35 protein-coding genes and 2 pseudogenes (1 of these 37 running past the window's edge) are annotated in these 57,671 nt (G+C 72.1%); 24 read left to right on the top strand and 13 right to left on the bottom strand.

What is annotated here, in order from left to right; all coding sequences use genetic code 11:
* From AB0P24_RS23910 to AB0P24_RS23885, 6 genes are all read left to right on the top strand, one after another.
* Nucleotides 1-142 carry the 3' portion of an acyl-CoA dehydrogenase family protein gene (locus AB0P24_RS23910; protein WP_365797172.1) on the top strand. Its footprint begins 1,157 nt before the window's first position, so 142 of the gene's 1,299 nt are visible here — the last part of the coding sequence; its start codon lies beyond the left edge, outside the window; the stop codon is at nt 140-142.
* Between the two features lie 36 nt (nt 143-178).
* Nucleotides 179-754: a flavin reductase family protein gene (locus tag AB0P24_RS23905; protein ID WP_365797170.1), complete on the top strand. Its 576-nt coding sequence runs from the start codon at nt 179-181 to the stop codon at nt 752-754.
* Between the two features lie 69 nt (nt 755-823).
* On the top strand, nt 824-2,122 hold the full coding sequence (locus AB0P24_RS23900) for an acyl-CoA dehydrogenase family protein (protein WP_365797168.1): 1,299 nt from the start codon (nt 824-826) through the stop codon (nt 2,120-2,122).
* Nucleotides 2,123-2,305: 183 nt separating this feature from the next.
* Complete coding sequence (locus tag AB0P24_RS23895; RefSeq protein ID WP_365797166.1) at nt 2,306-3,589, top strand: acyl-CoA dehydrogenase family protein; 1,284 nt, start codon at nt 2,306-2,308, stop codon at nt 3,587-3,589.
* Nucleotides 3,586-4,107 (top strand): nuclear transport factor 2 family protein, encoded by a 522-nt coding sequence (locus AB0P24_RS23890; protein WP_365797164.1) that lies wholly within the window; start codon nt 3,586-3,588, stop codon nt 4,105-4,107. Before AB0P24_RS23895 ends, AB0P24_RS23890 begins: the two co-directional genes overlap by 4 nt.
* A gap of 254 nt (nt 4,108-4,361) precedes the next feature.
* The gene (locus AB0P24_RS23885) at nt 4,362-5,693 is read left to right on the top strand and encodes an acyl-CoA dehydrogenase family protein (protein ID WP_365797162.1); all 1,332 of its coding nucleotides are present in this window, start codon (nt 4,362-4,364) and stop codon (nt 5,691-5,693) included.
* A gap of 357 nt (nt 5,694-6,050) precedes the next feature.
* Here the strand turns inward: AB0P24_RS23885 and AB0P24_RS23880 are convergent.
* A pseudogene (locus tag AB0P24_RS23880) lies at nt 6,051-6,155 on the bottom strand (IS5/IS1182 family transposase); the annotation flags it as partial.
* A 118-nt stretch (nt 6,156-6,273) separates the two neighbouring features.
* Between AB0P24_RS23880 and AB0P24_RS23875 the strand changes: the two are divergent.
* Nucleotides 6,274-7,686: an MFS transporter gene (locus tag AB0P24_RS23875; RefSeq protein WP_365797160.1), complete on the top strand. Its 1,413-nt coding sequence runs from the start codon at nt 6,274-6,276 to the stop codon at nt 7,684-7,686.
* A gap of 295 nt (nt 7,687-7,981) precedes the next feature.
* Nucleotides 7,982-9,538, top strand: a complete 1,557-nt coding sequence (locus AB0P24_RS23870) for an MDR family MFS transporter (RefSeq protein ID WP_365797158.1) — start codon at nt 7,982-7,984, stop codon at nt 9,536-9,538.
* Nucleotides 9,539-10,123: 585 nt separating this feature from the next.
* On the opposite strand, the gene AB0P24_RS23865 is transcribed toward AB0P24_RS23870, so the two are convergent.
* Nucleotides 10,124-11,023, bottom strand: coding sequence for an alpha/beta hydrolase (locus AB0P24_RS23865; RefSeq protein WP_365797157.1), 900 nt, complete (start codon nt 11,021-11,023; stop codon nt 10,124-10,126).
* A gap of 57 nt (nt 11,024-11,080) precedes the next feature.
* Between AB0P24_RS23865 and AB0P24_RS23860 the strand changes: the two genes are divergently transcribed.
* The gene (locus tag AB0P24_RS23860) at nt 11,081-11,689 is read left to right on the top strand and encodes a TetR/AcrR family transcriptional regulator (protein WP_365797156.1); all 609 of its coding nucleotides are present in this window, start codon (nt 11,081-11,083) and stop codon (nt 11,687-11,689) included.
* Between the two features lie 280 nt (nt 11,690-11,969).
* Here AB0P24_RS23860 and AB0P24_RS23855 read toward each other — a convergent pair.
* The 3 genes and pseudogenes from AB0P24_RS23855 to AB0P24_RS23845 all read right to left on the bottom strand — a co-directional run.
* Nucleotides 11,970-12,197: pseudogene (locus tag AB0P24_RS23855) on the bottom strand (hypothetical protein); the annotation flags it as partial.
* 333 nt (nt 12,198-12,530) lie between these two features.
* A complete protein-coding gene (locus AB0P24_RS23850) occupies nt 12,531-13,706 on the bottom strand; it encodes a hydroxymethylglutaryl-CoA synthase (RefSeq protein WP_365797155.1) in 1,176 nt (391 codons plus the stop codon).
* Nucleotides 13,707-14,046: 340 nt separating this feature from the next.
* Nucleotides 14,047-14,820: an alpha/beta fold hydrolase gene (locus tag AB0P24_RS23845; RefSeq protein WP_365797154.1), complete on the bottom strand. Its 774-nt coding sequence runs from the start codon at nt 14,818-14,820 to the stop codon at nt 14,047-14,049.
* A 268-nt stretch (nt 14,821-15,088) separates the two neighbouring features.
* On the opposite strand from AB0P24_RS23845, the gene AB0P24_RS23840 reads away from it, so the two are divergent.
* Together AB0P24_RS23840 and AB0P24_RS23835 are read left to right on the top strand one after the other, a co-directional pair.
* A complete protein-coding gene (locus AB0P24_RS23840; RefSeq protein ID WP_365797152.1) occupies nt 15,089-31,150 on the top strand; it encodes a type I polyketide synthase in 16,062 nt (5,353 codons plus the stop codon).
* Nucleotides 31,151-31,203: 53 nt separating this feature from the next.
* Nucleotides 31,204-32,253, top strand: coding sequence for a 3-dehydroquinate synthase family protein (locus tag AB0P24_RS23835; RefSeq protein WP_365797150.1), 1,050 nt, complete (start codon nt 31,204-31,206; stop codon nt 32,251-32,253).
* A gap of 83 nt (nt 32,254-32,336) precedes the next feature.
* Here the strand turns inward: AB0P24_RS23835 and AB0P24_RS23830 are convergent, their stop codons facing one another.
* Complete coding sequence (locus AB0P24_RS23830) at nt 32,337-32,957, bottom strand: NADPH-dependent FMN reductase (RefSeq protein WP_365797148.1); 621 nt, start codon at nt 32,955-32,957, stop codon at nt 32,337-32,339.
* A gap of 357 nt (nt 32,958-33,314) precedes the next feature.
* On the opposite strand from AB0P24_RS23830, the gene AB0P24_RS23825 reads away from it, so the two are divergent.
* Nucleotides 33,315-34,166: an acetamidase/formamidase family protein gene (locus tag AB0P24_RS23825; RefSeq protein WP_365797146.1), complete on the top strand. Its 852-nt coding sequence runs from the start codon at nt 33,315-33,317 to the stop codon at nt 34,164-34,166.
* Nucleotides 34,167-34,238: 72 nt separating this feature from the next.
* Here AB0P24_RS23825 and AB0P24_RS23820 read toward each other — a convergent pair whose 3' ends face one another.
* Nucleotides 34,239-35,261 (bottom strand): NADPH:quinone reductase, encoded by a 1,023-nt coding sequence (locus AB0P24_RS23820; protein WP_365797144.1) that lies wholly within the window; start codon nt 35,259-35,261, stop codon nt 34,239-34,241.
* A 187-nt stretch (nt 35,262-35,448) separates the two neighbouring features.
* On the opposite strand from AB0P24_RS23820, the gene AB0P24_RS23815 reads away from it, so the two are divergent.
* A complete protein-coding gene (locus AB0P24_RS23815) occupies nt 35,449-36,645 on the top strand; it encodes a cytochrome P450 (protein ID WP_365797142.1) in 1,197 nt (398 codons plus the stop codon).
* A gap of 178 nt (nt 36,646-36,823) precedes the next feature.
* Here the strand turns inward: AB0P24_RS23815 and AB0P24_RS23810 are convergent, their stop codons facing one another.
* On the bottom strand, nt 36,824-38,431 hold the full coding sequence (locus tag AB0P24_RS23810; RefSeq protein ID WP_365797140.1) for a bifunctional 3-(3-hydroxy-phenyl)propionate/3-hydroxycinnamic acid hydroxylase: 1,608 nt from the start codon (nt 38,429-38,431) through the stop codon (nt 36,824-36,826).
* A 552-nt stretch (nt 38,432-38,983) separates the two neighbouring features.
* On the opposite strand from AB0P24_RS23810, the gene AB0P24_RS23805 reads away from it, so the two are divergent.
* Nucleotides 38,984-40,309: a helix-turn-helix transcriptional regulator gene (locus AB0P24_RS23805; RefSeq protein WP_365797138.1), complete on the top strand. Its 1,326-nt coding sequence runs from the start codon at nt 38,984-38,986 to the stop codon at nt 40,307-40,309.
* 30 nt (nt 40,310-40,339) lie between these two features.
* On the opposite strand, the gene AB0P24_RS23800 is transcribed toward AB0P24_RS23805, so the two are convergent.
* The 4 genes from AB0P24_RS23800 to AB0P24_RS23785 are packed head-to-tail and all read right to left on the bottom strand — an operon-like array spanning nt 40,340 to nt 44,224.
* The gene (locus AB0P24_RS23800; protein ID WP_365797136.1) at nt 40,340-41,311 is read right to left on the bottom strand and encodes an ROK family protein; all 972 of its coding nucleotides are present in this window, start codon (nt 41,309-41,311) and stop codon (nt 40,340-40,342) included.
* A complete protein-coding gene (locus AB0P24_RS23795; RefSeq protein WP_365797134.1) occupies nt 41,308-41,973 on the bottom strand; it encodes an HAD-IA family hydrolase in 666 nt (221 codons plus the stop codon). Before AB0P24_RS23795 ends, AB0P24_RS23800 begins: the two co-directional genes overlap by 4 nt.
* On the bottom strand, nt 41,970-43,067 hold the full coding sequence (locus tag AB0P24_RS23790) for a Gfo/Idh/MocA family oxidoreductase (RefSeq protein WP_365797132.1): 1,098 nt from the start codon (nt 43,065-43,067) through the stop codon (nt 41,970-41,972). Before AB0P24_RS23790 ends, AB0P24_RS23795 begins: the two co-directional genes overlap by 4 nt.
* Nucleotides 43,064-44,224 carry a DegT/DnrJ/EryC1/StrS family aminotransferase gene (locus AB0P24_RS23785; RefSeq protein WP_365797130.1) on the bottom strand — a complete coding sequence of 387 codons (1,161 nt, stop codon included), beginning with the start codon at nt 44,222-44,224 and terminating at the stop codon, nt 43,064-43,066. The genes AB0P24_RS23790 and AB0P24_RS23785 overlap by 4 nt, the downstream gene beginning before the upstream one ends.
* Before the next feature lie 423 nt (nt 44,225-44,647).
* Between AB0P24_RS23785 and AB0P24_RS23780 the strand changes: the two genes are divergently transcribed.
* Together AB0P24_RS23780 and AB0P24_RS23775 are read left to right on the top strand one after the other, a co-directional pair.
* Nucleotides 44,648-45,058: a hypothetical protein gene (locus tag AB0P24_RS23780; protein WP_365797128.1), complete on the top strand. Its 411-nt coding sequence runs from the start codon at nt 44,648-44,650 to the stop codon at nt 45,056-45,058.
* Between the two features lie 6 nt (nt 45,059-45,064).
* Nucleotides 45,065-46,300, top strand: a complete 1,236-nt coding sequence (locus tag AB0P24_RS23775; RefSeq protein WP_365797126.1) for a CaiB/BaiF CoA-transferase family protein — start codon at nt 45,065-45,067, stop codon at nt 46,298-46,300.
* Between the two features lie 350 nt (nt 46,301-46,650).
* Here AB0P24_RS23775 and AB0P24_RS23770 read toward each other — a convergent pair whose 3' ends face one another.
* The gene (locus AB0P24_RS23770) at nt 46,651-48,000 is read right to left on the bottom strand and encodes a helix-turn-helix transcriptional regulator (protein ID WP_365797124.1); all 1,350 of its coding nucleotides are present in this window, start codon (nt 47,998-48,000) and stop codon (nt 46,651-46,653) included.
* Between the two features lie 386 nt (nt 48,001-48,386).
* Here AB0P24_RS23770 and AB0P24_RS23765 point away from each other — a divergent pair, with 386 nt between their 5' ends.
* From AB0P24_RS23765 to AB0P24_RS23730, 8 genes are all read left to right on the top strand, one after another.
* A complete protein-coding gene (locus AB0P24_RS23765; protein WP_365797122.1) occupies nt 48,387-48,839 on the top strand; it encodes a type II 3-dehydroquinate dehydratase in 453 nt (150 codons plus the stop codon).
* 171 nt (nt 48,840-49,010) lie between these two features.
* Complete coding sequence (locus AB0P24_RS23760; protein WP_365797120.1) at nt 49,011-50,276, top strand: 3-deoxy-7-phosphoheptulonate synthase class II; 1,266 nt, start codon at nt 49,011-49,013, stop codon at nt 50,274-50,276.
* Nucleotides 50,261-51,283, top strand: a complete 1,023-nt coding sequence (locus tag AB0P24_RS23755) for an LLM class flavin-dependent oxidoreductase (RefSeq protein WP_365797118.1) — start codon at nt 50,261-50,263, stop codon at nt 51,281-51,283. Before AB0P24_RS23760 ends, AB0P24_RS23755 begins: the two co-directional genes overlap by 16 nt.
* 1,044 nt (nt 51,284-52,327) lie before the next feature.
* Nucleotides 52,328-53,869, top strand: a complete 1,542-nt coding sequence (locus AB0P24_RS23750; RefSeq protein ID WP_365797116.1) for an AMP-binding protein — start codon at nt 52,328-52,330, stop codon at nt 53,867-53,869.
* Nucleotide 53,870: 1 nt separating this feature from the next.
* Nucleotides 53,871-54,203 (top strand): hypothetical protein, encoded by a 333-nt coding sequence (locus AB0P24_RS23745; RefSeq protein ID WP_365797114.1) that lies wholly within the window; start codon nt 53,871-53,873, stop codon nt 54,201-54,203.
* Nucleotides 54,200-55,441, top strand: coding sequence for a cytochrome P450 (locus tag AB0P24_RS23740; protein WP_365797112.1), 1,242 nt, complete (start codon nt 54,200-54,202; stop codon nt 55,439-55,441). Before AB0P24_RS23745 ends, AB0P24_RS23740 begins: the two co-directional genes overlap by 4 nt.
* Nucleotides 55,442-55,622: 181 nt before the next feature.
* Entirely contained in the window at nt 55,623-56,333 is a 711-nt protein-coding gene (locus tag AB0P24_RS23735; RefSeq protein ID WP_365797110.1) for an O-methyltransferase, read from the top strand.
* 41 nt (nt 56,334-56,374) lie between these two features.
* Nucleotides 56,375-57,643 (top strand): cytochrome P450, encoded by a 1,269-nt coding sequence (locus AB0P24_RS23730; protein WP_365797108.1) that lies wholly within the window; start codon nt 56,375-56,377, stop codon nt 57,641-57,643.
* Nucleotides 57,644-57,671 lie beyond the last annotated feature (28 nt).

The following is a 57,671-nucleotide window of genomic DNA, read 5'->3' as shown; positions in this document are numbered from 1 at the left end:
CCAGCGCTTCGCGCGGGACGTACGCGTGCTGGCCACCCACGGCGCGATCCGCTTCGACCCGCTGGCCGAACTCAGCGGCCGCCAGCTCCTCGGGTTCGAGCCGTTTCCCATGTTCGCCGGCGGCGTGCCCCAGGTGGGCTGAGCCGGCCGCCACGCAGCAAGAAAGAAGGTGAGGACCATGTCGATCGACGATCACGGGCCCCAGGGGCTCATGAATCCCGGCTCCGGCCTCGTGCCGCAGCCCACACCGGTGGCACCGATGGACGCGCAGGCTCTGCGGGAAGCGTTCGGCCGTTTCCCGAGCGGAGTGATCGCGGTGTGCGGAATGGTGGACGACCGCCCCGTCGGAATGGCGGTGAGTTCCTTCACCTCCGTATCGCTGGCTCCGCCCCTCGTCTCGGTGTGCATGCAGACCTCGTCCCGCACCTGGCCGAAGCTCAAACAGCTGCCACGGCTGGGCCTGAGTGTCCTGGGCGAGCAGCAGGGAGAGGCGTGCCGCGCGCTCGCGGGCGCGGAGGAGAACCGGTTCGCGGATGTGCACTGGGAGACGACCGGAGAAGGAGCGGTGGTCCTTCCCGGCGCGGTCACCTGGTACACCTGCATGCTCCGCGCCGAACTCCCGGCGGGCGACCACATCATCGCCCTGCTGGAGATAGACCGCCTGTGGACGCTGCCGTCGGCCGAGCCGCTGGTCTTCCACGGAAGCCGCTTCCGGCGACTCGACGACGGCGACAGGTCGCCCGTCCCCGCCTGAGCGGGGCTGTCACCAGCTCGTCCCCATACAGATCAGTTTGTTGTTGCTCAACCTCAGTGAGGAGGGCCGATGTTCAAGCACATCGCCCCGGAGTTCGGGGCCGTGGAATCCCCTTGGCTGACGGATGCCGGACGTGAGCTGCGCGATCGAATCCGCGAGCTCAGGCCGCTGATCCGGGAGCAGGCGCGCGAAGGGGAGCGGATCGGGGCGTTGACTCCCGACGTGCTCAAGGCGCTCGACGGAGCCGGCGTCTACCGGATGACGATGCCGGTCGAGTGGGGCGGCACCGCTCTGGGCGCGCGGGACCTGGTCGAGGTGGTCGCAGCCCTGGGGGAGGGTGACGGCTCGGCGGCCTGGAGCGCCTTCGTCGGTGTCGGGCTGCGCAACTTCCTCGGGCTCCAGCCGGAGCTGATCGAGGAGATCCGCAAGGACGTCGAGGGCTGGGTGGGCCCGGCTCTCGTGGGCGCCTCCGTGTTCGCGACCACGGTCGGGGACGCCCGCAAGGTCGACGGCGGCTGGATGGTCAGCGGCCGGTGGGCGTTCGGCAGCGGCTGCAAGCACGCCCGCTGGGCGATGGTCGGGGTCGCCTTCGACCCGGCGGAGGCCGGCGGCACCGGACGCGGCGTGGTGGTGCTGGAGCGCGAGCAGTTCGAGATCCTCGACGACTGGCACGTGATGGGCCTCTCCGGAACATCCAGCAACAGCCTGCGGGTCACCGAGGAGATCTTCGTGCCCGACTACCGCTTCCTCGACCTCGCCGAGTTCCCGCCGCGGCTCGACCAGATCCGGCACCACTACACCGGCGCCGCCTTCAAGCAGAGCGGCCGGGCGCTGTTGATGACCGTGGCGCTCAGCAGCACCGCGATCACGCTGGGCATGGCCCGCGGTGCGCTGTCGTGCTTCGCCGAGCAGGCGATCAAGCGTAAGCCGTTCACCCTGCCCTACCCGAGCGTCGCCGACATGGCCTCGGCCCAGGTGGCCGCCGGGCGTGCGCAGGCGATGACCGTTCTCGCCGGGTCGACGATCGAACGCTTCGCGGACCAGGTGGACGCGCGTACCGAGGCCGGTCTCGAGTTCACCGACGACGAGGAGTCGGAGATCAGCCTCGCGCTCGCGTACGCGGCGAACCTGTGCGAGGACGCCGTCAACCTGCTCCAGAAGACGCTCGGTTCCTCGACCATCTCGCTGTCCAACCCGATCCAGCGCTTCGTCCGCGACGCACGCGTGGTCACCTCGCACGGCGCGATCCGCGTCGACCCGCTCGCCGAGCAGAACGGCCGACGCCTCCTCGGGCTCAAGCCCTTCCCCATGGTCGGCGCCGCAGTGCCCCAGCGTGGCGTCAATGCCCCTCAGCCTCCGGTGAGTTGAGACTGCCGCCGGTGGGCGACCTTGCGCTTCACCTTCCCGACCCGTTCATCTTCATGTCCACAATCTGCACTGAACTGTGCAGTACGTATTGATGGAAATCCTGGTGCCTCGATGACTTCAACACCCCCGCCGCTGTCACACGACTCCTCACTGCCACCGGTGCCACCGGTACCCGCCTCACCCGTGGCCTCCCCGTGGATCACCGACGAGGGCCGCCGGATCCGTGACCGGGTGCGCGAGCTGATCCCGCTGATCCGCTCCCAGGCCCAGGAGGGAGAGAAGATCGCCGCGCTCACCCCCGAGGTGCTCGAAGCGATCAACGACGCCGGTGTCTTTCGCATGTCCATGCCCGTCGAATGGGGCGGGTACGGGCTCGGCGCACGGGACCTGGTCGAGGTGATCAGCGCGCTCAGCGAGGGCGACGGCTCCGCCGGATGGGCCGGGTTCGTGGGCGTGGGTCTGAAGAACCTGCTCGCGATGGACGCACAGGTGGTCGACGAGGTGCGCGCCGAGACCGGGAACTGGGTCGGGCCGGCCATCGTGGGCGCCTCCGTGTTCGCGACCAAGGTCGGCACGGCCCGCCCCGTCGACGGCGGCTGGATGGTCCACGGCAAGTGGGCGTTCGGCAGCTGCTGCAAACACGCGAGCTGGGCGCTGGTCGGTATCGAGTACGACCCTGCCGAAGCCGGCGGGGGCGGCGGACGCGGCATGGTCGCGCTCCGCCTGGAGCAGTACGAGATCCTCGACGACTGGAACGTCATGGGCCTGTCGGGATCGGCCAGCAACAGCCTTCGCGTGCCGGACGAGGTGTTCGTCCCGGCTCACCGCTTCATCGACCTCGCCGACTTCCCGCTACGGTTGCAGCAGGTGCGCGACCGCTACACGGGCGCCGGCTTCGCACAGCGCGGTATGGCGCTGCTGCTCTGCGCGTCACTCGCGAACATCGCGATCGCCCTGGGGATGGCGCGGGGAGCGCTCGACTGCTTCACCGAACAGGCGGCCAGGCGCAAGCCCTTCACCCTTCCCTATCCCACGATCGGCGACATGGCCTCGGCGCAGGTCGCGGCGGGCAAGGCGCTCGCGATGATCAACCTCGCCGCCGCGACCATCGAAGGCACGGCCGACCAGATCGACGCACGCACGGCGCAGGGACTCGACTTCACCCCGCCGGAGGAGTCCGAGATCAGCCTCTCCATCGCGTACGCGGCGAACGTGTGCGAGGACGCGATCAACCTGCTGCAGAAGACGATCGGCTCGTCCACGGTGAGCCTCTCGAACCCGATCCAGCGGTTCGTCCGAGACGTCCGCGTACTCACCTCGCACGGCGCGATCCGCGTCGACCCGCTGGCGGAGCAGAACGGGCGGCGGCTCCTGGGCCTGCCCCCCTTCGCCATGATCGGCGGCGCCGTCCCCGAGCGCCGTGCCTCCACAGATCCCTCCCGAGACAAGGAGCCCATCCGCGCATGAACGACTTCAGCATCATCGACGGCATCGCGCACATCAACGATCCCGCGCTGTACCAGACCTGGCTCGACCGCGAGGACTACAAGGCCGCCGTCGCCCAGGCCGACACACCCGAGCGGACCGCCGTCAAGCGTCTGCTGGTCGACTTCGAGGCGGACCTCGCACGCATCGTGCGCGACGACACGGTGCAGGAGAACGTCGTCGACGTGATGAACCGTTACATCGTCAAGGACTACGTCCAGCACGACCCGAACGCGCCCGGCAACGGCCGGGACAACATCATCGAGCACTTCCGCAACGTTCCGACCGGTCCCGGCACTCCCACTCCGCCGCCGGTGGTGAGCGTGGTCCTGGACGGCGATCTGGCGACCGTCATGATGAAGCAGCCGACGCCGGACCCGGAGAACCCCGGCAAGACCTACGACTGGTACATCGTGACGGTGTTCCGCGTGCGCGACGGCAAGCTCGCCGAGCACTGGAGCGCCTTCCGCAAGATGGCCGCGCCCATGCCGGGGAACTGAGCAGCGAGCCCGGCCCGGTCACAGACCGTCGCCGCAGCACCCGCGCCGTCCACTTCCCCGTCGCGCAGCGGACGTACACCCGCCCGGTGACGCACGGCGGGTCCGAGGCCGACCTGGTCGTTCTCGGTCCCGCCCGGCACCCGCGGCCGACGCCGCAGAACCGAGGCGCTCCCCACCCCGCATCGCAGTCCGCCGCCGCCCGCGCCCGGTGACGAACGCGTCGGCGATGCCCAAGGACGAGAAAAGAGCACGAGATGACCATGACGTTGCCCAAAGTGAGCAGGTTCCCCGAGTCGCCCTATCTCAGCGAGGAGGGACGGCGCATGCGCGACGCGGTGCGCGCGGCGGCGCCCGGCCTTGCCGAACGTGCCCGCGAGGGGGAGTTGCGGGGCGCCCTCGCACCCGAGACGGTCTCGGTACTGCACGAGGTCGGGGTGTTCCGCATCACCGTCCCGGTGGAGCTGGGCGGGTTCGCATCCGGCGCACGCGACACCGCGGAGGTCGTGCGTGAGCTCGGACGCGTCGACGCGTCGGCCGGCTGGACGGTGATCGTCTCCAGCGCCGCCCGGGGCGCGCTCGCACTGAACGACCGCGTGAAGGAGGAGGTTTTCGCTGACATCGAGACCTGGCAGGGGCCGCTGCTGTTCGGTGCCACCGTCTTCGCGCCGAAGGTCGGCGACGGCCGCAAGGTCGAAGGCGGCTGGATGGTGAAGGGCCGCTGGGCGTTCGGCAGCGGCTGCAAGATCGCGAAGTGGGCCTCGGTAGGGTTCGAGTACGACGATCCCGACACCGGGGAACGGCGTCGTGCGATGGGGCTTCTCACCCAGGACCAGTACACGATCGTCGACGACTGGCACGTCATGGGCTTGAGCGCCACGTCGAGCAACAGCGTGCGGGCCGACGAGGAGGTGTTCGTCCCCGAGTACCGGGTCATCCACACCATGGACATGCCCGCGCGCATGGACGCCCTGCGTGGCAAGTACCAGGGACTCGGATTCATGCACTCCGCGACCGGAACCATGGTCGCCACGACGACGGCGTTCGCGGCGCTCGCCCTGGGCATGGCCGAGGGCGCTCTCAAGGCCTTCGTCGAGCAGGCCGCCAAGCGGCCGCCGTTCAACCTGCCGTATCCGACCATGGCCGACATGGCCTCGACGCAGGTCGTGGCAGGCAAGGCGAGGGCCGTCATCAACACGGCCGCAGCGGTCGTCGAGCGACAGGCCGACGAGATCGACCGGCGCGCGCTTGCGGGCGAGGACTTCCACCCGTCGGAGGAACCGGAGATCACGATGGACCTGGTCCATCAGATCCACGCGTGCCTCCAGGTGATCGACGGGCTTCAGCTGGCACTGGGTTCCTCGACCGTCGGCCTGTCCAACCCGATTCAGCGGTTCGTGCGGGACGTGCATGTGCTGGCGACCCACGGCGCGTTCCGGATCGATCCGATGGCCGAGATCAACGGTCGGGACATCTTCGGACTGGAGCCGCTCCCGGTGATAGCCGCCCTCGGTTCGCCCCCTCCCGGGAAGATGCCCCCGCAGGCGGCCAACGGCAAGTTCCCGGGCCCGGTGCCGCGCCCCGCGTGAACCGATTCCACCGGTGAGCCCGAGCAGCCGTGCTCCCAAAGGTCCGGCAGCAGCGCTCCGGGCGCTCGGAGAACTCGACGCATCTACGGGCGGATGCGCGCGGTGATACCGAGAACCCGCGGCGCAGGGGCGAGGCCGCAGCCCCTGTCGGCAGGCAGCCCCCACCACTGGGCGAGCAAGCCGGTTCTGCTCCTGGTCTGTCAGGCCCTGGCTCCAGAGCCCTCACGTTGTCGGAGCCGGTCGTGCGTCGGCACGGGCCCGGGCACGGCGCCACCCGGTTCGCTGCCCGCGCGCGGTCGAGCAACGGGCCGTCGCAAAGCAGCCGTTGCCACCGGCTGCTCCCCGAAAGACGACGCAGAACATGGTCGATGTCGGCACCTCCCGGACGGCGTGCCGACGTCGACCGCCGCCCTGCGGCCGTTTCGGCGCCGCGGGCACCACTCGCCGGAACAACTCCCACAGCGGTCACAACCGAAGCGTTTCACAGCGTCACAACCCCAGCCCATGACCGATCGAGCCGCCCTCTGAATAGCTCGCCGCGCCGATGGGGCCGCGGTGCATCCGTAACGGAGGCTTTCCCATGACCACTTCCGTGCCGAGGGGCGACACCGCCCCGCCTTCGTCCGAAGCAGGCTGGAAGTCCTACCTCGCCGATCTCTGGAAGGCACCAGCGAGCGCCAAGGCCGCGCTGGCAGGCTGTCTCCTCCTCATGCTGGTCAGTCCCTCCGGCCTGTCTGCCATGACGACGTTCATCGTGCCGGCGTTCGCCAAGGACACGGGCGCCGCCAAATCCGCCGGCATTCTCGTGTTCGTCTCCATCCCGCTGCTGATCGGGCCGATCGTCCTGCCCTTCGCGGGCCGTTGGGTGGATCGACTGGGCGCACGCAAGGTCGCGATCCCCTCCGCTGTCCTCTACGCGGCGCTGACGGCCCTCGTCCCGCTGTGCGGGTCCAGCGTGCCGACGCTGGCGGTCGTGCTCATCCTGGCGTCCGTGTTCGGCTTCATGTCAGGTCTGGCTGTCGTCTTCAAGGTTGTCTCGACCTGGCTGCCGCAGCACAGGGGCATCGGATTCGCCCTCATAGGCGTCGCCTCCAGTGTGGCCGCCGCCGTGTTCTCACCCGTCTTCCAGTGGCTGATCAGCGGCAGCGCCGACCTCGGGTGGAAGGGAACCTACGTACTCGTGGCTGCGGCGATCGCACTCGTGGCGATCCCGACCACCGTGTTTCTCATCTCGGAGCCGACGGAGCCGACGGAGCCGGTGGAGCAGACGAGGCGGATGGAGCCGACGGGGCGGATGGAGCTGACAGAGGCGATGGAGCCGACGAAGCGGCATATGACGGGGCCCGAAGCAGAGCTGCCGCGGCTTCCGGGCATCCCGCTGGGCAGGGCGGTCCGGACGCGCGTCTGGATCTCCATCACGGTCTCGCTCGCCTTCGCCGCGGCCGGCCCGATGACCGTGCGGCAGAACGCGGTCGACTTCTTCGGCGAGCGCGGATTCGACGAGGCGACGGTCTCGCTGTCCTTGTCCGCGCTGTTCGCCGCGTCCGTCGTCGGACTTGTCGTCGGTGGGATGATCCTGGACAGGACCGACCGGCCCCGGGTGGTGGTCCCGATGCTCGCGGCGGTGCCGGTGGGGCTTCTGACCGCCTTCCTGAATCACGGCTCGGCGCCGCTGCTGTTCTTCGCGATGATCCTCCTCGGCTTCGCCACCGGCGCCGAGTCGTCGCTGGGACCCTTCCTCGTCGCGCGGTACTTCGGCCTCGCCTCGTTCGCGCAGTTGCAGGGATTGACGCTGGCCATCTCCACCCTGTCGCTCGGTATGTCGCCGTTCCTGGTCAGCGCGGCGCAGACCGCGACCGGAAGCTACACGGTGCCGGTACTCGCGCTCACCGCGCTGACGGTGGTCGCCGTCGTCCTGGCGGCGGTACTGCCGAAGTTCCCCCCGCCGTGGAAGGCCGAAAACGCTCCCGATCAGACCACCGAGCCGGCGTGACGGCGTAATGGCATCTCGGCGTATCGGCACGATGCCGGGACGATCCCGTCATCGCCGTACGTCCGGACCAGAGCGTCCACAACGAGCGTCCTGCCTGGTCGGAGCGTTCGAGCCGGCCACAGTGCGGGTGGGGCTGGAGCGCTGGACGAGCGACGCATCCCCGGACGGCGACGACTCGGCCGTGCCGTGTGTCGAGCGCTCCGCCGATCTTCCGCAGACCCTTCTCGCGACCTGATGCGCCGTCGGCCACGAGGCCGCCCGGCCCCGCCTCGCCCTCCCCCCATGCGGAGAACCGATGAGTGACTCCCTTTCTGTGGCGCGCTCGCCGGAGGAAAAGCGGCACTCCTCCGACGGGCAGAGCCGGTTCGGACTCATATACGCCGGCCTGATGGCCGTGATGCTGCTCGCCTCGCTCGACCAGACCATCGTCAGCACCGCACTGCCCACCGTCGTCGGTGAACTGCACGGTGTGACACACATGGCGTGGGTGACCACGGCCTACATTCTGGCCGCCACCGTGGTGATGCCCGTGTACGGCCGCCTCGGTGATCTGCTCGGCCGCAAGAGGCTCTACATCGGTGGCATCGTCATCTTCCTCGCAGGTTCGACGCTCGCCGGATCCGCGCAGGACATGGCGATGCTGATCACCGGCCGGGCCGTCCAGGGGCTGGGCGGCGGCGGGCTGATGATCACCTCGCAGGCGATCGTCGCCGATTTGGTACCGCCCCGGCAGCGCGCGAAGTACATGGCTCCGGTCGGTGTCATCTTCGGACTGTCATCCGTCGTAGGCCCGCTGCTCGGCGGTTGGTTCACCGACAGCGCCGGCTGGCGCTGGTGCTTCTGGATCAACCTGCCGGTCGGCCTGCTCGCACTTGCCGTGTGTGCCGTGGCGCTGCAACTGCCGCGCAAGGCACGCAAGGCCACGATCGACTACATCGGCATCACACTCATGACCGCGGCCGTCGCCTGCACCGTCCTGGTCGCGGACTGGGGCGGCACCGAACATTCCTGGAGCGACCCGCTCATCCTCGGCCTTGCAGGTGCGGGCGTCGGTTCCTGGATCCTGTTCTTCTACTCGCAGAGCCGCGTGGCCGAACCGGTCATCCCGTTGCGCCTGTTCCGCAGCCCCATCTTCGACATCGCGACCCTCATCGGCATGATCGTGATCGGGATCGGGATGTTCGCGGTCGTCAGCTACCTGCCGACGTATCTCCAGATGGTCTACGGCGTGACCGCCGCGCAGTCCGGCTGGTTGCTGCTGCCGATGGTGGTCGGCCTGATGGGTGCGAGTCTGCCGGTCGGCCGACAGATGAGCCGGACCGGCCGCTACAGGATCTATCCGATCGCCGGTTCGCTCGTCATCGCCGTCACGGCTCTGATGCTCTCCACCCTCGAGGTGGACACTCCCCTCACTCTGCTCTGCGGGTACCTCTTCCTCATGGGCGTGGGCATCGGCCTCATGTCCCAGACTCTCGTCCTGGCCGTGCAGAACGCCTTCCCAGCCGCCGACGTGGGGACCGCGACCTCCGCCAACAACTTCTTCCGCGAGATCGGTGCGACGGTCGGGACCGCCGCGGTCGGCGCGGTCTTCACCAGCCGACTGTCCGGCCAACTCGGCACCCGGCTGTCCTCGAGTGGCCTCAAGGCAGTCGGCGACACGGACTCCCTGACCCCCGCTCTGGTCCATGCCCTGCCGGCCCGTGTGCAGGACGCCGTGGTCGCGGCCTACCAGCACGCCCTGACCCCGGTGTTCGCCTACCTGGTCCCGTTGTTCCTCGTCGGTGCTGTGCTGGCCGTCGTGCTTCCCGAAAAACGGCTCGCCGGCGATGTCGGCGGACCAGAGAAGAAATGAGCGCGCGCCCGACGGATTGGAGACGAAGGCTCTGTGAGGGGACGGACCACACGACTTGGAAGCGCCGGAAGCCGTTGCGCCGAAAGCCACTGAGGCGCACGGTGGCAGCACTTCAACGCGACAGCGTTGCCCGGGCCCGGGCTGCCCGTTCCGACCGCGGGGTCCGCGGCGGCCGGCGGGCGGGCCGTTCACATGCCGGAGCACCAGGGCCACCAGCTGATCAACACGGTTCTGGGGGCCTGGGGACCCTGGGTACTACACCACCAAGTCGACTGCGATCACGGATGTTTCGGCGCTGCGGATTCTGGTGGTCATCGTCGTCGTTCTCGATGTGAGGCGTAGGGGTGGAGGCGACGCCGGTACGAGGGCTTCTTCAGGGGCCACTACGAGCTCGTAACAGGATCACGGGTGGGCCTTCTTGAGGCGTCGCCGGCAGATGAGGCTGCATGCCAGGGAGACGAAGGTGTCGTGGGGTTCGAGGCGTCGTTCCCGTCGGATGGCGAGGCGTTTGAACTGGTGGAGGAGGGCGAAGGCCTGCTCGACGACGTAGCGGAGTTCGTGAAGTTCAGCCGTGTGGCGTGCCTGCTACCGGTTGGCCGCGAGGAAGTCCTCCAGGATCTCGACAAACCGTGCCGGCTGCTCCTCGGCCGGGTAATGGCCGCAGTCGTCGAGGACGACCTCCGTGACGTCGTCGGCCGCCAGCCGCATCGTCTGGGCGGCGTTCGCGCCGCTCCACAGCGCGCCGCCGACGGCGAGCACCGGCAGCGTCAGCCGGGTCCTGCTGCGCTGCTCGTTCTGCGCGATCGTCTCGTCCAGCGCCCGGTAGTACGCGAAGCTCGCCCGCAGCGCGCGAGGATCCGCGGCGATCGCGTCGACGTAGACGTCGACGGCGTACGCGGGGATCGCGGTCCGCGTGGCGGCCTTGGTGGCGAACTGCCAGCCGAAGAAGAGCCGCTCCCGTCCCCGGACCAGTTCCTCGTTGAGGTCGGTGAGCCGGTTGAAGCCGAACTGCCAGAGCTTCAGGTTGACCTCGGCCGGGCCGAAGAACGGCGGGGACGGCGTGAGACCGGGGATCACTGCTTCGAGGATGGCGAGCCGGCCCACCCGCTCGGGGTGATCGGCGGCGAGGGCGTATCCGGTCCACGTACCGATGTCGTGGCCGACCACGTCGAACCGGTCGTGCCCGAGCGCGGCCATCAGCGCGACCAGATCGGCGGCGAGCGTGCCGGCGTCGTACCCGTCGTCGGGCTTGTCGGAGAGCCCGGCCCCGCGCGAGTCGACGGCCACGACGGTGTGCCGGCGGGCGAGCGCGGGCATCACTTCCCGCCAGGCGTACCAGGTCTGGGGCCACCCGCCGACCAGCAGCAGTGCCGGGCCGTCCCCACCGGTGACCGCGTGCAGCCGCAGTCCGTTCACCTCCACGAGCCGGCTGGTGAAGACGTCGAGGAATCCGTCAGGCAGCCGCAGCGAACTCAAGCTTGTCATGCCGGTGACCATACCCATCCTTGAACGATCGGTACAAGATGCGTAGGCTGACGGACCATGGCAGGCCGCAAGCAATTCGACGTGGACGAGGCGCTACGACGTGCGATGCACGTCTTCTGGCGCTGGGGTTATTCGGAGGCCTCGATCGACCGCCTGACCGAAGGCACGGGCCTGGGCCGGGGCTCGCTCTACGGCACCTTCGGCGACAAGAGCGCCCTCTTCCGCAAGAGCCTCCAACGGTACGCGCAGACCTACCACCCGCTGTACGGGCAGGCGCTGTCCGGCCCCCACCCGAGCCCGAGCGCCGTTGTGGCCGCCTTCCTGCAGGTCGCCCTGAACCGTATCGCCGACCCGACGGTCCCGGACGGCTGCCTGCTCACGGTGTCGGCAACGCAGTTCCCGGCGCTTGACGCGGAGGGCCGGGCGATGGCCCGCGCCATGATCGACGGTTTGCGGGCGAGGCTGGAGCAGGCATTGCTGGCGGCGGGGGCCGGTGAGCAGGAGGCAGCAGAGCTGGCGTTGTGCACGCTGGCGACGAACAAATCTCTGGCGGTGCTGAGCCGCGCCGGCTTCTCGGGCGAAGACCTGGCAACCGTCGCGGCAGCCGCCGCCAAGAATGCCAAGGCTCTGCCGAATCGACCGGCCGAACCGTCGGGGCCGCGATAGACGAGAACGACTCCGTCGCCCATGGATCCGCAGAGACCTTGGGGCAGCCGACGGCTCGGCAGGAAGCGACTCGGCCCAGCCCTCAGGGGGCTGAGTCGACCCCGGCGACGAAATCGTCCCACCGGGGGAAGAAGCTCACCTGAGCCGCCTCGGGCTTCGGGTTCCTGGAGCTCGTATCAGGATCATGGGTGGGCCTTCTTGAGGCGTCGCCGGCAGATGAGGCTGCATGCCAGGGAGACGAAGGCGCCGTGGAGTTCGAGGCGTCGTGACCTGGTGCCGGTTACCCGTCCTGCCCGGAAGCAGGCCCTGGCCGATCTGCTGTCACGGCTGGAGTGGGCTGCGGGCGCCGATGTGACCGGGGCAACCGCCAAGGACATCGCGGCGGTTCAGAGCGACGTCGCCCGGGACATGGGCTGGTGGTTCCGCCGTGGTCTCCGGTTAGGGTGAGAACCTCGGCATGGTGGAGCAGGCGGTCGATCATCGCGGCGGCGACAACGTCGTCGGAGAAGGTCTCTCCCCGGCGCGAAGGGCAGGTTCGCGGCGTCCTGGTCGTACGGGAGGTAGCCCACCTCGTCGATGATGATCAACTTGTGGCGGCGGATCTTCTTCAGCTCCGCTTCGAGCGGGCCGGCCTGGGGGCCGCGGCAAGGCGTGCGATCCAGTTGCCTGCGGTGTCGAACAGGGCCGAGTAGCCGGAGTGAGCGGCAGCCGGGAGGGAAGCCGTCGCGCGTCTGGGAGCCCAGCCGAGAGCACGGCTTCCACATCGTGCGTCACACGTACGCCTCGGTGATGCTCGAAGCCGGTGAGCCGATCGTCTCACCGCCTACCGTGCACGAGGTCGTCAGCGCCTCTCGTAGATGCGTTTGTGGCCGCGCAGCGATGCCAGTCGGAAGGGCCCGGTGGTCTGCGGCGGAGTGGGGTGGTCGCCGCCGTCGGTCGGGAAGGACCGCTCGTGCAGCTCGCGGTAGGCGGCGTAGTCGAGTGTCCTGCGCCGGCCGATTGCCTCGTGGTGCGCTGCGGTCCGCAGGTGCTCCCGGTAGCCGGGAACGGCGGTCCCGGCGAAGAACTCGGCGACGCTGCCGGAGCCGTAGCTGAGGAAGCCGATGGGCCGGTCGGTCAGGTCGTCCGCCTGGTCGAGCAGCGCGGCGAGGCCAAGGTACGCCGACGCTGTGTAGCTGTTGCCGACGACCCTGTTGTAGGCCGTGGTTCGCCCGACGGCTTGCTTGAGCCGGGCCTCGTCGGTGTCGTACCCGCAGGTGTTCAGCAGGTGGCGGTGCGCCTTGTAGGCCATCTTCGTGAACGGCTGGTGATAGCAGAACGCGGTGAACTCGTCGAGCGAACGGCCGCCCTGCTCCGCGTAGTCCTTCCAGGTGCTTTCCACCGCTTGCAGATATGCGGTGATGGACTCCTCCCCGTCGACCAGCGCGGCGTCACGGTAGTTCGGCCGCCAGAAGTCCATGACATCGGCGGTGAACAGGCCCGACGGTTCCTCGATGCGGACCAGCGCGGGATCCGAGGCGACCAGCATGGCCACCGCCGCCGCGCCCTGGGTCGACTCACCCGGGCTGTCCAGGTCGTACTTGGAGATGTCGCTCGCGACCACGAGGATCTGCTGGAGGGGGTCACGCAGCACGAGGCCGATGGCGAACTGCAGGGCCGCCGTGCCCCCGTAGCAGGCCTGCTTCAGCTCGACGACCCTGGTGGCCGATGGCAATCCGAGCAGCGAATGGACATACACGCCGGCCGACTTGGCCTGGTCGATCGACGACTCTGTCGCGAACACGACCGTCCGGATCCGTTCGGTGCCGTGCTGGGCGATGATCGGCGCGGCGGCGGCCGCGCCCATGGTCACGATGTCCTCGTCGGCGGCGGGTACGCTCATCGACTGCTGGCCTATACCCACATGATATTTGCCGATCTCGGTGCCGTTGTGACCGGCGAGTGCCGTGTGCGGCAGGACGAACTCGGTTGTCGCGAGTGACAGATCGTGAATTCCTATGGCGCAATCGATGGGCATGCTCTGGTACCGACCTTTGCTGTCTTGTTGTCGTGTTCCTGCTGGAAGTGAGCCGCATACGGCTGTCGACGCGGCGACTTCGTTCCACCGGCCTTGCCAGGCGGCGGCCTGGTGCCGACGGCCGCGTCGCGAGGAGGGCCGCCGCAGGACCGGTACGGGCAGCGGTGCCGCATGGTTGCGGGTGGTGGTGTCGGCCGGGAAGACGGCGGAGCGGGTACAAGCGCCCGACCTCGCGGGTGGACGGGGCCTTGCCCGGAACGATCTCGAGTCCGACGGACCGACCGCATTCAAATGGACGGTGCCGCTGTGATTGCAGGAGAAGGCACCGGCTTGCGCCGTGTCAGGGCCTCGGCGACCCGGTGATCCGGGACAGACGGTCGGTGAGCGCGGCCGTCACCTCTTTGCTCCGGTCCACCAGATAGAAGTGGCCGCCCGGAAAGACGAGCGAGTCGAACGAGGCGGTGGTGTGGTCGCGCCAGGCATCGACGTCCGCGGACGAGACCTTGGGGTCGGTCCGGCCGTTGAGCGCGGTCACGGGGCACGTCAGGGGCGGGCTGGGCACGTAGCGATAGTCCTCCACCATGTGGTAGTCCGCCCGTATGACCGGCAGGGCGAGCCGCATGAGGTCCTCGTCGGCGAAGATACGCGGGTCCGTGCCACCCAGCCTGCGCATCTGCTGGAGCAGGGTGGCATCGTCCAGCTGTGGGCCGAACTCCCGCCTGTGCCGGGACGGCGCACCGCGTCCGGACACGAACAGGGCGACCGGGGGACGGCCCATGGCTTCCAGCCGTCGGGCCGTCTCGAAGGCCACCATCGCGCCCAGGCTGTGCCCGAAGAGGGCGAACGTGCGGTCGGTCCAGGGCGTCAGCTCGGTGACGAGCGCTTCGGCGAGTGCGGCCAGGTCCTTCATCGGGGGTTCAGCCCGGCGCTCCAGGCGTCCGGGGTACTGCACTGCGAGGACCTCGGTGTCCGGTGCCAGCCGCCGGGCCAGGCCGCTGTAGAAGGTCGCCGAGCCGCCCGCGTGCGGCAGGCACACCAGCCGGGCCGGCGCCTCCGGAGCGGGCGCGTACCGCCGTATCCACGATGAGGCCAGGGGGGATTCGCGCGGGGACATGCCCCTCCTTGGGTTGGTCGTCGCCGCTCACTGTAGGGACGGCCGGATCCGGCGCGCATCCCTCGCCCTGGTAGCGGGAGGTTCGGGCCCGGCGATCTCCTACCAGGCTGAGGGATGTTCGGGGGCGGGGGCCGTCCTAGCCTCCAGGAGGACCGAGCCGAAGAACCGCGCCTGCGCACCTCCTTCGTGCGCCGCGACAACTCGTGAAGGCCGACGGCACCGCAGTGTCGCCGGCGGACGAGCCGCTCCGTGAAAGGACGTGCGACACGTGCGTGCTGACCTGATCGAAGTCCTGCCCGACATCCTCAGGAGGAACGCGGCCCGCTTCGCCGGCAAGGTCGCCTTCTCGGACAGCCGACGGGCGGTCACCTACGATCAGTTGGAGGAGCGGACGCGTCGGCTGGCCGGGCATCTGACCGGACTCGGCGTGCGGCGCGGCGATCGGGTGGCGATCTGCCTGCGCAACTGCGTCTCCATGGTCGAGAGTTACCTCGCGATCGTCCGAGCCGGCGGCGTGGGCGTTCCGCTCAACCCGGCATCCACCGCAACCGAGTTGGACTGGCTGCTGGCGGACAGCGGCGCCGCCGTGGTCGTCACCGACGCCGTGCACGCGCCGGAGTTCCTGCGGCTGTCCCCGTCGGCATCCGGCGTCTCGGTGCTGGTGACGGGCGCGAACCCGGCGCCGGAGGGCACCCGTTCGTTCGACGAGCTGGCGGGCACCGAGCCCGCCACGCCCGCGCCGGACGATCTCGACCTGGACGACCCGGCGTGGATGTTCTACACATCGGGAACGACCGGAAAGCCGAAGGGGGTGCTGTCCACCCAGCGCAACTGCCTCTGGTCCGTCGCCTCTTCCTACGTCCCGATACCGGGACTCTCGCCGCAGGACCGGGTGCTGTGGCCGCTGCCGTTGTTCCACAGCCTCTCCCACATCGCGTGCGTGCTGTCGGTGACCGTGGTCGGGGCGAGCGCCCACCTCATGGACGGCGCGTCCGCGGAGGACGTCCTGGCTGCACTGCGCGCCCACCGGTCGACCTTCCTGGCCGGCGTTCCCACCACCTACCACTACCTGGTCGAGACGATCCGCCGGCAGCCGTTCTCGCTGCCCGACCTGCGGATCGGCCTGGTCGGCGGCGCGGTCGCCGACTCCGAGCTGTGCCGCGCGTTCCGCGAGAGCTTCGGCACCCCCCTGGTGGACGCCTACGGGAGCACGGAGACGTGCGGGGCGATCACCATGAACCCGCCTGACGGCGTGCGAGTCGACGGCTCCTGCGGGCTGCCGGTGCCCGGAGTCGAGGTCCGCCTCGTCGATCCCGACACCGGCACGGACGTCCCCACCGGGCGTGAGGGCGAGGTCTGGGTCAGCGGCCCGAACGTCATGCTCGGCTACCACGATCGGCCCGAGGAGACGGCCGCGGCGACGAGGGACGGCTGGTACCGCACCGGCGACCTGGCCCGGCGCGACGAGCACGGCTACTTCACCGTCTGCGGCCGCATATCGGACCTTGTGATCAGAGGCGGCGAGAACCTCCACCCGGAGGAGGTCGAGACGGTACTGCGCGCGGCGCCGGGTGTGGCCGACGCCGGTGTGACCGGAAGGCCGCACGACACCCTCGGAGAAGTACCGGTCGCCTACGTCGTCCCGACCTCCGACGAGCTGGACGTCTCGGCGCTGGTCGAGCTGTGCCGTGCGCGGCTGGCGGCCTTCAAGGTGCCCGAGGAGATCTACGAGGTCGCCGCGATCCCGCGTACCGCCTCGGGCAAGATCACGCGGCGCAGGCTCGCCGAGCTGCCCGCCGTGCTGAGGTACGCCGCGAGCGGTCACCACGACGACCTGTTCGAGGTCGACTGGGTGCGGACTTCCGCCCCGGCGTCCGGCGCCGGCCCCGCGTCCTGGGCGATCGTGGGCCCCGGGGCCGCCGCACTGGCCGCCGCTTGGCCGGGCGGCGCCGCCCACCACACCGATCTGGCCGGCGCCGACGGCACCGCGGAGGTGACCGTGGTCCTGCCGGCCGACGGCACCGGGCGGGATCCCGTGGCGGCGGCCCGCACCGGCGCCCGGCAACTCGCCGACTGGCTCGCCCGGCCGGAACACGGCCGGGGTCGCCTGCTCGTCCTCACGCGCGGCGCCGTGCCGGCGCGCCCCGAGGACGGTGCGCCGGATCCGGCCCAGGCCGCACTCCGCGCCGCCGTGCGCGCCGTGCAGACGCGGTACCCGGACCGGCTGGTCCTCGCCGATCTGGACGGTGCCGACGGCGGGCCGGTGCCGGCCGAGCTGGCGACGGGGCTCGGGGCGGACGAGCCGTGGCTGGTGCTGCGGTCCGGTGTGCCGTACGTGCCGAGGCTGGTGCGGGTACCGGTGGCCGATCGACCTAGGCGGCCCTGGCCCGGCGCGAAGGGCACCGTCGTGGTGACCGGCGCCGCCACGGTGCGCGGGGCGGCGGTCGTCCGCCACCTGGCCTCGGTCCACCAGGTCCAGCACCTGCTGCTGGTGGGCGAGGAGGGCTCCCTCGATCTGGACGTCGCCGGGGCGGACGTACGCTGGTCGTCCGGCGATGAGCGGTCCCTGCGGACCGCGATCGCCGGAGTGGCCGCTCCGGTGACCGCTGTCATCCACACGGGCGGCGACTTGGCTCCGGCAGCCTTCCTGGCCGCCGCCACGGCCGGGCAGCCCCACGAGCGGACGTTCCTGGTGATCGCCGATCCGGCCGAGCCGGTGGTCGCGCCCGGCGGCACCGATGAGACGGAGGATCCGGACGCGCTCGTCTCCGCCGTCCTCGCCGAAGCCGTGGCCCGCCGCCACGGCGGGTCCCTTCTCGCCTGGCCGCAGGGCGAGGCCGCCGATCCGCACAGGGCTCGCGGCGGGCTGTCCGCCCTGGACACCCTGCTCGCCGGGGACCGTTCGTCCCTGCTCTGCCTCCACGTGCGCCGACCGGCCGCCGACGCCGCCGTTCCGCCACTGCTGCGAGCGTTGTTCCCGGAGGGCTCCGCGCAGAGCCGTCCCGACGACGCCGTCACGGCCACCCTCCACGACGAGCTGACCCGTCTCGACGAGCGGGCCCGGCGCGTCCGGTTGGAAGACCTGGTCATGGAGCTGACCGCGAGCGTGCTGCCCTGGTCCGCTCCGCAGGCCCCCACGGCCGACCGTGCCTTCCGCGACCTCGGCCTCACCTCCGTCGCCGTGGTGGAACTGCGCAACCGGCTCATCGAGCGCACCGGACTGCGGCTGCCCACCACCGTCACCTTCGACCACCCCACCCCACGTGCCTTGGCCGAGCACCTGCTCGCCGAGGTGTTCGGGGGCCCCCGGCCGGTCCCGGAGGCCGTCCCGGCCGCCGAGGCGGACGACCCGGTGGTGATCATCGGCATGGCCTGCCGCCTGCCCGGAGGCGTCAGCAGCCCCGAGGAGCTGTGGCGTCTGGTCTGCGAGGGGCACGACGCGCTGTCGCCGTTCCCGACCGACCGCGGCTGGAACATCGAGGACCTGTTCGATGCGGACCCCGCCCGCTTCGGCACCTCGTACGTCGACCGGGGCGGATTCCTGCCCGACGCCGGGGAGTTCGACGCCGGCTTCTTCGGGATCTCGCCACGGGAGGCACTGGCCATGGACCCCCAGCAGCGACTGCTGCTGGAGACCTCGTGGGAAGCCCTGGAGCACGCCGGCATCGACGCGTCGACCCTGAAGGGTGCCGACGTGGGCGTCTTCTCCGGGGTGATGGAGCAGGAGTACGCCGCTTCCGGTGCCGTACCGGAGGCGAGCGAGGCGTTCGCCACCGCGGGCCGCGCGGCCAGCGTGGCGTCCGGGCGCGTCAGTTACGTGTTCGGGTTCGCCGGGCCCGCGGTCACGGTGGACACGGCGTGCTCCTCCTCCCTGGTCGCCCTCCATCTGGCAGCCCAGGCCCTGCGTTCGGGGGAGTGCTCCATGGCGCTGGCCGGCGGCGCCACAGTGATGGCCACCCCCCGGACCTTCGTCGAGTTCTCCCGGCAGCGGGCGCTGGCGAGCGACGGCCGCTGCAAGTCGTTCGCCTCGGCCGCGGACGGCACCGGATGGGCCGAGGGCGCCGGCGTGCTGGTGCTGGAACGCCTCTCCGACGCTCGGCGCCACGGACACCGCGTGCTCGCGGTGATGCGCGGTTCCGCGGTGAACCAGGACGGCGCGTCCAACGGCCTGACCGCGCCGAGCGGCCTCGCCCAGCAGCGGGTCATCAACCGGGCCCTGGCCGCGGCCGGCTTGTCCGCGGCCGACGTCGACGCCGTCGAGGGCCATGGCACGGGAACGGTGCTGGGGGACCCCATCGAAGCCGGGGCGCTGCTCGCCACCTACGGGCAGGGGCGCGACCCCGGACTTCCGCTGTGGCTCGCGTCGTTGAAGTCGAACATCGGCCACACCCAGGCCGCGGCCGGGGTGGCCGGTGTGATCAAGACGGTGCAGGCGCTGCGGCATGCGGTGCTGCCGGCCACCCGCCATGTCGACGAGCCGACGACGAAGGTCGACTGGTCGGCGGGCGCGGTGTCCCTGCTGACGGAGAACCGGCCCTGGCCGGACACCGGGCGCCCGCGCCGTGCCGGAGTCTCCGGCTTCGGGCTCAGCGGCACCAATGCCCACGTCATCCTGGAGGAAGCACCAGCAGCCCGTGAGGAGCCTTCGGCAGCCCGTGAGGAGCCTCCGGCAGCCCGTGAGGAGGCGCCGACGGCAAGGGAGAAGACGCCGACGGCGCCCGCGGTGATACCGCTGGTGCTGTCCGCCCGCAGCGAGGGCGCGCTGCGCGGCCAGGCCCGGCGGCTGGCGGCCCTCCTCGAAGACTCCGGCGACTCCTGGGCGGACGCGGCCTCGGCGCTCGTGTCCCGCAGGGCCGTCCTGGAGGAGCGCGCCGTCGTCCTGGCCGGCAGCCGGGCGGAGGCCTTGGCCGCGCTGGCGGCACTGGCCGCGGGGGAGAGCAGCCCCTCCGTGGTGCGCGGGACCGCCGCCGCGCCCGACAGGCATCGCCAGGTCGTCATGGTGTTTCCGGGCCAGGGCTCCCAGTGGACTGGCATGGGGCGGGAACTGCTCGCTCACTCGCCGGTGTTCGCCGAGCGGGTCGGCGAGTGCGCGCGCCTGCTCGCACGGTGGGCCGACTGGTCGCTGCTCGACGTCCTGCGCGGCGACGCCGATCCGGAACTGCTGCACCGGGTGGACGTTGTACAGCCCGCCAGTTTCGCCGTCATGGTCGGGCTGGCGGCGGTGTGGGAGTCGGTGGGCGTGCGCCCGGACGTGGTCGTCGGGCACTCGCAGGGCGAGATGGCCGCGGCCTGCGTGGCAGGCGCCCTGTCGCTGGAGGACGCGCTGCGGGTGGTCGCGCTGCGCAGCCAGGCCATCGCCGCACGCCTGTCCGGCCGTGGCGGGATGGCCTGGGTCGCGCTGGGTGCCGACGCCGCGGCGGAACGCATCCGGCCCTGGGGCGGCCGGCTGGCGGTCGCGGCGGTGAACGGTACCGCCTCGGTCGTCGTGTCCGGTGCGGCCGACGCGCTGGACGAGGTACTGGCGGAGCTGGCCGCCGAGGGGGTCCGGGTGCGCCGGGTCGCGGTGGACTACGCCTCGCACAGCGAGCAGGTGGAGGACATCCGCGGTGCGCTGGAGGAGGCGCTGGGCGGGCTCGACGCCAAGGCTCCGGTGGTGTCCTTCCACTCAACCGTCACCGGTGAGCCGGTCGTCGACGCGGGCGTTCTCGACGGCGAGTACTGGTGGCGGAACCTGCGCCGGCAGGTCCGGTTCGGGCCGGTTGTCGGTCAGTTGCTGGACCAGGGCCACGATGTCTTCCTGGAGGTCAGCGCCCATCCGGTGCTGGTGCAGGCGGTCACCGAGATCCTGGACGAGGCCGCCGTGCCCGCGGTGGTCACCGGGTCGCTCCGCCGGGACGACGGCGGTCCGCTCAGGCTGGCGGCCTCGATGGCCGAACTGTTCGTGCGCGGGGTGGCGGTGGACTGGACCGGCCTGCTGCCGGCCCCGGGCGCGGACTGGGTGGAGTTGCCGACGTACGCCTTCGACCGGCGGCACTACTGGCTTCGGCCGTCACCCGCAGCCGACCCGGCGTCGTTGGGGCTCGCCGACGCCGGGCACCCGCTGCTGGGCGCACTGGTCCGGATGCCCCACCCGGGCGGCGTGGTCGCCACCGCCCGGTGGTCGGTCGCGACGCACCCCTGGCCGGCCGCGGCCGACGACCCGGTCGTCGTACCCGAGGCCGCCCTCGTGGAACTGGCCGTACGCCTCGGTGACGAGACCGGCACACCCGTCGTCGACGAGCTGACCGTCGACCGTTCGGTGATCCTGCCGCGCCACGGCAGCCGCGTCGTCCAGGCCGTCGTCGGCGAGGCAGGTCCGGACGGGCGCAGGCCTGTCGAGGTGCGCTCGCGTGCCGAGGGGGCCGCGCCGGACGGGCCGTGGACAGGGCACGCACACGGCGTCCTGGCCTCCGCCTCCGCCTCCGCCTCCGCCTCCGCCTCCGAGGCCGCGGCCCTGCCCGGCCTCGGCGCCCCCGCCGAGGTCGCGCTGCCCGAATCCGCGCTGGGCGATGCGCCCCGCTACGGCATCCACCCCGTGCTGCTGGACGCCGCCGTCCGCACCGCCCTGCCCGAGGACACCCGGGCCACGCGGTGGACCGGGGTGCGGCTGCTGACCTCCGGCGCGTCCGCGCTGCGCGTGCGATCGGGCGTCACGACGCCGGCCGGTGACGGACACCGGGTGGGGGGCCTGGAACTCGTCACCGCAGCAGGCCAGCCGGTCATGACCATCGACAGCCTTCAAGCGGAACCGGTCACCGAGGACCACGGCGGACCGGCGGACCATCTTTTCTCCGTCGAGTGGGGAGAATGGAGCCCCGGGGAGCGGGCCGCCGTCGACGTCCGGCACGTCGCCACGCCCGCCGATCTCACCGCGGCGACCGGCGCGGATCTGCTGGTGTACGAGGCGGACCCCGGGGAGCCGCGGGCGGCGGTTGCCTCGGCGCTGGCCGTGCTCCAGGCGTTCGTCGCGGCTCCGGGCGCCGGTACGGCCCGGTTGGCCGTCGTGATCCCCGACGGTACCGATCTCGGCGCGGCCGCCGTCGGCGGCCTGGTGCGCTCGGCTCAGTCGGAACACCCGGGCCGGATCGTGCTGGTCGAGGCCGACGAGGCGGGCCGGGCACAGGTGTCCGCCGTCGCGACGGGCGGCGAACCGTGGCTGCGGATCAAGGGCGGGCGCACCGAGGTGCCCCGCTTGGCCAGGCGGGCCCCCACGGGTGCCGCGCGCCCGCTGGATCCGGCGGGCACGGTGCTGATCACCGGAGGCACCGGCACGCTCGGCGCCCTGACCGCGCGGCACCTGGTCACCCGGCACGGTGTACGGCACCTCGTACTCGCCGGGCGGCGGGGTCCCGCGGCGGAGGGCGCCGGCGAACTGGCGGCCGAACTGACCGCGCTCGGCGCGAACGTCACGGTCGCCGCCGTCGACGTGGCCGACCGCACCCAACTGGCCGCACTCATCGACGCGGTCCCGGCGGAGCACCCGCTCACGGCCGTCGTGCACAGCGCCGGCGCCCTCGACGACGGCGTGCTCACCGCGCTGACCCCGAGCCGCCTCGACACGGTGTTCCGTCCCAAACTGGACGCGGCGCTGCACCTCGACGAACTGACCCGGGACCTGGACCTCGCCGCCTTCGTGCTCTTCTCGTCGGCCGCCGGGGTGCTCGGCAACCCCGGGCAGGGCAACTACGCCGCAGCCAACGCCGCGCTGGACGCGCTGGCCGCGCGGCGGCACGAACTCGGGCTGCCCGCGGTGTCCGTCGACTGGGGCTACTGGAGCCGGTCCAGCGGACTGACCCAGCACCTGGGCCGCGCCGACCTGCGGCGCAACGAGTCCATCGGCATGGCCGGGCTTTCCGACGCCGAGGGCATGGCCCAGTTCGATGCCGCGCTGCGGGCCGGCCCGCAGTCCGTCGCGGCGAAGTTCGACCCGGCCGCCCTCGCGGCCGCCGACGCCCCGGTACCCGCCCTGCTGCGCGGCCTGGTCCCGCGGCGCCGCCCGGTCGCCCGCGCCGCGGTCACGGACGGACGGCCGACCACGGCCGAGCGACTCACCGGGCTGCCGCCCGCCGAGCAGACCGCCGCACTGCTTGAATCGGTACGCCGGCACGCCGCGGCGGTCCTCGGCCACGCCGGGCCCGAATCCGTGGGCCCCGACCGGACGTTCAAGGACGCCGGGTTCGACTCGCTGACCGCGCTGGAACTGCGCAACCGGCTGGCCGCGGAGACCGGCCTGACCCTGTCACCGGCGATGATCTTCGATTACCCGAGGCCCGCCGCGCTCGCCGGGCACCTGCGGGCCAAGCTCCTGGGCGAGCCGACAAGCTCTCCGGCCTCGGTACGACCGGCGGCGCCGCCCGCGGAGGAACCGATCGCCGTCGTGTCGATGGCGTGCCGCTTTCCGGCCGGGGTGCGGAGCCCGGAGGACCTGTGGCGGGTGGTGTCCGAGGGAATCGACGCGGTCGGCGCCTTCCCCGAGGACCGCGGCTGGGACACCGACGGACTCTTCCACCCCGACCCCGACCACCCCGGCACCACCTACGTCCGCCACGGCGCCTTCCTCGACGACGCCGCCGGGTTCGACGCGGCCTTCTTCGGTATCTCGCCGAACGAGGCGCTGGCGATGGATCCGCAGCAGCGGCTGCTCCTGGAAACGGCCTGGGAGACGTTGGAGCGGGCCGGCATCGACCCCACCGAACTGGCCGGCCAGGACGTCGGGGTGTTCGCCGGCATCAACAGCCACGACTGGTCGGTACGGCTGCACCAGGCCGCCGAGGTCGAGGGGTTCCGCCTGACCGGCAGTTCCGGCGGTGTCCTCTCCGGCCGGATCGCCTACCACCTCGGCCTCGCCGGCCCCGCCCTCACCGTGGACACCGCGTGTTCCTCCTCGCTGGTGGCGCTGCACCTGGCGACGCAGGCGATGCGGCTCGGCGAGTGCTCCATGGCACTCGTCGGCGGTGTGATGGTGATGGGCAGCGTCGAGACCTTCGTGGAGTTCTCCCGGCAGCGCGGCCTCGCACCCGACGGGCGATGCAAGGCCTTCGCCGACGCCGCCGACGGCACCGGCTGGTCCGAGGGCGCCGGGCTGCTGCTCCTCGAACCCCTCTCCCAGGCCCGGCGACGCGGGCATCCGGTGCTCGCCGTCATCCGTGGCAGCGCGGTGAACTCCGACGGTGCCTCGAACGGGCTGACGGCGCCGAACGGCCCCTCGCAGCAGCGCGTCATCCGGCAGGCGCTGGCGGCCGCCGGTCTGCGGCCCTTCGAGGTGGACGCCGTGGAGGCGCATGGGACGGGCACCACTCTGGGGGACCCCATCGAGGCTCAGGCGCTGCTGGCGACGTACGGACAGGAACGTGAACGCCCGCTGTGGCTGGGCTCGTTGAAGTCGAACATCGGGCACACCCAGGCCGCGGCCGGCGTCGCCGGTGTGATCAAGACGGTGATGGCCCTGCGCCACGGCGTACTGCCGCCCACGCTGCACGTCGACCGTCCCTCGACCCACGTCGACTGGACGGCGGGCAACGTCCGGCTCCTGACGGAGGCCCGTGACTGGCCGGAGACCGGACGCCCGCGCCGGGCTGGTGTGTCGTCCTTCGGTATCGGCGGCACCAACGCCCACGTCATCCTCGAACAGGCCCCCGAGCGGGACGCGCCCGATCCGGAATCCGTGTCCGCAGAGTCCGGCGCCGAGCCGGGCCGCGCGTCCAGCCGGTCCGCCCTCGTACCGGCGCAGCGACCAGCCGAGTCCGCCGCCGAAGCGCCGGCTCCCGCCTGGGTGCCCGTGCCGGTGTCGGCGCGTACCCCTGCCGCGCTGCGCGGCCAGGCGGCCCGGCTCGCCGACTTCCTGGCCGGCCGCCCGGACGTGTCCGCCACGGACGCCGCCCTGGCCCTCGCCACCGGCCGTGCCCAACTCGACCGCCGGGCGGTGGTGCTGGCCCGCGACCGGGACCAGCTCCTTTCCGGCCTGCGCGCGCTGGCGGACGGCTCGGCCGCCGATGCCATGGGCAGCCCGGCCGACGGCAAGCTGGCCTTCCTCTTCACCGGCCAGGGCAGCCAATGGGCCGGCATGGGCCGGGCCCTGGCCGAGACGTTCCCGGTGTTCGCCGAGGCGTTCGCCGATGCCTGCGCGGCCGTGGAACGCCATCTGGGCGATCACGGCGCGCGTCCGCTCGCCGAAGTGGCGTTCGGCGAGCCCGGCTCCCCCGAGAGCGAACTGCTCGACCAGACCATGTACACCCAGGCGTGCGTGTTCGCGCTGGAGACCGCGCTGTTCCGTCTGTTCGCCTCCTGGGGCGTGCGCCCCGACCTCGTCGCCGGCCACTCCATCGGAGAGATCACCGCGGCCCACGTGAGCGGCGTGCTCGGCCTGGCCGAGGCCGGTGAGCTGGTGGCCGCACGCGGCCGGCTCATGCAGGGGCTGCCCGAGGGGGGCGCCATGGCCGCCGTCCAGGCCACCGAGGCCGAGACGGCCCCGCTGCTCGCGCGCGCGCCGGGCATGGTGGCCGTCGCGGCCGTCAACAGTTCCGGCTCGCTGGTGCTGTCCGGCGAGGAGGACGCCGTGCTCGCCGTCGCCCGCGAACTGGCCGCACGCGGGCGCAAGACCCGTCGGCTCCCGGTCAGCCACGCCTTCCACTCGCCGCTGATGGGGCCGATACGCGAGGAGTTCCGTGCCGTCGTCGAGCGGCTGACGTACCGGCCGGGCGAGCTGCCGGTCGTGTCCACCGTGACCGGCACCCTGGTCACGGACGGTCGGCTGGCCACCCCGGACCACTGGGTCGAACAGGTCGAGGCCCCGGTGCGGTTCGGTGATGCCGTCACCGCTCTGTGCGCGCAGGGCGCGGTCACCTTCGCCGAGATCGGCCCGGGCGGCGCCCTGGTCGCCATGGCTCTGGAATCGCCCGACGTACCGGCCGAGGGCTGCTTCCCGACGCTGCGCGAGAACGGCGCGACGGCGGACGTACTGACTGCGCTGGCCGGGCTGCACACGCGGGGCGTACCCGTCGACTGGCCGGCGGTCCTCGGCCGCCCGGCCACCGGCACGCTCGCCGCCCAGCTGCCCACCTACGCCTTCCAGCACCAGCGCTACTGGCTCGACGAGCCCGTGCCGGGCGAGAGCGGAGCGGTACGGGCCGTTCCGGAAGCCGAGCCCGCCGGTGAGGCGGTGACCGCCGTCGGCCGTTCCGACGCGGACCGGCGCCGGATGTTCCTGGAGCTGATCCGGGAGAGCACCACCGTCGTCCTCGGGTACCGCGGCGACGAGGCGTTCGACGAGGACCAGCCGTTCAAGAGCCTCGGCTTCGACTCCCTCACCGGAGTCCGGCTCAGCCGCCGGCTCCACGACCTCACCGGCGTGCCGGTCCCCGTGACCGCGGTGTTCGACCACCCGACCCCGGCGGCGCTCGCCGCGTATCTGCTGGGCGAACAGCCCTCGTCCGCCGTCGCCGTACCGTCGTACGCGAACGAGCCGATCGCGATCGTCGGAATGAGCACGCGGCTGCCCGGCGACGTGAACAGCCCCGAGGAGCTGTGGCGGCTGGTCGCCGACGGACGCGATGCCGTCTCCGGGTTCCCGATCGACCGCGGCTGGGATCTCGAAGGGCTCTACCACCCGGACCCGGCCCACCCCGGGACCAGCTACACGCGCGCGGGTGGATTCCTGCACGACGCCGCGCAGTTCGACGCCGGGCTGTTCGGGATCTCCCCGCGCGAGGCCCTAGCCATGGACCCGCAGCAGCGGCTGCTGCTGGAGACCTCCTGGGAGGCGCTGGAACACGCGGGCATCGACCCGCTCTCGGCCCGTGGCCGGGACGTCGGTGTCTTCACCGGGATCGTCCACCACGACTACGTCACCCGCCTGCACAGCGTGCCCGAAGAAGCCCAGGGCTACGTGATGACCGGCACCTCCTCCAGCGTGGCCTCGGGCAGGGTCTCCTACGTGTTCGGCTTCGAGGGCCCGGCCGTCACCGTCGACACCGCCTGCTCCTCGTCGCTCGTGGCGATCCATCTGGCAGCCCAGGCCCTGCGGCAGGGCGAATGCTCCCTGGCGCTCGCCGGCGGTGCGACCGTGATGGCGAGCCCGGACGCCTTCCTGGAGTTCTCCCGGCAGCGCGGGCTGTCCGCGGACGGCAGGTGCAAGGCATTCTCGGCCACGGCCGACGGCACCGGCTGGTCCGAGGGCGTGGGCGTGGTGGTCCTGGAACGGCTGTCGGTCGCCCGGGAGCAGGGCCACCGTGTGCTCGCCGTCATCCGTGGCAGCGCGGTGAACTCCGACGGTGCCTCGAACGGGCTGACGGCGCCGAACGGCCCCTCGCAGCAGCGCGTCATCCGGCAGGCGCTGGCGGCCGCCGGTCTGCGGCCCTTCGAGGTGGACGCCGTGGAGGCGCATGGGACGGGCACCACTCTGGGGGACCCCATCGAGGCTCAGGCGCTGCTGGCGACGTACGGACAGGAGCGTGAACGGCCGCTGTGGCTGGGCTCGTTGAAGTCGAACATCGGGCACACCCAGGCCGCGGCCGGCGTCGCCGGTGTGATCAAGACGGTGATGGCCCTGCGCCACGGCGTACTGCCGCCCACGCTGCACGTCGAAGAGCCCACCCGGCAGGTGGACTGGTCCTCCGGTGCGGTGCGGCTCCTCACCGAGGCGCAGGAGTGGCCGCGTGGCGACCGGCCGCGCCGCGCCGCCGTCTCCGCCTTCGGCGCGAGCGGCACGAACGCGCACGTGATCCTTGAAGAGGCCGACCCGGTCCCCGAGGAGGCCCGGCCCGCCGCATCCGTGCCCCCGGCCGGCACGGACACCCCGTCCCCTGTGCTGCCGCTGGTGCTGTCGGCCAGGACGGCCGGTTCGCTGGCCGCGCAGGCCGGCCGGCTGGCCGCGTTCCTGGAGGACCCGGCCGGTCCGTCGCTCCCGGCGGTCGCCTCGACGCTGGTGTCCGCGCGGGCGACGCTCGCCGAGCGGGCCGTGGTCGTGGCCGCCACGCGCACGCAGGCCCTGGCCGGTCTGGGGGCCCTGGCCCGGAGGGAGAGCGCGTCCCACGTGGTCAGCGGCAGTCCCGCGGCCGCACCGGGAAAGGTCGTCCTGGTCTTCCCGGGGCAGGGGGCGCAGTGGGCCGGTATGGGCCGGGACCTGCTGGACGCTTCCCCGGTGTTCGCGCAGCGGATCGCCGAGTGCGCCCGCGCCCTCGAACCCTGGATCGACTGGTCCCTGATCGACGTGCTGCGCGGCGACGCCGACGCCGAGACGCTGGAGCGCGTCGACGTCGTCCAGCCGGCGAGCTTCGCGATGATGGTCGGCCTGGCAGCGGTGTGGGCCGCGGCCGGCGTGCTGCCCGACGCCGTCGTGGGACATTCGCAGGGTGAGATCGCCGCGGCCTGCGTGGCCGGGGCGCTGTCGCTGGAGACCGCCGCCCGGATCGTCGCGGTCCGCAGCCAGGCCATCGCGGCCACCCTGGCCGGGCGCGGCGGGATGGCCTCGGTGGCCCTGGACGCGGACGAGGTGCGCCGCCGGCTTCTGCCCTGGGACGGCCGCGTGGAGGTCGCCGCCGTGAACGGGCCCGCGTCGGCGGTGATCGCGGGGGATACGGAAGCGCTCGGCGAGACCCTCGACGCGCTGGCCGCGCAGGGTGTCCGGGTCCGGCGGGTGCCGGTGGACTACGCCTCGCACACCCGGCACGTCGAAGCCCTGGAGGAGGTGCTGGCGCAAGCGCTCGCGGGCATCGAGGCACGCGCACCGCAGGTGCCCTTCTATTCCACGGTGACCGGCGACTGGGTCACCGACGACCTGGTCCTGGACGGCGCGTACTGGTACCGCAACCTGCGCCGGCCGGTCGGGTTCGGGCCGGCCGTCGCGGAGCTGCTGCGGCTGCGGCACGGCGTCTTCGTCGAGGTCAGCGCCCACCCGGTGCTGGTGCAGCCGATCACCGACCTGGCGGACGACGGCGCGGACGCGCCGTCCCGTCCGGTCGTCTGCGGCACCCTCAAGCGCGACGACGGCGGCCTCGGCCGCCTGCTCGCCTCGGCCGCCCAGCTCTTCACCGGCGGTGTGGCCGTCGACTGGACCGCGGTCCTGCCGGCCGGAGTCACCCCCGCCCCCGACCTGCCGACGTACGCCTTCGAGCGCCGGCACTACTGGCTGGGCGAAGGCACGGCACCCGACCACGACGCCGAGGCGGCCGGGGGCGAGGACGGCGACTTCTGGACGGCGGTCGAACACACGGACATCGGCTCGCTCGGCGAGCTGCTGGCCCTCACCGCCGGCCAGCGCGAGGCGCTGAGCGCGCTCGTGCCCGTCCTCGCCGACTGGCGCAAGGGCAGGCGTGAGCGCTCGACCGCGGAGAAGCTGCGCCACACCGTCACCTGGAAGCCGCAGCCGCGGGAGTCCGTGGGCGTGCCCAGTGGCCGGTGGCTCGTCGTCGTACCGGACGACGCGCGGCCGGACGAGCTGCTGACGGCGCTGACCGGGGCCGGGTTCGACCATCTGCTGCTGGTGGCCGGGGAGACGGACAGGTCCGCGCTCGCCGAACGGCTCACCGGCCTCCTCGCCGGGTGCGAGATCTCCGGTGTGCTGTCTCTGCTCGCCCTCGGCCGATGCCCGGGCACGGGCCCGCAGGACCCGACCGCGCTCACGGCGTCGACCCTCGCGCTGGTCCAGGCACTTGGTGACGCGGGCGTCACCGCGCCTCTGTGGTGTGCGACCCGGGGCGCGGTGAACATCGGTATCCGCGACACCGTCGACGCGCCCGCCCAGGCGGCGTTGTGGGGGCTCGGCCGGGTCGTCGCACTGGAACGCCCCGACCGGTGGGGCGGTCTGATCGACCTGCCGGCGAGCACGGGGCCGCGGACGGCGCAACACCTGCTGGGCGTGCTCAGCGGAACCTCGGGCGAGGACCAGCTGGCGATCCGGCGATCCGGCGTCTACGTCCGCCGGTTCGTCCCCAAGCCCGTCCCGAGGGCCGCCGGCGCCGGCTGGCGGCCGCGCGGCACGGTCCTGGTCACCGGCGGCGCTGAAGGGCTCGGCCGGCACGCCTCGCTGTGGCTGGCACGGGCCGGGGCCGCCAGGCTGGTCGTCACCACGACCGCCGGTGCCCCCGAGGACTTCGCGGACCGTCTGCGCGCCGACCTCGGCACGCTGGACACGCGGCTGGAGTTCTGCGCCCAGCAGGACACGGAGAGGCTCGCCGAGCTGCTGTCCGCCGATCCGCAGCGGCCGTTCACCGCTGTGGTGCACGCCGCCGACATCACCCGGACCAGTCTTCTCGACGACACCGGCCCGGCCGACCTCGCGGCGGTCTTCGGGACCAAGGTGGAACCGGCGGTGTGGCTGGCCGAGCGGTTCGCCGGCACACCGCTCGACGCGTTCGTGGTGTTCTCCTCGATCGCCGGTGTCTGGGGCGGCGGCGGCCAGGGCGCGTCCGGCGCGGCCAATGCCGTTCTCGACGCCCTCGTCGAGTGGCGCCAGGGACAGGGCCTCGCCGCGACCTCCATCGCCTGGGGTGCGCTGGACGAGATCGGGGTGGGCATGGACGAGGCGGCCCTGGCGCAGTTGCGGCGCCGCGGCGTCCTGCCGATCGCCCCGGAGCTGGCCATCACCGCACTGGCGCAGGCGGTGGAGGCGGGTGAGAAGGCCGTCACCGTCGCCGACATGGACTGGGCCGCCTTCATTCCGGCGTTCACCTCGGTACGGCCCAGCCCGCTGTTCGCGGATCTGCCGGAAGCGGCGGACGTGCTGCGGGCGGCGGACGACGACGGCGGCGAGACCTCCTCCTCCCTGGCGGACTCCTTGCGGGCGGTCACGGAGGCCGAACAGGACCGAATCCTGCTGCGGCTCGTGCGCGGCCAGGCAGCGGCGGTCCTCGGGCACAGCGGCGCCGACGCCATCGGCCCCGCCCAGGCCTTCCAGGAGGTCGGCTTCGACTCGTTGGCCGCGGTCAACTTCCGCAACGGCCTGCACACCGCGACCGGGCTCAAGCTGCCGTCCACGCTGGTCTTCGACTATCCGACCCCGGAGGCGCTCGTCGGCTACCTGCGCGCGGAACTGCTGCGTGACCCCGGGGACGACCTCGGCGTCCGGGACGCGGACCTCAGGCGCGTGCTGGCCGCCGTTCCGCTGGAGCGGTTCCAGAAGGCCGGGGTGCTGGAGACGCTGCTCGCCCTCGCCGACGACGGCGGGGCGGCCGGCGAGGAGGCCGGGGCGGTCGCGGCGGCCGTGGACGACGAGGACGACGAGGACGAGGTGGACAGCATCGACGCGATGGACGTCAGCAGGCTGGTGCAGCGGGTCCTGGGCACCTCGGGCTGAGACGGCGTCGGTTTCGCCGTGGACGAGTTGCGACGAGTCGGAGGAGGAACGGAATGGTTCGACGAGTTCCGGTGCGCTTCGGCGCCCGCTCGTACGACGTGGTCATCGGCCCCGGCGTGCGGACCGAGCTGGCGACTGTGCTGCGCGGGCTGGGCGTGGCCCGGACCGTCGTGGTCTCGGCCCGGCCGCGCGAGTGGGTGCCCGAGACAGGGGTCGAGACGCTGGTGCTCGCGGCCCGGGACGGGGAGGCGAACAAGAACCTGGCCACCGTGGAGACGCTGTGCCGGGAGTTCACCGCGTTCGGGCTGACCCGGCACGACGCGGTCGTCTCCTGCGGCGGGGGCACCACCACGGACGTGGTGGGGCTGGCCGCGGCGCTCTACCACCGGGGTGTACCTGTGGTGCACCTGCCGACTTCCCTGCTCGCCCAGGTCGATGCGAGCGTGGGCGGGAAGACCGCGGTGAACCTGCCCGAGGGCAAGAACCTCGTGGGCGCCTACTGGCAGCCCAGCGCCGTGCTGTGCGACACCGACTACCTCACCACGCTGCCCCGGCGGGACCTGCGCAACGGGCTCGGTGAGATCGCCCGGTGCCATTTCATCGGCGCCGGTGACCTGCGCGGCCTGCCGCTCGCCGAGCAGATCGCCGCGAGCGTGATCCTGAAGGCGAGGATCGTCGAGCAGGACGAGCGCGACACTGGCCTCCGGCACATCCTCAACTACGGCCACACTCTCGGGCACGCGCTGGAAGTGACCACCGGTTTCGCCCTGCGGCACGGTGAGGCCGTGGCCGTCGGCACGGTGTTCGCGGGTCTGCTCGCCGGCGAACTGGGCCGGATCGGCCCGGAACGGGTGTCCGAGCACCAGGCCGTGGTGGAGCACTACGGCCTGCCCACGGCCCTGCCGGCCGGGCCCAGCACCGAGGAACTGATCCGGGTGATGCGCCGGGACAAGAAGGCGGTGCACGGGCTGGCCTTCGTCCTGGACGGCCCGGGGGGAGCGGAGCGGGTGGCCGATGTCGCCGAGGACGTCGTGGCGCGGGTCCTGGAACGGATGCCGCGTCGGCCGTCCTCGGAGCTGCTGCGCGAGACCATCCGGGCCTGACACGGCCTGACACGGTGAAGGGGGCTCTCGGCGCACCGAGAGCCCCCTTCGGAGCGGATACGGCGGTCAGCCGTGCCGGCCGCTCACTTCCGGGGCTGGATGAACGGCAGGAGCGGGACCACCGCGTGCCGTCCGGCCTCGTCCTTGACGGCCTGCTGGAGGGAGGTGAGCTGGATGTCCACGAGGCGGCGGGTCATCGGATCGGTGAGGACGGTCGTGGTCCCACCGTCCTCGGCCTCGGTGTCCTCCATCTTCGCCGGGGCCTCGCTGAGGTGCACCCACGGCCCGCTGATCACGAACGCGTGGCAGTCGTGCAGCACACGGCCCAGATCGCTGAGGGCGTTGCGGCCGAGGGCGCGGCCGGGCGTGGCCACCATGGTGACGACGCATTTGGCCAGCAGCGCGGACTTGGCCATCGGACGGGAGGCCCAGTCGATGGCGTTCTTGAGCACTCCCGGAATGGAGCCGTTGTACTCCGGACTCGCGATGATCAGGCCGTCCGCCTCGGAGATCGCCGTGCGGAGCCGGCGTACCGGCTCCGGAGGGTCCTCCACGTCGAGGTCCTGGTTGTAGAGCGGCACTTCGCCCAGGCCGTCGAAGAGCTCGATTTCCATTCCCTCGGGTGCCAGCGGGGGCAGTGCACGCAGGAGGCGCGTGTTGAACGAGTCCTGACGCAGCGACCCGGAAATGGCAAGAATGCGCAACGAAGAAGCTCCCTGTCGGGTTTGTGGAATCGACTCACCGTAACAGCCCGCTTGCCCGGTCACGGCTCATTTTTGGCCTCATCGGTGAGCTGTTCTCAGCTTCCGTCCGGTGCCCCTGCCGGGACCATCCGTCAGGTTGGTAGTTCTCGGCGCCATAATCCACGAGGCCTTGCTGTAGCGAAAGTTGGCCGCCTACCTTCAGTCGGCATGACGACGTATACGGTGGATTCCACGCACAAAACGGTGCGTTCCGGAATCCTTGACCCGAAGGCGCCGCCCGCCGCCACGATCGAATCCGGCGACGCGGTCGAGTACCCGAGTACTTGGACGAATTGGCAGAACGAGATGAAATTCGGCATGTCGTTCGCCGAGCGCACACGCCTGCGTGCGCAGTATCCGGGCTGCCCCTTGCAGTTGATCGGGCCGGTGGAAATGGCCGGTTCTCAGCCCGGAGACGTGATCGAATGCCGGCTTGAGCGGCTACGGCTCGCGGACTGGGGGTGCAACGTCTTCCCGACCGGTGCGGGGGCGCTCCCGCACGATTTCGACGAGCCGTACACGCACTACTTCCGCTTCGACGAGACCCGGACCCGCGCCGACTACGTGCACGGGATCTCCTTCACCCTGGAACCGTTCCTCGGCATCGTCGCGGTCGAGCCGGCCGGTGACGACCCGGTCGGCGCACTTCCGGCCGGCGCCCACGGCGGCAACCTGTCGCTGCGCGAACTCACCGTCGGCTCGTCGCTGTTCCTGCCGGTGGCCAAGCCGGGCGGCCGGATCTGGGTGGGCGACGTGCACGCCTTGCAGGGCGACGGTCTCGTCGACCAGACGGCGATCAAGTCCACCGCGGAGGAGTTGCGGATGCGCTACGACCTGCACCGGGGCGTCGGGCTCACCCGGCCGCTGGCCGAGACCGACACCCACTGGATCGGCCTCGGCTTCGCCGACAACCTCGACGACGCCCTGATCGACTGCGTCCGCGGCATGATCGGCTGGTTCAGTGCCGCGGCCGGCGTCGGCGCCGCCGAGGCGTACGCGCTGTGCAGCATCTCGGCGAGCTTCCGCGTCACCCAGTACGCCGACCAGCGCGGCGCCCCGCACGTCGGCCTCGACGGACCGCCGAAGGGCGTGCACGGCCTGCTGCCGAAGGACGTCTTCCCGGCGGAGCTGCGGGAACGCGTCGGCCGGTGGCTGCGCCCGAGCGACTGACGGGCCGAGCGACTGGGCTGACGGGCCGAGGGGCTGCCGGCCGACTGCCGGCCGGGCGATGAGGGGCACCGCTCAGCCGAGGTCGATCAGGACCTTGCCGGTCACCCCGCCCTCCACCGCGTCGTGGGCGTCGCCGGTGCGGTCGAGCGGGTAGCGGTGGAGCGGCAGCCCCGCCTCCTCGCCCACACCCAGGGCGCCGTCCGCGACCGCCGCGGCGACGTCCGCCACCGCGGCGTCCTTCTCCTCTGGCGGCAGGGTCAGCGCCAGCACGAACTGGTAGCGCAGGTTCCGGCCCATCATCAGCCGGGTGGGCAGCAGGACTTCGCCGTCGCCCTCCGTCCCGTAGACGGCGACCGTGCCGCCCGGGGCGAGCACCTCCAGATCGAGACCGAGATTTGCGGACGGCGCGACCTCGGTGATCAGGTCCACCCCCGCGGGCGCGATCGCGCGAATGTCCGTGGCGGCGCTGTCCGACCGGTGGTTCACCACATGCCCGGCGCCCGCGGCCCGCGCCAGTTTCTCCTTCTCCGGGGTGCCGACCGTCGCGATCACCGTCGCGCCGCTCCACGCCGCGAGCTGGACCGCCGCGTGGCCGACGACTCCGGCACCGCCCGCCACCAGCACGGTGCGCCCGGCCAGTGTGCCAGGCCCGAGCCGGGCCGGTGCCTGCTGTGCCGAGGTCAGACAACGGTGTGCCGCCAGCGCGGGCAGTCCGATGCTCGCGCCCAGTTCCAGCGAGGCACCCGGCGGCAGTTCCACCGCCTGACGGGACGGCAGCACCACGAACTCGGCGGCGGTTCCGTGCGGACGCCGCCATGCCGACTCCCACGTCCACACCCGCTGCCCCACGCGCTCCGCCGCGACGCCGCTGCCGACGGCGTCGATCACACCGCTGCCGTCGTGATGGGGGATCACCTCGGGGTACATCAGGCGCCCGCCGGCATGACCGAACCGCCGGCACTTCCAGTCGGTGGCGTTCACCCCGGAGACCGCCACCCGGACCCGGACCTCACCCGGGCCCGGCTCCGGTACCGGCCGGTCGACCAGTGCGAGGACATCCCGGTTTCCCACCGACGCATACACGATCGCCTTCACTGGCACTCCTCTGACAGGGAGCCGTTGTGGAACCGGAAGCCGTCCCACGGCCGCGAGGCTAACCGTCGTCTCCGGGGCGGCACAGCGCTTCCCGCGATGCCTGTCAAGGTGAGGGATGGCGGGACGCCCGGGGATCACTAACGTCGCTTCAGCCCGCCGGTCGCGCCCGGCCTGAGGAGGATGTCGTATGGCAGCGCCCATCACCTACCAGCAACTCGTGGACCGGACCGACCACTTCGCCCCGCCGACGGTGCTGACCGCGGCGGCGCCGTTGTCCCGCATGTGCTACCCGGACGGGCACGTCGGGTGGCTGGCCACCGGGCTGGAGGTGGCCAAGGAGGTGCTGAGCAGCCCCGCGTTCAGCCACAACTTCCACTCGGCGCACTTCCCGATGCTCAAGAAGGGGGAGCCGTTCCCCTCCATGCCGATCATCCCGGGCATGTTCATCCACATGGACCCGCCCGAGCACACACGCTACCGAGGCATGCTCACCGCCGAGTTCGGCACCGGCCGCATGGCCGAACTCGCCCCGCGCATCAAGGAGATCGCGGCCGGGCAACTGGACGTCCTGCGCACCCAGGGCTCGCCGGCCGACCTGCTGCCGGCCTACATCCGGCCGCTGGTGCTGCGGGTGCTGTCCGAGGTCGTCGGTGTCCCCTACGAGGACACCCCCGTCCTGGCCGCGCTGGCAGACACCGCCAATGACGACGACGTCCCGCTGGAGGACGAGTTCGCCGCCGAGAAGAGGGCGTTCTTCCTCACCCGCGACCTGGTCGAGCGGGCCCGGACCTCGCCGGGGGACGACATCCTGGGACGGCTGACGGCGGTCGAGGGACTCTCCGACCGCGAGATCACCAACATGCTGCTGGTGGTGTTCGTCGCCGGTTTCGCCACCTGTGAGGGAGCCGTGGCGGCCGCGGCACTTGCCCTGCTGCACCACGGCGACCAGCTTGCGGCCTTCCGCGCCGCGGCCGCGTCGGGCCAGGGCACCGAGTCGGCGGTCGAAGAACTGCTGCGCTACACCACCGTGAACCAGTACCAGATCTTCCGCACGGCGCTGGAAGACGTGCGCCTGCACGGTGAGCTGGTGCGCAAGGGCGACACCGTGACTGTCTCGCTGCCGGCTGCGAACCGCGATCCGGCCCGGTTCGGCTGCCCCGCGCACCTGGACCTCGCCCGGGAAGACGCGACCGGCCACATCGCGTTCGGCTACGGCACCCACGCGTGCGTCGGTCAGCGCCTCGGGCGCGCCGTGCTGGGCATCGCGCTGGAGACGCTCGTCCTGGGGCTGCCGGAGCCGGCGCTGGACGAGCCACTGGAGAACATCCCGCTGCGGGCTCGTACGCCCGTGCTGAGCGTGCAGCGGCTGCCCGTTCGCTGGTAGCCCGGTGCACGCCCTGTCCGACGCCTGATCCGCACAACGCCCGGCCGGTGGACCCGAGCCGGGTGTTCGGCGTGCCCGCGGCACGGGTCTGTGCGGTCACCGAGTCGTGAACTGCGCTGTCACGGTCCTGGGGGAGGGCCCTTGTCCGTTCTCTTCCGGTGGCGGCGGCCCGGTCCGGTCAGCGGGCCCCCGCCAGCGGGGCGCCCTGGAGCTGGGCGCGCAGCTCGTCCATGAGAGCCGCGGTGCCGCCCGGTTCGGCGGTGCCGAACACGTGGTGGTCGGGGCGGACCAGGACGCTCGACGCGCCGAGCCGGCCGAGATAGGCGTGGTAGACGCCGTCGACGTCCCGCACCCGGCCCGGCCCGGCCGGCGAGCCGGGCGGCGAGAGCCGGACCACGCGGGTCCCGAGACCGGCCAGGAACGCCCTGTGGGCGTCGCTCAGTTCGGCCGGGTCCTCGGTGGTGATCAGGACGAAGCCGGCGCCGACGAGCTGGTCGAGACGGCCACGCACGCCGTCGGCCTCCACCGTGCCGGCGATCATGACCTCGCCCGCGCCTCCGCACCCGTCCCGGGCCGACCGCAGCAGCCCCTTCGTCAGCGGCTCGGCGGGGGGAGGCCCTTGCGGTGCGCGGCCGCCGCCGTTGGCCAGAATCGCCGCGTCGCGGTCGGCCGCGGCGGCCGGGTCGGTCACACAGATCACCCGGCCCAGCTTGACCGAGGCGGTGATCGACGCCTTGGCCTGCAACCGGCGTTCGAGCGTGTAGGTGTCGAGCAGCCGGTCCGGCGCCCGGTCCGACAGCACCAGGTCGAGCTTCCAGGCGAGGTTGACGACGTCACGGATGCCGGCGCACATGCCCTGCCCGGCGAACGGCGGCATCAGATGCGCGGCGTCCCCGGCGAGGAAGACCCGGCCCGAGCGCCACTGCTCGGCCCACATGGCGCGGAACCGGTACGTGGTACTGCGCAGCAGCGTGGCCGTCTCAGGGGTGACCCCGTGCGGGGCGAGTAGCCGCCAGGCGGCTTCGGCGGTGTCCAGCTCCGCGGCGTTCTCGCCCGGCAGGCGCATGAACTCCCAGCGGCGGCGCCCGGGGCCGCTGCCGACCATCGTCGTGGGGCGTGCCGGGTCGCACAGCTGGACGTTCGTCGGGACGAACTCGCGTGGCGTGTCGAGCCGGACGTCGCAGAGCAGCCACTCGTAGGAGAAGCCGAGGTCGGTGACGGACACTCCGATGTGCTCACGGACGAAGCTGTTGGCGCCGTCGCAGCCCACCAGCCACCGGGCGGTGAATTCGCGCGTCGTGCCGTCCCCGGTGACCGCGGTCGCCGCGACACCCGACGGGGTCTGGGCGATGTCCACCACGCGGTGGCCGAGGTGCGTCTCGACGCCGGGAAGCGTCGCCAGCCGTTCGGCGAGCAGTTCTTCGAGCGCGGGCTGGTGCATCGTGTTGGCGTCCGGCCAGCCGTATCTGCCGGTGCGGCTGAACGCGATGTCGAGCAGGGGCCGGCCGCTCGCGGTGCGCCACTGGTACCCGGTCGCCGGCTCGGAGATTTCGGCCAGGCCGCCGCCGATACCGGTGGACGCGAGCAGTCGCGCGGTCTCTCCGTCGAAACTCGTCGCGCGGGGCAGCGGATACGGCTTCGGCCGGTGTTCGAGCACGCACACGCGATGGCCGCGGTCGGCCAGCAGGATGGCGAGTACGGCGCCCACCGGACCCCGGCCGACGACGATGACGTCCGTGTCGGGGGTGTCCGGGCCGGGCGCGGGCGAGTGTGGTGTGGCGGGCATGTCCAGAGGCCTCCGTACCGCGACAGGTGATGCGGCGGGCAACGGCTTCGGAACGCTACCGGCGGTCTGCGTGGCGTTGTCAAGGCCCGACCGGCGGTAATGGTGTGACTGTCAGACTTGGGGATGCTGGGGTTGCCGCGGTCCGCTTAGCCTGGATGCGCCGCTCGAGGTCGGTGCGCACACGAACGACGGGGGAAGACATGTGGAGACGCCATCCAAGCCGCTCACGTGGAATGAAGCCCTTCGCGGCCAGCCGCTGTGATCGGTGACGTAGACCGGGCGATCACCGGGGCCCGGCCAGGGCACAGCCGTACGGGGAGACGCCGTCGGCCCGCTGCCCTGCTCGGACGGTGAGGTCGAAGCAACGCGGGCCGGTCGGCCGAATCGATTCGCCACACCTACGTGTGCGCGTGCAACGGAGCGCTGCGCACAGCACCTCACCGGTGGCTCCACGGTGCCCTCCCACAAGGAACGGATCCTGGTCCGCCGGTTTGACGCGGCGTCGAGAGCGGACGCCGGTTTCGCCGCACAGTTCGTCGAATGGGGGATTCCATGGCCGGGCAATCACGCGAACTGGAAGCCTGTGAAGAACCGACACTGCCAACCTGCGTCGCGCCCGACTGCGTCACCGCTGGAATCCTGACCCGTGCCCACGAGCGCTGGCAGAGCGGCAGCCTCAGGGCTGCCATAGCCCTCGCCGAGGAGGCCGTCCAGGCGGACTGCGACCGCTGCGACAGGTGCTGTTCCGTCTATGCCGATCTGCTGCTGATTCTGTTCCTGGTGGGCATCCGCCAGGTGGCAACGGCGGCGGATCTGCAGCGTCGGCTCCTCGCGTCGCCGCAAGTGCAGGACGACCCCCAACTCATCGCGAGCACCACGCTCGTGGGGGCGAAGGTGGCGCTCGCCGCGGGTGACCACGCGGACGCGGGCGCACTCGCCGAGCGGGGTCTCAAGCTCGCGGCCGAGACCGGCCAGACCGCCTGGACCCCGGTCGGGAACCTGGTGCTGGCCACGACGACCCTGCGCGGGGGCGACATCTCCGCAGCGCTGCATTACAGCGCCAAACTGGAGGAGGACGCGGTCTTCGCCCGGGAGATGTTCCCGATCGGACAGTCCGCGTGGGCCATCGTGCAGCTCAGCGAGGCGGGCAAGGGGCGGGACAGGGCCGCGACCCTCGCCCGGGAACTGCTTGAGTCCGAGACGTTCACCCGTCGCCTGCTGGCGGCGGAACCCGCGGCGGTGCCCTGGCTGGTGCGGCTGCTGCTCCGGGTCGGCGAGCGCGGCCCGGCCCGTGCGGGAGTCCGCTTCGCCGGGCGGCTCGCGGCCGAGAACCCGGACGTCGACTCCGTCGGCGCCGCCGCCCTGCACGCCGCCGCCCTGCTGGAGGGCGACCTCGACAAGTTACGGCGTGCCGCGGAGTCGCACACCGATCCCTGGGCACGCGCCTCGGTGCTGGAGGACATCGGCGTCCGGCTCTGCGAAGGACAGGCGGAATCCCCCGAGGCGGCCGGGTACTTCGAGTGTGCGATGCGCGCCTACACCTGCATGGGAGCGCTGCGCGACTCGTCGCGGGTGATGAGCCGTCTGCGGGGCATCAACGCCAGCCCGCGCTCCCGGGAACGGTGCCGGCCGCGCAGCGGCATCCGGGGACTGACCGACACGGAGTACGCCGTGGCGAAGCTGGTCTCCCAGGGGCTGACCAACGGCGAGACGGCGGAGCAGATGTTCCTGTCCCGGCACACGGTCGCCTTCCATCTGCGCAAGGTGTTCCAGAAGGTCGGGGTCAAGTCCCGGCTCGAACTGGCCGTCATCTGGAACGAACTCGACACCGGCCCGGCCGCCGACGTCGCGCCCGTCCCGAACTACAGCCGGATCTGACCCGGCGTCGCGCTGCGCCCGCGCGCCGGCTCAGCCCGGCGGCACACGGCTCGCCGGGGCGGCGGTGCGCGCCGGGTCCCGCTCCAGGACGCGGGCGAGGGCCACGGCACCGTACAGCGACGTGAGTCCGCCTCGGCAGGACGCCCGTACCGGTGGTGCGGGCACGCCCGGCCGGGCCAGGGCGTGCAGATGGTGCGCCACCATGTCGACGAAGCCGGGCAGTCCGCCGGCGAACCCGCCGCCCACGACCACCATTCCCGGGTGCATCAGCTCCCGGACGCCGGTGACCGCCAGTGCGATCCGGTGACAGGTACGGTCCACGGCCCGTACGGCCCACGGCTCCTGGAGCGCGAACCCCTCCCGTAGCTGCCGGTACGTCACGTCGGCGCCGTGCAGCCGGCCGGCCCGGGCCAGTGTGGCCGGGCCGGACGCGGTGGACTGCAGACAGCCGCGTCGGCCGCACCGGCAGGGCGGACCGTCCGGGTCGGTCACCACATGGCCGAGCTCGAAGGAACCGCGGCCGCGGCCGGGGACCGGGGCGCCGCCGGAGGTGAGGCCACCCCCGACACCGGTCCCGACCCCGACATACAGCACGTCGGCGCAACCTGTCGCCTCCGCCTCCGCCAGCGCGGCCAGGTCTCCGTCGTCGGCCCAGCCGACAGGCGTGTCCGGGAACAGCTCCGCCATGGCACGGCGGACGTCCAGGCCGACCCACTCGGGGCGGCTCGGCCAGACCACCACGCGGTCGTCCGAGCCGACGGTGGCGGGCAGCGCGATGCCCACGGCGGCGAACCCGCCCGGAACCTCCCGGCGCAACAGATCGACCTCGGCGGTGAGCCGGGCCAGGTCGGAGGCGGCTCCGCGGCCGGGCCAGCGCACGACGCGCTCACGGGCCTCCCCGCCAGGGATCTCCGCACGCAGGGCCACCTTGGTGCCGCCGATGTCCATGCCGAGCCAGGCCGCCGGCTCCCGTGAGCCGGCGGCCGCGGAAGGCAGGCTCATCCCAGGCCGCCGACCGGACCGGGGGGACACCAGGCCAGCAGCTCCGCGGGAGACGTCAGGACCAGGTCGGGACCGGCATCCAGCAGGCCGGCCTCGTCGACCGTCGCCCAGGTCGCCGCGGCGGAGGTCACGGCCGCGCCCCGGGCGCTCCGGACGTCCGCAGGGGCATCCCCCACCATGATCGCCTCCTCGGCAGGGACACCGAGCAACCCGAGGGCCCGGAGCACGATGTCCGGCGCCGGCTTGGGGCGCGCGACCTCGTCGGATCCGATCACATGGTCGAAGTACTTGAGGATGCCCAGAGTCTCCAGCAGCGACCGGGCCCGCACTCCGGCTTTCCCGGTGGCCACTGCGAGCCCCAGCCCCCGGGCCCGCAGGGTCTCCAGCAGATCCACCATCCCGTCGATCACCGGGACCTGGTCGGCCAGCTTGTAGCTCTCCCGGACGAACGGCTCCTCCATCTCCGGCGGGAGGCCCATGATGCGCATGATCTCCGGAAAGTACAGGCCCTGGTACCGCTGGTACTCCGCGAACGGGGCCGGGCCGTCACCGACCACCTCGGCGTACGCGGCGGCGAACGCCCTGCCCATCACCTCGTGGCTGTCGACCAGGACCCCGTCGAGGTCGAAGATCACCGCGCTGCGTGGCGCGACGGTCGTCATCTCTCACCTGCCTTTGAATCGGCCGGCCCGACCGGCACCAGGGACTTGGCCGCGGCAGCGTAGATCGCTTCGATGACCGTGACGATCCGGTGGGCGCCCTCGATCGCCCGGCCCCGCGACGAGGGTGCGGACGACAGCGTGCCCAGCATGGAGAGCTGACGGTCGTACTCGGCGCCGACCGGTTCCGCGGGCACCAGGATCTCGCTGACCTCTCCCGCCCGGACGTGGGTGATCCCGGACCGCGGTACGCGGTGGGGACTGAACCCGAAGGTGCAGCACAGGGTCGCGGTCCCGGCGGTGCCCTCGACCCGGATCGTGGTGACGTCGCGCGTCGCGCTGTGCGAGGCCCAGCTGGCCCGCAGCCCGAGGGAGAGGCCGCCCTCGGCGACCAGGAAGGCGCGCACGGTGTCCTCGACGTCCGCGGTGACGCCTGTGACCGGCGATTCACGGCGCCAGGCCGCCGTCCAGCCCGCCTCGTTCACATGGTCGTCCGTGGTGACCGCAGCGATCTGATCGAACGTCAACGGGCCGACGACCGCGTCGAGCACATCGAGGAGGTGCCAGCCCAGGTCGAAGAGGACGCCGCCGCCCGCCTGCGAGCGGTTGGTGAACCAGCCCTTGGCCTGCGGCACGCCACGGGCCCGGATCCAGGACAGGTCCACATTGCGGATGCGGCCGAGCGCCGGGACCAGCCGGGCCAGTTCCGTGACGTCCGCCCGATGGCGGAAGGCGCTGCCTGCCAACAGGGTTGCGCCGCCGCGCCGTTCCGCGTCGGCGAGGAGTTCGGCCTCGCCGGCGGAGAGGCACACCGGCTTCTCCACGAACGTGGCCAGCCCGCGCAGCAGGAGGTCCCGGGCGACCGGGGCATGGGCGTGGTTGGGGACGGCGACGACGGCGAGGTCGGCCTGCCCGGTGTCGAAGGCGCGGGTGTCCGCGAACGCCGGACGTCCGGTGGCGGCGGTGAACGCGGCGCGGCGCGCCGGATCGGGGTCGGCGGCGGCCACCACGTCGTAGCCGTCGTGGGCCAGCAGCCGGGGAAGCCAGATCTCCTGGCCGGACCAGCCGAGTCCGACCAGGAACGTGCGTACGGTCATCCGGCGCGAACCAGCTCTGCCACGATGGCGGCGGCGTCCGTCAGCGCCGGCACGGAGCCGAGCAGCGTCCGGTGGTGCAGCCAGACGCAGTCGGCGCTGATGGCCTCCGCGTTCGGGCACCGTGCGGCCACCTCGTCCACCGTCTCGTCCGGTGCGTTGATCTCCCAGAACGCGTCGGTCCGGTAGACCGCGCGGAACGCCGCGAACGCCGGGAGCCCCGCCGCGACCAGCCGGTCCACCAGGGTGTTGCGCCGCTCCTCGGACCAGCCGGGCAGGCGGAACATCGCCATGTAGTGGGGGTTGCGGTCGGCCCGGTCGTCGTCGGCCTGCGGCTCGACGCCGGGGATGTCGGCCAGCAGCGCGGACAGCACCGGCCAGCGCTCCTCACGGACCGTGATCTGGCCGTCCAGGCGGGCGAGCTGGGCGCGCAGCACCGCGGCCGAGAACTCGTTGAGCCGCATGTTGGTCCCGGCCACCTGGTGCCGGTAGTGGCGGTCGGTGCGGGGGCGGCCGCAGGAGTGACGAAGGAACGCGCTCTCGTACCGCTCGTCGTCGGGGAAGAGGACGGCGCCGCCTTCACCGGCGGTCATCAGCTTGCCGTTCTGGAAGCTGAACGCGGCGATCGAGCCCAGTTCGCCGACCCGTCGGCCACGCCACCGCGCCCCGTGCGCGTGTGCCGCGTCCTGGAGCAGCGCCACGCCGGCGTCGGCGGCGAGCTTCTCCAGTCCGTCCATGTCCGCCATCAGCCCGGCCATGTGCACGGGCATGATCACCTTGGTCCGCGGGGTGATGGCCGCGGCCGTCGCGGCGACGTCGATGCAGTACGTCCCGGGGTCCACGTCCACGGGCACGCTCACCGCGCCCAGTCGCTGTACCGCCTGCGAGGACGAGATGAAGGTGATCGCGGGTACGATCACCTCGTCGCCGGGGCCGACGCCCATGGCTTGCAGGGCGAGCTCCAGCGCGTGCGTTCCGTTGGTGACGGCCAGCGCGTGCCGGGCACCGTGGTACTCGGCGAACTCCTCCTCGAAGGCGTTGACTTCACCGCCTCCCATGCGCCACCACTGGCCCTGTGCCAGCGCACGTTCGAGAGCCTCGCGTTCGGTGTCGTCGAACTGGGGCCAGTCCGGGAAGGTCGGTGCGGGCCGGGGATTCATACTGGCTACTCTCCTCTTGTCTCCCGCCCCGCAACGGTGGGTTCCCTCCGAGCAGCCTCGGCCGTCCACCGTGGAGAGGGGTCCATGTACTGCGCCGCCTCGCGGGTGGACCGCTCCGGAGGAATCCGAGAAGGCATCCGTGGGCGAGGCGATGGGGTGTCAGCTCACCGTAGGCAGCCGGTCGCGCCGTCGCATCCCACGACCTGGTAGTACCCGTCCGAGGGCCGGCGTGACGGATTCCCGCCCACGTGTACAGGGGTTTCGCCGGGGAGCGCGCACTACCCGGGTGAAGGATGCCGGGGCGTCCGTCGCGAGCCTACGGTGGCGGGCGGGCAGCCGGAACCGGTGCCGGGACGGGGCCGCCGGCCCGCCGGCCCGCCGACGCTGCCGATCTCTCACCTCCGTCGCGGAAGGGCCCAGATCATGACCCGCCCCGTCGTCAGCCCGGACGAGCTGCACTCCCTGGAATTCGCCGACCCCCGGACGCATGCCGAGCGTGAGCTCACCGAGGCGTGCCCTCATCCGCGCGCGGAGCGGCCGTGCCACCGGCAGTCGCCGCGTGCGGACCGTCTCGGCTGCCAGGTGCTCAGCCACTACGCAGACGCGATGCCCGTGTACCGCGACGAGGAGCACGTCACCACCGAGCGCGGCGCCGAGCCGTTCCCGGACCCGGACCGCCTCACACCGGACGACCGCCCCGACCCACACCCGGCGTCCGGCTTCGGCGCGCACATGCGCACGGCCGAGCAGACCGGCCCCGAGCAGCGGACTCACCCGGGCGTCCGGTACGGCATGAGTACCCTGCCGGTGGCACGCACCCCCGAGGGGCGGTGACACGGGATGCCCCGCACACAACCGCTCGCGGGCACCGGCCTGCCGCTCGCGGGCATCACCGTGGTCGCCGTCGAGCAGGCGGTGGCGGCACCGCTGGCCACTCGTCACATGGCCGACCTCGGCGCCCGTGTGATCAAGGTGGAACGCCCGGACGGCGGGGACTTCGCACGGAGCTACGACACCAGTGTGGGCGGACTGGCCAGTCATTTCGTCTGGCTCAACCGGGGCAAGGAGTCGGTCACGCTCGACCTGAAGTCGCCCGGCGGGCGCCAGGTCCTCGCCGAACTCGTCGCCGGTGCCGACGTCTTCGTGCAGAACCTCGCCCCGGGCGCGGCCGCCCGGCTCGGATTCGGGGCCGCCGGGCTGAGGGCCCGGCATCCGCGGCTGGTGACCGTCGACATGTCGGGATACGGCGGCACCGGCCCCTACCGGGACAAGCGGGCCTACGACATGCTCATCCAGTGCGAGGCGGCCGTGGTCTCGGTGACCGGAGCTGCCGACCGTCCGGCGAAGGCGGGCATTCCCGCCTCCGACATCGCGGCGGGCATGTACGCCCTGTCCGCGACTCTCGCCGCCCTGGTGGGGCGAGGAGTGGGAGGCCAGGGCGCCGCGCTGGAGATCTCGATGCTGGAGGCGACCAGCGAATGGATGGGCTACCAGATCCACCACGCCCAGGGGACCGGACGTTCGCCCGGTCCTATGGGGCTGTCGCATCCCAGCGTGGCACCCTACGGCGCGTTTCCCACGGCCGACGGCGCGGACGTGGTCATCGGAGTGCAGAACGACCGGGAGTGGGCGAGGTTCGCCGCGGAGTTCCTGGGCCGGCCCGATCTGGCGACCGATCCGGCCTGGGCGACGAACGTGGCCCGCGTGCGGCACCGCGCGGCGGTGGAGGCGCTGGTCGCCGAGCACACTTCGGCGACGGCCGTGGACCGGGTCGTGGCCTGCCTGGATGCCATCGGCATCGCGTCCGCTCGGGTCAACGGGGTCGACGACCTGCTGGACCATCCGCAGCTGGCCGCGCGCCGCCGCTGGCGTCCGGTGGAGACGCCCGGCGGCACGGTACGCGCACTGCTGCCGCCTTTCACCGTCGAAGGCGTGGAGTTGCCGATGGGGCCGGTCCCGGCACTCGGCGAGCACACCGCGCCGGTACTGCGCGAGCTGGGCTATTCCGCCGCAGACATCGCAGGCCTGCGGCGCTGCGGTGCTGTCTCCGGGGTGCCGGAGAACTCTCCGGCCTGAGCCGGAGGCGCCTGTCGAGTCGGCACGGAGCGCGGTGCCGGTGGTGCCACCGGTCCGTTTCTCCGACAGGGGCAACACGATTCCCGACCCCTGGATCCGCCCCGACCGACAGGGCGCGCCGGGTCCGGCGGGCGGCACGTCCGATCCCGTCCGCGAGGCCGACGCCGCGCGGAGTCGGCCGGGGAGCCCGGGGCGGCACTGCCGACTTGCCTGAAGCGGGCCCGGAGGCCGGCCGTTCTCCCCGGTCACCGGGATCGGAGCCGCCCGGGTCCAGCAGCGCCGGGTACGTTGCGCGGCCGCCCCACAAGGCAGTGGCACTGTCCGGGTCGCCTCGGGCGGGGATGCTCCCGCTAGGAGGACAGCCGGGGCCAGCCCGTCGCGGGGGCACTCGTCGTGTGCTCGCGTATCCCCGTCTGCCGGACAGCCAGGTCCTTCCACAGGCTCGCCAGTTGCACGCGGGACTCCACGTCCAGTTTGCGGAAGATCTTGCGCAGGTGGAATGCGATGGTGTGCTGCGACAGGAAGAGCTGGCCCGCGGTCTGCCCGTTGGTGAAGCCCTGGGCGACCAGATGCGCGACGGCGTACTCGGTGTCGGTCAGTTCCGGGATCTCCCGCCTACGCTGGTGCCGGCTCACCACGCCGGTGTCCGCGGTGCTGTGGTGCAGCCGGGACTCGACGCGCGAGGCGTCCCGCCACGCTCCGGTCTGCGTGTAGGTGTCCAGCGCCTGCTGGAGGTCGCGGGCCGGGGTGGTCCGGTCGTCGGCACCGCGGGCGAGGATGACAGCGATGTCTTCGTTGGCAGACGCCTTCGCCCAGGGATCGACGTGCGACTCGGCGGCGAGCCGGAGCTTGCCGAGGTCCTCGTCGTACAGTCCGGCGGCGTGGGCCGCAGCCGCCTGCACCGTGCTGAAGTGCGGGTTCTCGGTGGCCAGTTGCTGGCAGATCCGAACGCCGTGTGCCGCGAGCTGCTTGTGGCCGCTGTTCATCATGAGCCGGACGAGCCAGGGCAGCGCCGCGGGTTCGGCGATCGAGAGCTGCCGTACGGCCGTGTCCGCGGCGAGCAGCTCGGCGCCCAGCAGCACGGCATGGCGCCGGCCCTTCTCGGCCTCGGCGATCTGGATCACGGCCCAGGCGGCCTGGCCGACATGGAGCATCTCCCGCCGGAAGACGGTGTCCTCTTTCAGCTTCTGCGTGTAGCGGACGGCCGTGGACAGGTGGCCCTGGCGCAGTGCGGACTGTGCCAGCACGAAGTGTCCGAGCGGTGTCCAGGCCTTGAGCCCGGCCTGCTCGGCTTCCCCGAGTCCGGCGGTGGCGAGCTTGGCCGCCTTCCCGAAGTCACCGGTGGCGAGGATGACCCCGGATCGAGCGAGTGTCGCGGTCGCGGTCAACTGGTCGTCGCCGCGCGCCTGGACGAGTTCGTCGACGGTGTCCAGTACGGCGTGTGCGTGGTCCGTCCTTCGGACCTGCGCAAGCAGGAGGCTCAGGACGAACGCGGCTTCCGTGCGGCAGGGGCTGTCCACCGTGCATCCGCCGTGCAGCGCCTGTTCGGCGATGCGGATGCCGTCGTCCAGCCGGCCGTCGCGCCAGGAGCGCCGGGCCGACGAGATGAAGGAGGCGGTACGGCACGGTGATGCCGCGCACTTCAGCGGAATTACCGCCGTGTGGGGAGTGTCGCATTCGGCTAATGTGTCATTTTGCAAAGTAAACCCTCCCCTGGGAAATGTGAATTCCACATCGTCGAGCGAGCCTATGAGCGGCTCCGTGCGGTTGTCAACGGTGGGCATGCGGGGCCATAATTCGACCTTTTAAGAGTAATTTCATGCCCCCGCTAAATTTGGCAATTTTTTTGCTGGACACGGCTTGACTTTCCGCGTGCGAGCCGCCCGGCGGGATGTGCGGCTGTCGCGCGTTTGTGCGGAGTGTGATCTGGAAAGGTAGCTGAGCTGGGCCGATTCGGTGATCGGTTCGGCGGCGTCCAGGACTGTCAAGTCGTGCGGTTGTGGCGCGGTGCAGGGGCGGGTGAGCCTTTCGACTCGGGCCCTGAGGGGGTCCGAGGGTCGGATTCCGCCGTCCGGAGAGGTTGGGTATGAGTGCCATTCTTTTGTTGAACGGGCCTAATCTCGGAATTCTTGGAGAACGCGAACCGGAAATATATGGCCGAGAGACTCTCGGTGATATCGAGAAAATGGTTGCGGCTGAAGTGGCGGAAGCGGGCTGGGACGTGATTTCGGTCCAGCGGGAGGGGGAGGGGGAGCTGGTACAGGCCGTGCACGAGTACCGCGCCGCGACCGTCGGCGCCATCGTGAACCCCGGCGCCCTGATGATCGCCGGCTGGAGCCTCAGGGATGCGCTGGCGGCCTACGATCCCCCGTGGATCGAGGTGCACCTGTCGAACGTCTGGGCCCGGGAACGGTTCCGGCACGAATCCGTTCTCGCACCGCTCGCCTCCGGCGTCGTCGTCGGCCTCGGCGCTTTCGGCTACCGACTGGCCGCGCAGGCGCTCGTGCGGCTGTGCGAGGCCGGCGCCGGGCAGCCGTGACCCTCCGGGCCGTCACGAGGGCGTCGTGCACCTGCCACCACACCGGGAGCGGACAGTGATGACTGCCGAACGGGCCGCGGCCGGCTTCCCGCCGCCGGACGCCCGGCACCCCCACCATGGACGACCGGGGACTGGGACAGCGCACGCCGCCGCAGCCTCCCCGCACCGCCGATGATGCACCTGGGGCTGCCAGGGACCGGCCCGGCCCCGCTGCCGCTCGCGGCCGCGGTCTCCCGGCCCACGGCGCAACAGCCCGAATGGCCGGATCCGGCCGGTGTGCGGGCCGTCCGCGAGGCGCTGCGCACGGCGCCGCCGCTGGTCCTGCCCGCCGAGGCCGACCGCCTCACGGCCCGGCTCGCGGAAGTGGCGCGCGGTGCGGCCTTCCTGCTCCAGGGCGGGGACTGCGCCGAGACCTTCACCGGCAACACCGAATCGCATCTGCGCGGGAACCTCGACCTCCTGGCCCATATGGCCGCCGTGCTCGCCCGCGCGGGCGGCCTGCCGGTGGTCCGGCTGGCCCGGATGGCCGGACAGTACGCCAAGCCCCGCTCCGCCGCGGTGGACGCCCACGGGCTGCCCGTCTACCGCGGTGACATGGTCAACGGCCGCGCCGCGACCTCGGCGGAACGGGCGCCCGACCCGCACCGGATGCTCCGGGCCCATGCCGCCTCGGCGGTCGCGATGAACTTCGTGCGGGCCTGGACGGGCGGCGAAGTCTTCACCGGCCACGAGGCGCTGGTGCTTGACTACGAGTGCGCGCTGCTGCGGCCGGGTCCGCCCGGCGACCGCCGGCCCTACAGCGGCTCGGCGCACTACCTGTGGATCGGCGAGCGGACGCGCCGGCTCGACGGCGCCCACATCGGGTTCGCCGAACTGCTGGCCAACCCCGTCGGTGTGAAGCTGGGTCCCACCACCACCCCGGAGGAAGCCGTCGAGTACGTACGGCGGCTGGACCCGGACGGAGTCCCGGGCCGGCTGACACTGGTGAGCCGGATGGGACACCGGCGGGTTCGCGACGTGCTGCCGCCCATCGTCGAGAAGGTGACCGCGCTCGGACACCAGGTCGTCTGGCAGTGCGACCCCATGCACGGCAACACCTTCGTCGCGTCGACCGGTCACAAGACCCGACGCGTCGAGCACATCGTCGACGAACTCGCCGGGTACTTCGAGGTGCACCGGCGGCTCGGCACCCGGCCCGGCGGCGTCCATCTGGAGCTGACCGGGGACGACGTCACCGAGTGCCTCGGCGCGGGCGTCGGCGAGGCGGACCTGCCGGACCGTTACGAGACCGCCTGCGACCCCCGGCTGAACGCCCGTCAGGCGATGGCGGTGACCACGCTCCTGGCGGAACTGATGCGTCGGGCACCAGGCGTTGGCGGAGCGGCCTGCCACTGCCATGGGCGTCCTGACAGGATGTCCGCATGGAGCTTGGACTGATCAGCCTCGCCGACCTCACCCCGGATCCGGCGACCGGTGACGTCGCGCCCGCCGGCAGGCGGATCGCCGACATCGTGCGCGCCGCCGTACTCGCCGACGAGGCGGGACTGGACGTCTTCGCCGTCGGCGAGCACCACCATCCGAACTACGCGGTGTCCTCGCCCGCCGTCGTGCTCGCCGCGATCGCCCAGGCCACCACGCGCATCAAGCTCACGAGCGCGACGACGCTGATCGGGGTCCTCGACCCGGTACGGGTGTACGAGGACTTCGCCACCGTGGACCTGATCTCCGGCGGCCGCACCGAGATCACCGTGGGCCGCGGCGCGTTCCCTGAGCCGTTCGAGCTGTTCGGGTACGAGTTCGACGACTACGACGCCCTCTTCACCGACCACTTCGAGCTGCTGCGCAAGATCACCGCCCAGCCCTGGGTCAGCTGGTCGGGTCGCCACCGCGCGCCGCTCACCAGCGCCGGGGTGGTGCCTCGGGCCAACCGCTACCCGCTGCCCGTCTGGGTCGGCGTCGGCGGAAACCGGGGGAGCGCCAAGCGGGCCGGGTCGCTCGGTGTGCCCATCCTCGTCGGCGCCACCGGCGGTGCGCTCTCGCGCTTCGTCGAGACGTTCGCCGTGTACCGGGCGGCGGCGGAACAGGCGGGGCACGATCCGGCGGAGCTGCCGGTGGCCACCGCGAACTATCTCCATGTCGCGAACACCCCCGCCGAGGTGGACCGCTTCCACGCCCACTGGGCCGCGTACGCCGCCCACCACTCCCGGGGCCGGCTCCAGGGCCAGCGCGAGATGTTCGACCTGCAGCGGGGCGAGGACGGCGCGCTGCTGCTCGGCAGCCCGCAACAGATCGTGGACCGGATCGGGCGGCAGTACGAGCTGTTCGGCCACGACCGGCTGCTCGCCCAGATCGACCTCGGCGGGATGCCCTTCGCGAGGGTTGCCGAGATCATCGAGATCCTCGGCGCCGAAGTGCTCCCCGCCGTACGCAAGATGAACCGCTGACCGACCCGACGACCACCGACCCGGCTGAGGCCGGCCGGGCTCGGACCGCCCCAACCTCTGGCACCTGCGGATGAAACGGCCCGCGCCAGGTGAAAGGCGGGAAGGTCGCAGGCTGCGATCAACGCCGGAGCCGGAGCCGGAGCCGGAGCCGGAGCCGGAGCCGGAGCCGGAGCCGGAGCCGGAGCCGGAGCCCGGGCCGCGGCGCTCGCGTCAGCCACGGGCGGATTCGGCTCGGCGCTGCCCGACGCCGACGAATCCGCCTGCACACCTCCGGCGGCACAGGTCGAGGACATGGGCCGCCGGACGATGGTGGTGCGGTGCGGTGCGGCGCGGTGCGACCGGACCGGCGGAGCGCCGGCCGACGCCGCGAACTGGCCGGTCCGCGCCCGCCTCGGCGACCGTCGGCCCTGCTCACCCTCGTCCCCGTGGCCGGCCCCGGGCAGTTGCACGCGCCCTGCCCGGAACAGTGGACCGGACACGACCGCGTACCGCTGCGTGCGGTCTCCTGGCCCGCCGGGGCGTCCTCGACTCGTGACCGAGAACGGTGGCGGCCAAGACATCGCTGTCGTGGACGACGCGGTCGCGGCAGCCGAGAACGCCACCGTCCCCACCGCGCTCAAGAGCCTCACCCGGACTCCGGCGCTCGCACTGGCACCGTCGGACAGCACGGCCTGTCTCCTCACCGCGCCCCTCCTCGTCGACCGACTCGGCACCCGGGCGGGCCGGTTCCCACCGCCGCGGAGTTCTCCGCCCGGACGCTCACCGGGACCGCGGGCCGACGCTCTCACCGGCCAAGTGCCGCCTGCCGGCACCGCTGACAGCCGTCGACCGTGACCGCACGGTGGTCCTGCCGGGCTACCAGCCCGAGGGATGTGGGCCCTGTCGGCCGGAACCTACGGTGGTCGGGATCAGGGCGCAGGCCGATGTACCCCGCCGGAAGATCCCTGCACACCCGGCCCGGGCATGCCGACACGCCATGCCCGGACGTGCCCGTTGACCACCGAGTCGCATTGGAGAACGGACGTGCAAGGCCATGATCACTACGTGCGCCAGATCCTCACCAAGCTGAGCGCCGAGCCCGATGGCATCCCGCTCGTTCACCGGGACACGCCGACCACCGCCCGCGAGCTGGCGGACTCCGTCATCCACGCGGCGGCCCGGATGCGCGAGCACGGCGTCGGCCCCGGCGGAACGGTGGCCGTACTGACGAACCCGAACACGCCCGCGACCCTGATCCTGCGCTACGCGGCGAACCTGGTGGGCGCCACCGCGGTGCACATCCGCGGTGTCAGCGCGATCGACCCCTCCGACCAGCTCTCCGCCGAGGCGCAGCTCGGCATCCTCGTGGACGTCGAGCCCACCCTGCTCGCCGTCGACCAGGACAACATCGCGCGGGCACGGGACCTCAGCGCTTTCCTGCCCAAGCGGCCACCGGTCGCGGTGCTCGGCGGCGGTGACGACCTCCCGGCCGCGCTCGACCTGTCGGCCCCCGGTGACTTCGACCTCGCCACCGCCGAGCAGGGCACGATCGCCGTCGTGACCTACACCAGCGGCTCCACGGGCAAGCCCAAGGGCGTCAGCTGGCCCTACGCGGTCAAGAACGAGATGATCGCGACGTCCGCGGCCCGCGGCGGCCGCGGACGCTGCCTGGTCACGGCGCCGCTCACCCACTCGAGCGGCTCCACCGCGGACGACACGATCGTCGCCGGCGGCACCGTCGTACTGCACCCCGGCTTCGACGCCGCCGAGGTGCTGCGCGCCGTCCCCCGCCACGGGATCACCCGCCTCGTGCTCGGCACTCCGCAGGTGTACACGCTGGCCGAACACCCCGATATCGCGAACACCGACCTGACGGGCTTGCGCGAGCTGTTCTACACCGGCAGTCCCGCCGCACCCGAGCGGCTCGCCCACGCGGTGAAGGCGCTCGGCCCCGTCCTCTTCCAGGTCTACGGCACCAGCGAGACCGGAATGATCAGCCTGCTGACACCTCAGGACCACCTGGCCCCGGAGCTGCGCGCCACCGTGGGCCGTCCGCTGGAGGCCGACCGGGTGAGCGTCCGGTCCGTCGCCGACGGCCGGGAACTGCCCGTCGGCGAGTCCGGCGAGGTGTGCGTCCGTGGCCGGTGGCAGATGGCCGGCTACTGGAACGAACCCGAACTGACGGCGCGTGTGCTGCGGGACGGCTGGGTGCACACCGGGGACATCGGACACCTGGACGAGGCGGGCCTGCTGCATCTGCACGGCCGCATCGCGGACGTCATCAAGGTCAAGGGCATCAAGGTTCACCCGAGCGCGGTCGAGCGGGTGCTCCTGGATCACCCGGGCGTGGCGACCGCCGCGGTCTTCGGCGTCGAGGACGAGCAGCGCGTCGAGCGGATCTGCGCCGCCGTGGTGCCGCGCGACGGTGTGACCCTGGACCGCGCGGTGCTGGCACGGCACGTCGCCGACGCGCTGTCGGCGAACCATGTGCCCGCCGAGATCGAACTGCGGGAGACGCTGCCGCTGGTGGGTCCCGGCAAGCCGGACCGAGTGCGGCTGCGCACCGAGGTCCTGGCACGGGCCGCGCGGGCCGAGGGGACGGCGTGACATGGGGCGAGCGACACTCCCCGCTCCCCTGGTCACGCTGGTCGACGTCGATGGTTCCCCGGACAGCAGCGCCCAGCGGCAGGCGGCCGCCGAACCGGCCCTGCGCCACCCGCGTCCGTGGACGGCGCCGGACGCGGAACTGCCCCGGCGCGACATCGGCCCTGGCACCGCGGACGAGCCCCCGCGCGACACCGGACCGGACCGGCTCGTCATCAGCGTGATCCAGCGAGCCCGCCTCGCCGGTCCCGCCGTCCCGCCCGAGGAGATCGTCGACTGCCCGACGGTTCGCGCGCTCGCGGCGGTCGCCACCCCCGCGCAGGGTGGCGGCCGATGACGTCACTGCCCCTGGCCTCCCCCGACGAACTCGACGAACTGGACTTCGCCGACCCCCGGTTGCACGCCGAGCGCGACCTGACCGAGGTGTGGCGCCGGCTGCGGTCCGAGCGTCCCTTCCACCGCCAGTCGGCGCGCGGTTCGCAGCCGGCGTTCTGGGTGATCACCCGGTACGCCGACGCGGTGGAGGTCTACCGCAGCCGGGAGTTCACCACCGCCCACGGCAACGGCCTGCCCACCCTGCTCACCGGAGGGGACGCGGCCGCGGGGACGATGCTCGCGGTGACCGACGGACTGCGCCACCAGCGGATCCGCGCGATCCTGACGAGGGCGTTCTCCCCCCGGGTACTCGCCGCCATCCAGGAGGGCGTCCGCCGCACGGCGGACGAGGTCGTGGCAGCGGCCGTCGCCAAGGGCGAAGCCGACTTCGTCCGGGACGTCTCCGCGAACATTCCGCTCGGCGCGGTCTTCGACCTGCTCGCCGTGCCGCGGGGAGACCGGCAGTACCTGCTGGGCCTCACCGCGCAGACATGGCGTTCCGGGCACGCCGACACCCCGCCGGAGGACTCCTGGACCACCGAGAGCGAGATCCTGCTCTATCTCGCCGACCTGGCACGGACCCGGCGCGGCGGTGACGGCGACGACGCGATGAGTCTGCTCGCCAACTGCCGCATCGACGGGGAGCCGCTCAGCGACGCCGAGCTGATGGCCAACTGCCACGGCCTGATGACCGGCGGGGACGAGACCGGCCGGCACGCCGTCTCCGGCGGCCTGCTGGCACTGATCGAGAACCCGGATCAGTGGGACGCGCTCAAGAGCGGCGCCCTGGACCTCCGGACGGCCGCCGACGAGGTTCTGCGCTGGACCGCGCCCTCGCTGCACGGCGGCCGGACGGCCACCGCCGACGTCGAGGTGAACGGAGAGCCCATCCGGGCGGGCGAGATCGTCAGCGCCTGGATCGCCTCGGCCAACCGGGACGGCGACGTCTTCCCGGACCCCGACCGCTTCGACCTCACCCGCACACCGAACCGGCACCTTGCCTTCGCCACCGGCGCGCACCACTGCCTCGGGCACATCCTTGCCCGGGCCGGGATCGAGGCCGTACTGGACAGCCTGCGCCGGATGGTGTCCGGCGTGCGGCAGACCGCGCCGGAGACCTGGATCCACTCCAGCATCCTGCACGGCATGAACACCCTGCCCGTCACGCTCGAAGCCGATCCGGCGGGCCTGCCCCCATGACAGAGGAACACGGCGTGTCCCCTGTGCCCGAAGACGGAGACGAAGACGCGGACTCGCAGGCCGGGTCCGGACCCGCCGCCCGCACCGCCCGTCTCCGCCCCGTCGACCAGAACTGGCCTGATCCGTGGCCGGCTTCGCTCACCGCGACCGGCGACCGGACCCAGCAGAACGGAACACATTCGTGATCAACACATCGTTGCCCATCGTCCCGCAGGACAGCACCGACCAGCGGGAGATCTTCGCCACCGCTCTGGTCCGCCAGGCGCCGCTGCCCGAGCGGCTGAACACCGTTCTGCTGGAGATGGAGAAGGTCGCGAGGGACGAGGGCATCCCCGTCATCGGACGGCTCGAAGGCGCGATCGTCCGCACGCTCACCGCGCTGCGCGGCGACACCGTGACGCGGGTGCTCGACCTCGGCACCGCGATCGGCTACTCGGCGCTGTGGCTGGCGTACGCGCTGCCCGAGGGCGGCAAGGTCACCAGCATCGAACTCGACCCCGAACGGGCGGCACGTGCCGCGGACTTCATCGACCGCGCGGGCATGGCCGACCGCATCGAGATCCTCGTCGGTGACGCCTTCGAGCTGATCCCGGAACTCGGCACCTACGATCTGATCTTCCAGGACATCATGAAGCACCGGTACTTCGGCAGCGACCCCTCGCTCGCCACCGAGCTGCTGAAGCTGTCGAAGGCGCACCTTGAGGTGAACGGCTTCCTCATGATCGACAACGCCTTCTGCGGGGGCGGCGTCGTCGCCGGGGAGACGGCCGAACACTCCAACGAGCTGGTCGGCGTCCGGAACATGAACACGGCGCTCGCCGACGACCCCGACTTCGACGGCGTGATCCTGCCGGTGCGCGACGGTCTCTGGGTCGCGCGGCGCACGGCCTGAGGACCGGGCGGCAGACCAACGGCGCCGACGAGGGGAGCACCATGACGACCGGGCAGGACATCGAGGAGCTGGTGCGGTTCGTACTGGCGCCGGGCACGAGCGACGACCCGTTCGCCCACTACCGCCGGCTCCGCGAACTCGCCGACGTACACCGCAGCGAACGGACCGGTACGACACTCGTGTCGCGGTACGCGGACTGCCGGCAGGTCCTGGCCGACCAGGAGACCTTCCGGGTCGTCGACACCGACTGGATGGCGGACAACATCCCCGGATGGCGGCCGTCGCGCAGTCAGGAGCAGTTCCTGTCGTCGCTGTTCTTCCGCAACCCGCCGGACCACACCAGGCTGCGGCGGCAGCTGTCGCGGGGGTTCACCGCACGCCGGCTGCAGGTGCTGCGCCCGGTGGTGGAGAAGGAGGTGCTGAACGCGCTCGACCGGCTCGCCGCCGTCCCGTCCGGCCACGTCGCCGACTTCCAGGAGCTCGTCTCCGTTCCGCTGAGCCTGGCGGTGCTCGGCGGCCTGCTGGGAATCCCCGTGCGTGAGCACCCCCGCTGCTGGAGGCTGCTGCACGAAGCGGTCCCGGCACCCGACCCCACCGCCGACGAGGCGGCCAGGGCGGCCATGGGCCGGCGGGCGGACGAGGCCGCGGCCGAACTCGGCGCGCTCTTCGCCGAGTTGATCGCCCGTAAGCGCACCGAGCCCGGTGACGACCTCATCAGCGCCTGCCTGGTGGAACAGGCGGGCGACCCCGAGCAGCTGACCGACCGCGAGCTGGCGCTCGCGGTGCTCCCGGTCTTCGGGGCCGGCGTGACGACCCTGAGCGACACCCTCGGCAACATCATGCACACCCTGCTGACCAACCCCGGCCAGCTGGAGCGGCTGTCCGCCGACCCGGCGCGGGCCGAACGGGCGGCCGCCGAGGCGTTCCGGCACAGCGGCGGCTACCACATCACCCGCCGCTACGCGACGCGCGACACCGAGATCCGCGGGGTGCCGGTCGCCGCGGGATCAATCGTGGTGCTCCTGCTGGCCGGGGCGAACCGCGACCCTGAGGTGTTCGCCCGGCCGGAGGAACTGGACATCGAGCGCCCCGAGACCGCGTCACTGGCGTTCGGCACCGGAATCCACCACTGCCTCGGCGCGGCGCTGGCGAAAATGCTGGTCGAAACCGTGTGCGGGGCGCTGCACCGGGGGCCGGCGCTGCGTCCCGCCGGGGCACCCCGATGGCGGCCGTCCCTGCTGTTCTTCGGACCGGTGCACCTGCCGGTCACGGTCATGGCGGGCCCCCGCACGGCACGGCCGGCGCAGTAGCCTCCGGGGCGGCGTTCCTCACGGCCCC

Source organism: Streptomyces sp. NPDC086519, assembly GCF_040686075.1.
GTDB classification, from domain to species: Bacteria; Actinomycetota; Actinomycetes; order Streptomycetales; family Streptomycetaceae; genus Streptomyces; species Streptomyces shenzhenensis.
The sequence above is the reverse complement of the archived record's forward strand: the minus strand, read 5'-3'. Positions and strand labels throughout refer to the sequence as shown.

Bases quoted from the DNA above. Each gene is read 5' to 3' on its own strand.
- AB0P24_RS23905 (WP_365797170.1), top strand. From the start codon at position 179: ATGTCGATCGACGATCACGGGCCCCAGGGGCTCATGAATCCCGGCTCC.
- AB0P24_RS23900 (WP_365797168.1), top strand. From the start codon at position 824: ATGTTCAAGCACATCGCCCCGGAGTTCGGGGCCGTGGAATCCCCTTGG.
- AB0P24_RS23890 (WP_365797164.1), top strand. From the start codon at position 3,586: ATGAACGACTTCAGCATCATCGACGGCATCGCGCACATCAACGATCCC.
- AB0P24_RS23885 (WP_365797162.1), top strand. From the start codon at position 4,362: ATGACCATGACGTTGCCCAAAGTGAGCAGGTTCCCCGAGTCGCCCTAT.
- AB0P24_RS23875 (WP_365797160.1), top strand. From the start codon at position 6,274: ATGACCACTTCCGTGCCGAGGGGCGACACCGCCCCGCCTTCGTCCGAA.
- AB0P24_RS23870 (WP_365797158.1), top strand. From the start codon at position 7,982: ATGAGTGACTCCCTTTCTGTGGCGCGCTCGCCGGAGGAAAAGCGGCAC.
- AB0P24_RS23865 (WP_365797157.1), bottom strand. From the start codon at position 11,023: ATGACAAGCTTGAGTTCGCTGCGGCTGCCTGACGGATTCCTCGACGTC.
- AB0P24_RS23860 (WP_365797156.1), top strand. From the start codon at position 11,081: ATGGCAGGCCGCAAGCAATTCGACGTGGACGAGGCGCTACGACGTGCG.
- AB0P24_RS23850 (WP_365797155.1), bottom strand. From the start codon at position 13,706: ATGCCCATCGATTGCGCCATAGGAATTCACGATCTGTCACTCGCGACA.
- AB0P24_RS23845 (WP_365797154.1), bottom strand. From the start codon at position 14,820: ATGTCCCCGCGCGAATCCCCCCTGGCCTCATCGTGGATACGGCGGTAC.
- AB0P24_RS23835 (WP_365797150.1), top strand. From the start codon at position 31,204: ATGGTTCGACGAGTTCCGGTGCGCTTCGGCGCCCGCTCGTACGACGTG.
- AB0P24_RS23825 (WP_365797146.1), top strand. From the start codon at position 33,315: ATGTCGTTCGCCGAGCGCACACGCCTGCGTGCGCAGTATCCGGGCTGC.
- AB0P24_RS23815 (WP_365797142.1), top strand. From the start codon at position 35,449: ATGGCAGCGCCCATCACCTACCAGCAACTCGTGGACCGGACCGACCAC.
- AB0P24_RS23810 (WP_365797140.1), bottom strand. From the start codon at position 38,431: ATGCCCGCCACACCACACTCGCCCGCGCCCGGCCCGGACACCCCCGAC.
- AB0P24_RS23805 (WP_365797138.1), top strand. From the start codon at position 38,984: ATGGCCGGGCAATCACGCGAACTGGAAGCCTGTGAAGAACCGACACTG.
- AB0P24_RS23800 (WP_365797136.1), bottom strand. From the start codon at position 41,311: ATGAGCCTGCCTTCCGCGGCCGCCGGCTCACGGGAGCCGGCGGCCTGG.
- AB0P24_RS23795 (WP_365797134.1), bottom strand. From the start codon at position 41,973: ATGACGACCGTCGCGCCACGCAGCGCGGTGATCTTCGACCTCGACGGG.
- AB0P24_RS23790 (WP_365797132.1), bottom strand. From the start codon at position 43,067: ATGACCGTACGCACGTTCCTGGTCGGACTCGGCTGGTCCGGCCAGGAG.
- AB0P24_RS23785 (WP_365797130.1), bottom strand. From the start codon at position 44,224: ATGAATCCCCGGCCCGCACCGACCTTCCCGGACTGGCCCCAGTTCGAC.
- AB0P24_RS23780 (WP_365797128.1), top strand. From the start codon at position 44,648: ATGACCCGCCCCGTCGTCAGCCCGGACGAGCTGCACTCCCTGGAATTC.
- AB0P24_RS23775 (WP_365797126.1), top strand. From the start codon at position 45,065: ATGCCCCGCACACAACCGCTCGCGGGCACCGGCCTGCCGCTCGCGGGC.
- AB0P24_RS23765 (WP_365797122.1), top strand. From the start codon at position 48,387: ATGAGTGCCATTCTTTTGTTGAACGGGCCTAATCTCGGAATTCTTGGA.
- AB0P24_RS23760 (WP_365797120.1), top strand. From the start codon at position 49,011: ATGATGCACCTGGGGCTGCCAGGGACCGGCCCGGCCCCGCTGCCGCTC.
- AB0P24_RS23755 (WP_365797118.1), top strand. From the start codon at position 50,261: ATGGAGCTTGGACTGATCAGCCTCGCCGACCTCACCCCGGATCCGGCG.
- AB0P24_RS23745 (WP_365797114.1), top strand. From the start codon at position 53,871: ATGGGGCGAGCGACACTCCCCGCTCCCCTGGTCACGCTGGTCGACGTC.
- AB0P24_RS23740 (WP_365797112.1), top strand. From the start codon at position 54,200: ATGACGTCACTGCCCCTGGCCTCCCCCGACGAACTCGACGAACTGGAC.
- AB0P24_RS23730 (WP_365797108.1), top strand. From the start codon at position 56,375: ATGACGACCGGGCAGGACATCGAGGAGCTGGTGCGGTTCGTACTGGCG.